The sequence below is a fragment of the Streptomyces sp. NBC_00466 genome (assembly GCF_041433995.1).
Lineage (GTDB): Bacteria > Actinomycetota > Actinomycetes > Streptomycetales > Streptomycetaceae > Streptomyces.
Map to the genome: position 1 here is coordinate 5,699,841 of NZ_CP107896.1, position 55,353 is coordinate 5,755,193.

Genomic DNA, 55,353 nt, shown 5'->3' on the forward strand with positions numbered 1-55,353 from the left:
GCGACCGGACCCGGCTGCTGCGCGGCGTCCTGGTGCGGCTCGGCACCGCGCTGCTCGTCCTGCTGTGCACGGCGACCGTCTCGTTCTTCCTGGTCCGGCTCTCCGGGGACCCCGTCAAACAGCTGCTCCCGCCGGACGCCACCGCACACCAGGAGACCGTGCTGCGGGCGAGCCTCGGACTGGACAGGCCGCTGCTCACCCAGTACCTGGACTTCCTCGGGGGGCTGCCCCGCCTCGACTTCGGGAACTCCCTCTTCTACAACGAACCGGTCAGGACCGTCCTGGCCGACCGGCTGCCGGCCACCCTCGAACTCGCGGGCGCCGCACTGGTGGTGACCCTGATCATCGCGGTGCCCGCCGGGATCTTCGCCGCCATGCGCCGCGGCCGGGCCTCCGACCGCGGAGTGATGACCGGAGTGCTGCTCGGGCAGTCCACCCCGCCCTTCTGGGTCGGCATCCTGCTGATCCTCGTCTTCGCGGTGGGACTGCACGTCCTACCGGCGTCCGGATACGGCACCTTCGCCAACCTCGTACTCCCCGCGGTCACACTCGCCGTCTACTCCATCGCGGTCGTCGCCCGGCTGCTGCGGTCCTCGCTGATCGATGTGCTCTCCTCCGACCACATCCGTACCGCGAGGGCCAAGGGGTTCGGCCCGGTCAAGGTGGTGCTCAGGCACGGGCTGCGCAACGCGTCGCTGCCCGTGATCACGGTGGTCGGCCTCGAAGTGGGCAGCCTGCTCGGCGGCGCGATCCTCACCGAACAGGTCTTCTCCTGGCCCGGCGTCGGACAGCTGACGATCGAGGCCATCTCCAAACGCGACTTCCCGCTGGTCCAGGCAACGGTGCTCTTCTTCGCCGCCACCTTCGTCGTGGTGAACCTGCTGGTGGACCTCTCCTACAGCTTCCTCGACCCGAGGGTGAGGTCAACCAAGTGAGCACGCTGCCCCCGGTGAGTCCCCTGAACACGACGGACACGGCCAACACCACACCTGACACACCTCCGGACCCTCCCGCCCCGGCTCTGGCGCCGGCCCGCGGCCCCGGATCCGCCGCGCTGCGGGCCCTGCTGCGCAACCGGCTCGCGGTCATCGCCCTGGCCGTACTGGCGGTCATGCTGATCGCCGCCGTGTTCGCCCCGCTCATCGCCCCCTTCGACCCCAACGCCCAGAACCTGCTGCTGAGGCTCCGGCCGCCCGCCTGGCAGCACGGCGGCAGCAGCGCCCACCTCCTCGGCACCGACCAGCTCGGCCGGGACATGCTGTCCCGCGTCATCTACGGCACCCGGGTCTCACTGCTGGTGGGCGCGGGCGCCGCGCTGCTCGCCGGGGTCATCGGCACCGCCGTCGGGCTGGCCTCCGGATACTTCGGCGGCTGGACCGACCGGGTGCTGATGCGGCTGGCCGACGTACAACTGGCCTTCCCCGCGATCCTGCTGGCGCTGGCCATCGTCGGATTCCTCGGCTCCGGCCTCTGGTACGTGATCCTCGTGCTCGGCTTCACCGGCTGGGTCTCGTACGCCCGCGTCGTCCGCTCCGAGGTCATGTCGCTGCGCTCCCGCGACTTCATCACCGAGGCACGGGCCATCGGCGTCACGGACGCCACCATCATGCGCCGCCATCTGCTGCCCAACGTGATGGCGCCCCTCGCCACCATCGGCACCCTGCACATCGCCGCCGCCATCGTCGCCGAGGCGTCCCTGAGCTACCTCGGGCTCGGTGTGCCCAAGGAGACCGTCACCTGGGGCTCGATGCTCTCCGACGGACAGCTCTACCTGGGCACCTCCTGGTGGCTCGCCGTCTTCCCCGGAGCCGCCCTGATGATCACCTCGCTCGCTGTCAACATCACCGGCGACGCCCTGCGCGACGTCGCGGACCCGAAGGCGTACCGCCGATGAAACCCACGCCCACCTCCGCAGAACCCCTGCTGCGCATCAACGACCTCAGCGTCGACTTCCGGCTCGAAAGCTCCACCGTGCACGCCGTCCGGGGTGTCTCCCTCGACGTCCGCGCCGGAGAGACGCTCGCCGTCGTCGGCGAGTCCGGCAGCGGGAAGACGGCCACCGCCCTCTCGGTGCTGCGCCTCAACCCGGCGCCGCCCTGCGTCTACAGCGGCGGCGAGATCCTCTTCGACGGCCACGACCTGCTCGCGCTCTCCGAGAAGGAGCTCGGCCGGATCAGGGGCCATGACATCGCCATGGTCTTCCAGGACCCGATGACCAGCCTCGACCCGCTCCAACGGGTGGGCAGCCAGGTCGCCGAAGTGCTCAGGCACCACCAGGGGCTGTCCAGGTCCGAGGCCCGGGAGGCGGCCGTCGCGGCGCTGGACGAGGTCGGCATCCCCGACCCGGAACGCCGCTACCGGCAGTACCCGCACGAGCTCTCCGGCGGGCTGCGCCAGCGCGTGATGATCGCGACCGCGCTGGTCGCCCGGCCGCGGGTGCTCATCGCCGACGAACCGACCACCGCCCTCGACGTCACCGTGCAGCGGCAGATCCTCGATCTCCTGGTCGAACTGCGGCAACGGCACGGCATGGCCGTCGTCCTCATCACCCACGACCTGGGCGTGGTGGCCGAGACCGCCGACCGGGTCGCCGTCATGAACCGCGGCAAGGTCGTGGAGACCGGTGACGTCCTGGACGTCTTCGCCCACCCGGCGGACGACTACACCCGCCGACTCCTGGACGCCACACCCCGATTGGAGCCGGTATGACATCCGGAACCGGCCAGGCGCAGCCCGGCCACGCCGCTGGTGCAGATCCCGGCACGCCGCCGGCGGAGGGGCGGGCGGCCCTGCTCGAACTGGACCGTCTGCGCATGGAGTTCGGCAGCAGGCCGGTGAGCGTCGCGGTGGATGACGTGTCGCTGACGGTGTACGAGGGCGAGACCCTGGCCCTGGTCGGCGAATCGGGGTGCGGCAAGACCACGCTGACCAGGCTGCTGCTGCGGCTCATCGAACCCACCGCGGGCCGTGTGCGGTTCGCCGGGCAGGATCTCGGCGCCCTCACCCCGGCCCAACTGCGGTCCGTACGACGGGAGATGCAGGTCGTCCTGCAGGACCCGTACTCCAGCATGAACCCGCGGATGCGGATCTCCGACATCGTGGCGGAACCCCTGGTCACCCACGATCCGGCGGCACGGGGCCGGCGCGGCAGGGCCCGCACCAGGGAGCGCGTCGGTGAACTCCTGGAGGCGGTCGGTCTGGACGCGGGCATCCAGGACCGCTATCCGCACGAGTTCTCCGGCGGCCAGCGCCAGCGGGTCTCGATCGCCCGCGCGCTCGCCATCGAACCCCGGCTCGTGGTGCTCGACGAACCCACCAGCGCCCTCGACGTCTCCGTACAGGCCAGGATCCTCGACCTGCTCGCGGAGCTCCAGCAGCGCCTCGGTCTGACCTACGTCTTCGTCTCGCACAACCTGGCCGTGGTGCGCCAGGTCGCGGACCGGGTCGCCGTGATGCGCCGGGGCGCGCTGGTGGAGGTCGGCGACGCGGCCGACGTCTTCCGGCACCCCCGGCACGAGTACACCCGCCGGCTCCTCGACGCGGTCCCCGACCCCGACCCGCGCACCGCACGCCGGACAGCGGGCCGTGCGGGCTCCCGCCGGGAGAGCGACGGGGCGGGTCCGCGATGACCGGACCCGCCCCGTCGCAGGCGGCCCGGTTGCCCGGGTTCCCGCCGTCCGCCGTCCCGCAGAAGCCCGCCGCCCGGCCGTCCGCAGCCCTACACCTGCGACAGGACGAGACCGGCCCCGCCGAGCAGCGCCACATCGTCCACGGCCGCCGCGCTGACCTGCACCCTCGGCAGTTCGGCGGCGCCCGACGCCCCGTCGGCGCTGTCGGCGCGCAGCCGCTCCTCGATGAGCGTACGGAACCGCTCGCCGCCCTCACGGGCCTCGCCGTGCAGCACGAAGAGCCCGGGGGCGAAGAGCTGCTGCACGTTCACCAGGCCCAGGGCCACGTTCCGCGCGTACTCCTCGACCACCCGGCAGGCCGGCTCGTCCGTCCGCTCCACCAGCCCGGCCAGCGAAACGCGGTCGCCGAGCCCGGCCGCCCGCGAGCGCTCCCGCAGCCAGCGGGTGGTGGCCACCGTCTTCCAGCAGCCGAGGCGGCCGCAGGTGCACGGGTCGCCACTGGCCGAAACCGTCATATGGGCGCCGCTGCGGCCCCCGGGCGGGGCCAGCACCTCGCCGCCGTAGAGGATGCCCACGCCCAGTACCTCGCCGGTCGAGACCGATGCGAAGGTACGCCGCCCGCGCCCGGCACCGAACCAGCGGTCGCCGAGCACCTGGAGCCTGGCCCGGTGCTCGACCCGCACCCGCAGCCCGGTCAGCGCGCCCAGCCGTGCGGCCACCGGGTATCCGTGCAGCGCGGGGACGTCGTGGACCTCGGTGATCAGACCCGCTTCCGGGTCGACGAGACCGGCGGCGGCCACCCCGACCCCGTCCGGATCATGACCGGTGAACACCCGGGCGGCGCCGGAGAGCGCGGCGTCGATGTCGCGCGTCGTCGCCGCGCGCGCGTCGTACGCGGCCTCCGCCCGCTCCAGCACGGCGCCCGACATCGTCAGGACGGCCGCAGTGATCCGGCCGGGCACCAGCTCGACCGCGCCGAGCGTCCGGCGGGCGCCGGGCACGAGGGGGGCCGGAGCGGGCTCGGGCACCAACCGCAACGGAGAACGTCTCTGAACCATGCGCCGACTCTGCCACGGCAGAGTTTCAAGGAGGTAGCGCTGTGAGCCAACTGCAACCGACCGGACCGGCCCGGCTGACCGAACTGACCTGGAGCGAGGTGCGTGCGGCCGGTGAGCACGGCATCGCCCTGCTGCCCATCGGATCCCAGGAGCAGCACGCCGGACATCTGCCGATGGGCACCGACACCCTGCTCGCCGAGGCGGTGATCGACCGCGCGGGCGCCCTGCTCGCCCGGGAGCCGGACGCACCGGAACTCGTACGGCTGCCCGCCCTGCCCTTCGGACACAGCCCGCACCATCTGTTCGCCGCCGCCGTCTCGCTCTCCGCCGCCACCTTGGGAGCGGTGCTCGACGACATCCTGGACTCGCTCGTGACCAGCGGATACCGCCGGATCATGGTGGTGAACGGGCACGGCGGCAATGACGAGATCATGCGCCTCGCGGTGAAGCGGTTCGCGCTGCGCGCCGATGTGACCGTCGCCGCCTGCTCGTACTGGACCGTCACATCGGGCGCGGACGACGGGGGCAGGCCCGAGGTCACCCCCGGCCACGCCGGGTGGTTCGAGACCTCGCTGATGCTGGCGGCGCACCCGGACCTCGTCCGTACGCCGGTACCGGCCCGCGCGCCCGTCGAGCCACCGCCGCTCTTCGACCACCCGCCGTACCCGGGGCTGACCGTGGAGCGCCACGGCGAGTGGGAGCGGGTGGGCGGTGCGACGGACGACGCGTCCGGCGCCGACGGCGAGCGCGGTGCCCGGCTGCTCGACGACCGGGCCACCGGGCTGGCCCGCGCGATCCGCGCGTTCGACGCGGCGTCCCGCTGAGCCGCTCAGCGCCTGAACTTCTGAACCAGGACACACCCGATGAGAGAAAGAAAGAGCTATGAAGATCACTGATGTCGACGTGTGGGTTGTGAACCTTCCGCTGGTCAATCCGTTCACCAGCTCGTTCGAGACCAAGACGGGGGAGACCCGCACGGTGGTGCGGATCCGTACCGACACGGGGGTCGACGGCTGGGGCGAGACGATGTGGGGCCGGCCGGTCGCGGCGATCGTCAAGGCGCTCGCAGCGGACCTGATCGGCACCAGTCCCTTCGCCCTGGAGAGCTTCCACCGCAAACAGCACATGGTGCCGTTCTTCCACGGCTACCTGGGCTACGCGGCCATCGCCGCCCTGGACGTGGCCTGCTGGGACGCGATGGGCAAGGCCACCGGGCAGTCCGTCACGGACCTGCTGGGCGGACCGGTACGCGACGAGGTCCCCATCACCGCACTGGTGACCCGCGCCGACGCACCCGGAGTGGGCGCGGACGGGCTGCCGCAGGCGCTGGCCGAGCACACCGCACGAGTGGTGGCCGAAGGCGGCTTCGACGCGGTCAAGCTCAAGGGCACCAAGGACGTCGCCGGTGACGTCGCCATCCTGCGGGCCGTCCGCGAGACCCTGCCCGAGGTGAACCTGCGGGTCGACCCGAACGCGGCCTGGTCGGTCCCCGACTCGGTGCGCGCGGGGATCGCCCTGGAGGAGCTGGACCTGGAGTACCTGGAGGACCCCTGCGTCGGCATCGAGGGCATGAGCCAGGTGCACGCCAAGGTCCGGATCCCGCTCTGCACCAACATGTGCGTCGTCCGCTTCGAGGAGTTCGCCCCGGCGATACGGCTGAACGCCGTCGACGTGATCCACGGCGACGTCTACAAATGGGGCGGCATCGCCGCGACCAAGGCGCTCGCGGCCCACTGCGAGACGTTCGGGCTCGGGATGAACCTGCACAGCGGCGGCGAGCTGGGCATCGCGACCGCGGCGCATCTGGCCGTCGTGTCCAGCACGCCGGTCCTCTCACGGGCGATCGACAGCATGTACTACCTGCACGCCGACGACATCATCGAGCCGCTGCACCTAGAAGGCGGCCGGCTGCGGGTGCCCACCGGACCCGGCCTGGGGGTGAGCGTGGACGAGGAGAAGCTGCGCCACTTCGCCGGGGTCAACGAGCGCGAAGGAGACCTGACCGGATGAGCCCGGCACCGGAACAGCACAGGGAACAGCACCCGGACCAGCAGCCGGCACCGGACCAGCGGCCCGGCCGGCGGCGGAGCGGCGGCAAGCGGGCGGTGCGCAGCGCGCACGCGCCCCGCCCCGCCGGGGCCTACAGCCAGGGCGTGCTGGCCGGCGGGTTCCTCTACACGGCGGGGTTCGGCCCGCAGGACCCGGCGACCGGGGAAGTGCCCGGCACGGTCGGACAGCAGACCGCCCAGGTGCTGCGCAATATCCGCTCGGTACTCGCCGAGCGCGGGCTGACCCTGGACGACGTCGTCAAGGTGACCGTCCATCTGGCCCGGCTCCACCGGGACTTCGCCGAGTTCGACGCGGCGTACGGAGAGTTCTTCACGGAGCCGTACCCGGTGCGCACCACGGTGGGCTCCGAGCTGATGGACATCCTGGTCGAGATCGATGTGGTGGCGTACGCCGGCGAGTGAACAGGGCAGCACCGGCATACGCGGGAGGGGGACGGCACCCTGTGCCGTCCCCCTCCCGCGTACCTCAGATCACCTCACCGGAGTGAAGTCCCGCGCCCCGATGAACTCGGGCCGCCGGATCGGAGCCGAGAAGGGCTCCACCGCCGCGTTGTCCACACTGTTGAACACGATGAAGACGTTGCTGCGGGCGTACGGAGTGATGTTGTCACCCGAACCATGCATGCAGTTGCAGTCGAACCAGGTGGCCGAACCGGCCCGGCCGGTGAAGAGCCTGATGCCGTGGGCGTCCGCCATCCGCGTCAGCGCCTTGTCCGACGGGATACCCGCGTCCTGCATCTGGAGCGACCGCTTGTAGTTGTCCTTCGGCGTCTCGCCCGCGCACCCCAGGAAGTGCTGGTGCGAGCCCGGCATGATCATCAAGCCGCCGTTGGTGTCGTAGTTCTCGGTCAGAGCGACCGAGACGGACACGGTCCGCATGTTCGCCAGACCGTCCTCGGCGTGCCACGTCTCGAAGTCCGAGTGCCAGTAGAAGCCACTGGCGCCGAACCCCGGCTTGACGTTGATCCGGGACTGGTGGACGTAGACGTCCGATCCCAGGATCTGCCGGGCCCGGCCCAGCAGCCGCTCGTCCCGCACCAGTTGTGCGAAGACCTCGCTGAGCCTGTGCACCTCGAAGACCGACCGTACGTCCTGAGACTTCGGCTCGATGATGGAGCGCTCGTCGGCGCGGATGTCCGGGTCGGCGATCAGCCGGTCCAGTTCCGCACGGTAGAGGGCAACTTCGTCGTCCGTGAGCAGCTCGCCGACGGTGAGGAAGCCGTCCCGCTCGTAGCCCTGGAGCTCCGGCTGCGGGATCGGGCCCGCCGTGCCGGGCTGCGACCAGACCACCGGGTCCTGGCGGGGGGTGGTCACTTCACTCGCTCCGCGGGTGGGATAGAGATCCGCCCGGATGTTGGACAGTACTTCGGTCATGGCTGTCAGGCCTCCTCGGTCAGCAGCGGGTAAACGCCGTTCTCATCGTGGTCCTCCCGTCCGGTGACCGGAGGGTTGAAGACACAGACGCAGTGGAAATCGGTCTTCGGACGCAGAGTGTGCTTCTCGTGCCCGTTGAGCAGGTACATGGTGCCGGGCTCGATCCAGTGGACCTCGCCGGTGTCGTCGTTGGTGAGCTCGGCCTCGCCCTTGGTGCAGAGCACGGCCTCGATGTGGTTGGCGTACCACATCGATGTCTCGGTTCCCGCGTACAGGATGGTCTCGTGCAGGGAGAAGCCGACCTTCTCCTTGGCGAGCACGATGCGCTTGCTCTCCCAGGTCCCCGACTTGGACTTGATGTGGCGGTCGGTTCCCTCGACGTCCTTGAACGATCGGACAATCACTGTGACGTGAGCCTTTCTGTGTAGCCGGTGCGATGGTGCGTGGTGCGTCAGGCGGTCTCGCGGACGGAGCGGGCCAGGATGCTCAGGCCCTCGTCCAGTTCTTCGGTGGAGACGGTCAGCGGCGGCAGCAGTTTGACGACCTCGCTCTCCGGGCCGGAGGTCTCGAGGAGCAGCCCGAGCTCGAAGGCGCGGCGGCACACTGCCGTGGCACGCGGCTTGTCCTCGAACTCGATGCCCCAGACGAGACCTCGGCCGCGGAAGCTCACGCCGGCACCGTCATTCTCCTCGACGAGGGCCAGCAGCGCACGCTCGACCTGCTCGCCGCGGGCCAGCGTCTGCTTCTCCATCTGGCCGTCGGCCCAGTACGTCTCAAGGGTCGCGGTGGCGGTGACGAACGCCGGGTTGTTGCCGCGGAAGGTGCCGTTGTGCTCGCCCGGCTCCCACACGTCGAGCTCGCCCTTGAAGAGGCAGAGCGACATGGGCAGCCCGTAGCCGCTGATGGACTTCGACAGCGTCACGATGTCGGGGGTGATGCCCGCTTCCTCGAAGGAGAAGAAGCCGCCGGTGCGGCCGCAGCCCATCTGGATGTCGTCGACGATCAGCAGCATGTCCTGGCGGTGGCAGAGGTCCTGGAGCGCCTGGAGCCACTCGGCGCGCGCCACGTTGATGCCGCCCTCGCCCTGGACCGTCTCGACGATCACGGCTGCGGGCTTGTTGAGACCGGAGCCCTGGTCCTCCAGCAGACGCTCGAACCAGAGGAAGTCCGGGATCTGGCCGTCGAAGTAGTTGTCGAACGGCATCGGCGTGCCGTGCACCAGCGGGATACCGGCGCCGGCCCGCTTGAAGGCGTTGCCGGTCACGGCCAGCGAGCCGAGCGACATGCCGTGGAAGGCGTTGGTGAACGAGACGACGGACTCGCGGCCCTTGACCTTGCGGGCCAGCTTCAGCGCCGACTCGACGGCGTTGGTGCCTGTCGGGCCCGGGAACATCACCTTGTACGGGAGGTCGCGCGGGCGCAGGATCACGTTCTGGAAGGACTCCAGGAAGGCGCGTTTCGCCGTGGTGGCCATGTCCAGGCCGTGGGTGATGCCGTCGCGCTCGATGTAGTCGATCAGCGCGCGTTTGATCACCGGGTTGTTGTGGCCGTAGTTGAGCGATCCGGCTCCGGCGAAGAAGTCGAGGTAGGTGTGGCCGTCCTCGTCGTGGAGGTAGCTGCCCTGGGCCCGGTCGAACACGGCCGGCCAGCTGCGGCAGTAACTGCGCACCTCCGACTCAAGGGTCTCGAAGACACTCAGGGCGGGCGGGGTGATGGTCACAGCAATCTCCTGGGGGTGAGGGATGTCAGTCAGGCCGAGACGGGGCTGATGCGGTACAGCACTTCCGGCTGGTGCGTCCCTTCGGGGAACAGTCCGCCGTCGAAGAGCACTTCACGTTCCACTGCCGCCCCGTGACGCTCTGCGAACGAGCGGAACAGGCGGTCGGACGCGGTGTTGTCCGGAGAAATGGTGGTTTCCAGCTCCCGGACCACCCCCCTGGCGGTCACCTTGGCGATCAGGCCGTCCAGCAGGACGCCGGCGAGGCCCAGGCCGCGGTATGCCTGGTCGACGGCTACCTGCCAGACGACGAGGGCTTCGGGGCGGTCGGGGCGGACGTATCCGGTGACGAAGCCGATGGGGGCACCGGCGGTGTCACGCGCCACCACGGAGGTCGCTGCGAAGTCGCGACACCACAGCAGGTAGCTGTACGAGGAGTTGAGGTCCAGCACCTCGGAGTCGCGGGCGATACGCCAGATCGCGGCCCCGTCCTCCACTCGTGGGGTGTCTATCTCGTGGAATTCGCTACGGGCACGTACAAGGTCTTCTTGCGCGGCGGTCATGTAAGGGAAATTTACCCAGCAAATTCAAAAAATGCATTCTGGCGCAGGGTTGGCCAAAAGTGCAGACGATGCTATCGCGCGGGCGCGGGTCGGAGCCCTCCCGGTCGCGAATATTGACGATTTGTCCCGGAATTATCGGGCAAACCGAGCCCGCTGTGGGGTCGGTCACATGTGCGTAACTGTCGTGACGCATGTCCGAAAACCGCTGATAGAGCCTGTTGAAAATCCTGCGTTTAGGGTCCGGGAAAGCGGGCAGAAGAAAACAGATAGCTGTAGGTAAAAGCCGGAATTCTGCATTCTGCAATTCTTTGATTTGTGGCTGTGTACGGCCCGGTACCGGGCCGTACACAGCTTCCGCCGTCAGCCCCCGCCGCGGGGGTCCGGTGGCTCAGCGGCGCTGCCAGGCCGCCGAGACGGCGCCGCGTGCGGCCTCCAGGTCCACGGCAGTCGCCGAACCGCCCGGAACCGGACCATCCGGTACGGCGTCGCCCAGCGCGTCACTCAGCGCGGCACCCAGTGCCGCGAGCGAGGACTGCACCACACCCTGGGTGGCGTCCGGGCCGTAGTGGTTGATCCGCACCATCTCCCCGGCCAGCGCCCCGCCGCCCGCGATCAGCGGCAGCGTCGGGTCGGCCGCCAGGGCCTTCGCGACCAGCTCCGACGCGTCGACCCCGGCCGGGGTACGGAGCGTGGTGGCCACCGGGGCCGCGTCCCGCGCCTCATGCACGAACGGCGCCAGTCCGCCACCCAGGGCGAGCGCCCCGGCCCGGGTGGCCGCAGCGGCCCGCGCGTGCCGGTCCATCACCGCCGCGGAGCCCTCCGACTCGATCCGCTCCAGACACGCCCCCAGCGCCAGCATCTCCAGCTGGGCGGGCGCGTGCGGCAGCGCGGTACGCCCCGCGTCGATCCAGCGCTCCTTCCAGTCCAGGAGCGACAGGTACGAGCGGCGCGGAGCCCGCGGGTTCTCCGCGAACCGCTGCCAGGCGCGCTCGCTCACCGAGACGGCCGACACCCCGGCGGGGCCGCCCATCGCCTTCTGCGCGCCGATCACGCAGAGGTCCACCCCCCAGACGTCCGGCAGCAGTGGCTCGGCGCCCACCGACGCGACCGCGTCCAGCATGAAGAGCGCACCGTGCGCCCGTACGGCCTCGCCGATCTCCGCGACCGGGTTGGTGTTGCCGGTCGCGGCCTCCGCGTGGACCAGGGAGACGAAGTCGATCTCCGGGCGGGCGGCGAGCGCCTCGCGCACCTGGGCCGCGGTGACCGCGGTGTGGAACGGCACGGCCAGGTCGACCACGGTGACCCCGCAGTCGCGCAGCCAGTTGCCGAAGGTCTGGCCGTACGGCCCGGTGATCACATTGAGCGCGGTGGAGCCCGGCCTGGCACCGGAGCGGATGCATCCCTCCAGCGGCAGCAGCGCCTCCCCCTGCATGATCACGATGTCCTGCCGGGTGCCGAGCAGCGAGGCCGTCTGCCGCTCGATCGCGGCGAAGTGCGCCGGGGTGAGCGGGGGGAGGTCAAGGAAGGGGTGCGTCACGGCGGTGCTCTCTTCAACGAGTTCGTTCGGGCTGCCCGATGGTGTTGCCGGTCCGGTGGTGTACCGGTCCGGCACATGGTGCGGTCCGATGGTACTGAGCGGGTTTCCGGGCCCCTGACGCCCGGCGCGGTCCCGTCGTTAGGCTCGCCGCATGAGCGATCACACGGTGCTGCATGTGAAGGGGCGGGTGCTGGTCGGGCCCGATGACGTCAGGGACGAACTGTGGGTGGTCGGCGGGCGGATCACCTACGTACGCCCGGCCGCGGAGGCCGTCACCGTGCGGGGATGGGTGCTGCCCGGTCTGGTCGACGCGCACTGCCACGTAGGGCTCGACGCGCACGGCGCGGTCGACGAGGCGACCAGCGAGAAGCAGGCGCTCGGCGAGCGGGAGGCCGGGGCGCTGCTGCTGCGCGACGCGGGGTCGCCGTCCGACACCCGCTGGATCGACGGCCGCCCCGACCTCCCGAAGATCATCCGGGCGGGCCGCCACATCGCGCGCACCCGCCGCTACATCCGGAACTACGCCCATGAGATCGAACCGGGGGACCTCGTCGAGTACGTCGCCAGGGAGGCCCGCAACGGCGACGGCTGGGTCAAACTCGTCGGCGACTGGATCGACCGGGACACCGGCGACCTGTCCGCCTGCTGGCCGCGCGGGGAGGTGGAGGCGGCGATCGCCGAGGCGCACCGGCTGGGGGCCAGGGTCACCGCGCACTGCTTCGCCGAGGACTCGCTGCGCGACCTCGTGGAGGCGGGGATCGACTGCATCGAGCACGCCACCGGGCTGACCGACGAGACCGTCCCGCTCTTCGCCGAACGCGGGGTCGCGATCGTACCGACGCTGGTGAACATCGCGACCTTCCCGCAGCTCGCCGCGGGCGGCGACGCCAAGTACCCCCGCTGGTCCGCCCATATGAGGCGGCTGCACGAACGCCGTTACGACACCGTCCGCTCCGCGTACGACGCGGGTGTCCCGGTCTACGTCGGCACGGACGCCGGCGGCTCGCTGCCGCACGGCCTGGTCGCCGACGAGGCGGCGGAGCTGGTGAAGGCGGGCATCCCGGTGTCCGACGTGCTGTCGGCCGCGTCCTGGGGCGCCCGGGAGTGGCTGGGCAGGCCGGGGCTCACCGAGGGTGCGCCGGCCGACCTCGTGGTGTACGCGGATGACCCGCGCGAGAACGTACGGGTACTGGGCGCTCCGCACCGGGTGGTGCTCGAAGGCCGGGTGGTGGGGTGAGGGGGCACCCGGGTGCGTTGACCCCCGGTGGGGTGCCGGGTTGACCAGGGCGTGACGTGAGGGCTCGGTACTCGTTGAGGCACTCGTTTTGCGCCTGGCGGGCCACCGGCGCACCACCTCCGGGCGGTGAAGCAAGGGGTCCAGAGGAACGCCCGTGCCTCAGGATTCGAATGCAGACGCGGAAACGCCACTTTGGAGTGAACTCACGTCAGGTTGCTGCCCGTTCACCCACAGTGCGTAAAGATTCCGGTGTCTCGGTCGCCGGCGCATCCACGAAGTCCCCGTGAACCGCGCCCCGGCGACGTCATGTCTCTTGTGGGGGTTCCACCGCCTTGAACAGCAACACCTTCCGTATGCCCGCACGCAGAATGTCCGTACGCCGTACGGCCGCCGTCTGCGTGGCCGCCGCACTGACCGCGGGCCCCGCGGCGCTCCTCGCCGCGGCACCCGCCCAGGCGGCCACCGGCAGTGACGGAAAAGCGAGCGCAGTCGTGCTCCGTACCGGGCTCGATGTCTCGCTGCTCAACAAGACCGTCGATGTGCCGCTCACGGTCGCGCTCAACGAGGTGCATGCCCCGGCCAGTGCGGACAGGACCGCGCTGACCGCGAAGCTGGATGGCGTCGACAAGGGCCGCCCGTTCAGTCTGCTGCGCGCCGATGTCGCCACGGCCCGGGCGACGGCCGACCGGCACAAGGCGGAGGGGTACGCCAACGTCGCCCGCGCGTCGGTTCATGTCCCCGGGCTGCCGCTGCTGTCGCTGATCGAGGTCGAGAAGGTCACGTCGAAGGCGGTCTGCGAGGCCGGTGAGCGCCCGCACGCCGAGTCGAACGTGCTCGGCCATGTGACCGTGCTCGGCAAGAGGATCACGCTCTCCGCAGGTGGCACGACCCAGATCCATGTGCCCGCGGTCGGCGATGTGACGCTCGGCCTCTCGAAGACCAGCACGACGTCCCGTACGGCCGCTGCCACCGCGCTGCAGCTCAAGGTGTCCGTCAACCCGCTGAAGCTGAACGTCGCCGATGTCCGGGGCGAGGTCACCCTCGCGCAGGCGACCTGCGAGTCGCCGAAGGCCGCCCCGTCCCACCACGAGGGCGGCGGCCGGCCGGTGGAGCCCACCCCCACCCCCGCCACCGGGACCAAGGAGCAGACCGTGGCCGACTCGAAGCCCGCGGCGGCGCCGGAGAAGGAGAACCTCGCGGAGACCGGCGGCAGCTCCATGACGCCGTACATCGCGGGCGGCGCGGCGGCCCTGGTCCTGGCCGGCGGCGGCGCGCTCGCCGTGGCCCGCGGACGGAGCCGCAACAAGGCCTGACCGGTACGAGCCTGATCGGCAGGTGAGCCTGATCGGTACGTGAGCCTGATCGGTAGGTGAGCCGGGACCGCACCGGAGGGGGGTGCGGCCCCGGCCCGTCCGGGGCTCAGCCGGAGATTCCGTTCAGCGCCTGGTCGAGCGCCTGCAGGAACCGGTTGGTCGTCGCGCGGTCGCGCACCGCGAGCCGGAGCCACTCGGGCCCGAGCCCCGGAAAGGTGTCACCGCGGCGGGCCGCGAAGCCCAGCCGCCGCAGCCGCTCCCGCACCTCGTCGGCACGCGCCATCCGGACGAGCACGAACGGGCCCTCGGCCGCCTCCACCGCGCGTACCTCGTCGAACTCCGCGAGACCGGCCAGCAGATGGGCGCGGTCCGCGGCGATCGCATGTGCGGCGAGCTCCGCCTCGGCGAGCGCGGGAGCCGCCGAGCACACCTCGGCCGCGGCCAGCGCCGGAGTGGACACCGGCCACAACGGCTGTGCGCGCGCCAGCAGTTCCACGGTCCCCGGATCTGCCAGCACATAGCCGATCCGCAGCCCCGCGAGCCCCCAGGTCTTGGTGAGGCTGCGCAGGACGATCAGGCCGGGCACATCCGTACGGTCCGCGAGCGACTCGCGCTCGGCGGGCACCGCGTCCATGAACGCCTCGTCGACCACCAGCAGCCGGCCCGGCGCCGCCAGCGCGGCGAGCGTCCCGGCCGGATGCAGCACGGACGTCGGGTTGGTCGGATTGCCGACCACCACCAGGTCCGCCGCTTCGGGGACGGCCGCCGGATCCAGCCGGAAACCGTCCTCCGCGCGCAGCAGCACCCGCCGCACCGTGTGCCCGGCGTCGCGCAGCGCCGCCTCCGGCTCGGTGAACTGCGGATGCACGACCACGGGTCTGCGCACCGGAAGGGCGCGGGCGATCAGTACGAACGCCTCGGCGGCGCCGGCCGTCAGCAGGACCCGTTCGACCGGCAGCCCGTGCCGGGCGGCCACCGCGGCCCTGGCGGCCCGGCCGTCGGGATACGCGGCCAGGTCGCCGAGCGACCCCGCTATGTGATCCCTGAGCCAGGGCGGGGGAGTGCCCGCCCTGACGTTGACGGCGAGGTCGGTGAGGCCGCCGGGACCGCAGTCCCGTACCTCGGCGTCGCCGTGGTGCCGCAGATCGTGGACGTCAGTGTGTGTGCGCATGACTGCCATGGTGGTGAAGGTGGTGCCCGTCGTCATCAGGGTGGACGTGGGGCTGTTGTGGAAGTCCCGGATGCGCCGTGCCGCCGGGCGGCGCCGTCCGGTGCGCCGGGTCCGGTGCCGGCGGTTCCCGGCGTACGACGGCGCAGGTCGCCATCGCCGGCCGGCCGTGCGGCGCCGACTTCCGTTTCGGGACGAGCAGTTCGCCTCCGGCGGCGAGCGCGGCGGCCTCCGCGACCGACGGGGTGCCGACCGCGGCCCGCGACGTGTCCGACGGGTGGGGCACCTCGATCCGGGCGAGCGCGGCGGCGCTGTACGGACGCAGCGGCACCCCCAGCCGTGCGGCAGCGGCGACCAGCCCCGGCTCGCCGGCCCGGGCGTCCACGGTCGTCAGCTCGGCGACGTCGAGCGGCGAGAGACCGGCGTCCCGCAGGGCGGCCGTGATCAGCCCGACGACCTCGTCGGCGCGGACCCCACGGGACGCCCCGACGCCCACGACCAGGTCCGGTCCTGGGTCCTGTGCGCGCGGGGCCGGTGTACGCACCGGGCCGGGACCTGCGGCGGCCATGGCGGCGGGATCCTCCCCGGCGGATTCAGGCGTTGACATGCGGGACCGGGGTGTCATGGGCTAGGCAGGGCCCATGGCGGTCTTCGTCGCGCTCGGCGCGTTCCTGATGACGCTGGTCGGTGGCTGGACGGCCCAGCGGGTCACCGACAAGCGCCATCTGGTGCTGGGCCTGGCCGGCGGTCTGATGCTCGGTGTGGTCGGACTCGACCTGCTGCCCGAGGCGCTGCGCGCGGCGGGCGGCGAGATCTTCGGTGTGCCGGCCGCGCTGCTGCTGTTCGTCGCCGGGTTCCTCGTCGCCCACCTGGTGGAGCGGCTGCTCGCGGTGCGCCAGGCGGCGCACGGGGCGGCGGAGGAGCGGGTGCCCCAGGTCGGGCTGACGGCGGCGGCCGCGATGGTCGGCCACAGCCTGATGGACGGCGTCGCGATCGGCGCCGCCTTCCAGGTGGGCAACGGGATGGGAGCCGCCGTGGCCATCGCGGTGGTCACCCACGACTTCGCGGACGGCTTCAACACGTACACCCTGACCAGCCTGTACGGGAACGCGCGCCGCAAGGCGATCTTCATGCTGGTCGCCGACGCGCTGGCTCCCGTGGTGGGTGCGGCGTCGACCCTGCTGTTCACTCTTCCGGAGCAGCCGCTCGGCTGCTATCTCGGCTTCTTCGGCGGTGTCCTGCTCTATCTCGCCGCCGCCGAGATCCTCCCCGAGGCCCACCACGAACACCCGGCCCGCTCCACGCTGCTCTGCACTGTGGCGGGGGTGGCGTTCATCTGGCTGGTGGTGGGCATCGCGGGCTGAGAGCCCGGGAACCGGCCCCGGCTTCCGGACCTTCATCCCGCGCACCGGCCCGTTCATCCCGCGCACCCCTCCACGAACCTGCGGGCGACCGCGGGCTGCGCGGCCCAGTGCGTGTGCAGATAGCTCGCGTGCACGCCCTGCTGGACGAACCCCTCGACCCGGCGCTCCGGCTGGTGCACACCCCACGCGGGGGTGGCGCCCGCACCGGGCTCCAGGACCGTGCGGTGGAACTCATGCGCCCGCAGCCGGGTCCCGGCCCGCGCCAGCGAGCTGTCCGACACGGCCACCGCGTCCCGGTAGCCGAGCGTCAGCCGCTCCGACATCCGGGCCTCGGCGTCCAGCACACCGCACATCGGATGCCCGTCGAGCGAGCGCGACAGATACAGCAGCCCGGCGCACTCGGCGGCGACCGGTGCGCCGGACGCCGCCAGCTCCGCGACGGCCTTGCGCAGCGGCTCGTTGGCGGACAGCTCGGGCCCGTACACCTCGGGGAAGCCGCCGCCTATGACGAGCGCCCCGGTGCCCTCGGGGAGCCGCTCGTCGTGGAGCGGGTCGAAGCCGACGACATCGGCGCCCGCCGCGGTGAGCAGCTCGGTGTGCTCGGTGTACGAGAAGGAGAACGCGGCCCCGCCCGCGACGGCGACGACGGGGCGCGCACGGGCAGTCCCGCTTCCCGAGGCCGCGGCAGGACCGGCCGTCCCGCCGCCGGAAGCCCGCGCCGTGGTGCCGGACCCGCCGGAGCCAGGGGCAAGGGCCTCCTGCGGGTCCCAGGCCCCGGCGTCCAGCGGCGGCGCGCTCCGCGCCAGCGCCAGCACCGCCTCCAGGTCGCACCCGGCCCGCACCTGCTCCGCCATCGCCGCGACCGCGCCCACCGCGTCGGGCCGCCGCTCCGCCACCGGTACAAGCCCCAGATGCCGGGACGGGGTCTGCGCCTGCCCGGTACGCCGGAGCACCCCGAGCACCGGCACCCCCGACTCCTCCAGCGCCTCCCGGAGCAGTGCCTCGTGCCGGTCGGAGCCCACCTTGTTGAGGATCACCCCGCCGATCCGCACCCGCGGGTCCCAGGACGCGAACCCGTGCACCAGCGCGGCCGCCGACCGGGACTGCGACGACGCGTCGACCACCAGCACCACCGGCGCCCGCAGCACCTTCGCGACCTGCGCGGTGGACGCCAGCTCGCCCTGCCCGGCCGCCCCGTCGTACAGACCCATCACGCCCTCGACGACCGCCAGATCCGCCCCGGCCGCGCCGTGCGCGAAGAGCGGCGCGATCAGCTCCGTACCGCAGAGGTACGCGTCGAGATTGCGGCCGGGGCGGCCGGTCGCCAGCGCGTGGTAACCGGGGTCGATGTAGTCGGGTCCCACCTTGTGCGGCGACACGGCCAGACCGCGCCCGGCGAACGCGGCCATCAGCCCGGTGGCGACCGTGGTCTTGCCGCTGCCCGACGACGGGGCGGCGATGACGAGTCTGGCTACCACTCGATGCCCCTCTGCCCCTTCTGCCCCGCGTCCATCGGATGCTTGACCTTGGACATGTCGGTCACCAGGTCGGCGAAGTCGAGCAGCGGCTGCGGCGCGTTCCGTCCGGTGATCACCACGTGCTGGGTGCCGGGCCGGTCCCGCAGCACCGAGACCACCTCGTCGGTGTCCACCCACCCCCAGTGCATGGGGTACGCGAACTCGTCCAGCACGAGCAGCCGGTAGCTCTCCGCCGCCAGGTCGCGCTTGACCTGATCCCAGCCCTCCCGGGCGGCTTCCTCGCTCGACTCGATGTCCCGCTGGACCCAGGACCACCCCTCGCCCATCTTGTGCCAGGCGACCGTCCCGCCCTCGCCGCTGTCCCCGAGCACCTTCAGGGCCCGCTCCTCGCCGACCTTCCACTTGGCGGACTTCACGAACTGGAACACCCCGATGGGCCAGCCCTGATTCCAGCCGCGCAGCGCGAGGCCGAAGGCCGCGGTCGACTTCCCCTTCCCGATGCCCGTATGCACCATGGTCAGCGGCCGGTTGCGGCGCTGGCGGGTGGTGAGCCCGTCCTCGGGCACGGTGGTCGGCTGTCCCTGCGGCATTACGCTGCCCTCCTCGTAGAACTGCTCTGTGCGTCCTGCACGGCGTCTTTCACCAGCACGTCCTTCACCAGCCCCGCGATGCTCTCGGCCCGCAGTTCGTCCAGCGTCACCGCGGTGCCGCCGAGCCGTTGCGCCAGTTCTCCCGCGAGCCCCAGCCTGACCGGCCCCGTCTCGCAGTCCACGACGACCGACGCGACGCCCTCCGCTTCGTGCAGCCGCGCGGCGCGCGCGGCCAGCGCGACCGGATCGGGGCCGCCCGTGGCCCGGCCGTCGGTGACGACCACGAGCAGCGGCCGGCGCGACGGGTCCCGCATCCGCTCGACCCGCAGCACCTCATGGGCCTTCAGCAGCCCGGCGGCCACCGGGGTGCGCCCGCCGGTCGGCAGCGTGTCGAGCCGGGCCGCGGCCGCGTCCACCGACGAGGTCGGCGGCAGCGCGATCTCCGCGTCCTTCCCGCGGAACGTCACCAGACCCACCTTGTCCCGCCGCTGGTACGCGTCGAGCAGCAGCGAGAGCACGGCGCCCTTCACCGCACTCATCCGCTGCCTGGCCGCCATCGACCCGGAGGCGTCCACCACGAAGAGCACCAGATTGCCCTCGCGCCCCTCCCGGGTGGCCTGCCGCAGATCGTCCCTGCGGACCACAAGGCCGCGGCCGGACCGCCCGCGCGCCCGCTGGTGCGGCGCCGCGGCCTGGACCGTCGCCGCCAGATGCAGCTTGGTGAGCGCACCCTGCGGCCGGCGCGAACCGGTGGTGCGGCCGTGCTCGGTCCTGGCCCGGGAGCGGCGCCCCGCCGCGCCGTCGCCGAGCCCCGGCACGCTCAGCATCCGCGTACGGAACGGTTCGGCCGCCTTCGCCGCTGCCTGCTCCCCGCCGCCGCCCGGCGCGGCGGGCGCGCCCCCGCCGGTCTCCTGCTGCGCGGGCGTGTCGGACCCGTCCGCCGCGGGCTCCTGCTGCTGCGGCGTGTCGCCCGGTCCGCCGTCCCCGTCGCGCTGCGGCGGCAGCCCGCCACCACCGCCACCGTCCGGCCCGTCGGGTCCGTCCGGCCCGTCGTCGTCGTTCCCGTCATGCGTGTCGGGTGCGCCGCCGCCGTCGTCCCCGGCGGACTCCCTCAGCGTGTCGTCGAGCTTGTCCTCGTCGAGCCCCGGCGCGTCGAACGGGTTCCGCCTGCGGCGGTGCGGCAGCGCGAGCAGCGCGGCCTGCCGTACGTCGTCGGCCGTGACATCCGAACGCCCCGCCCAGGCGGCCAGCGCGGTCGCGGTGCGCGCCATCACGATGTCCGCGCGCATCCCGTCCACCTCGAAGGCGGCGCACGTCGCGGCGATCTGCCGCAGCGCCGGATCGCCGAGACGCACGGAGGGCAGCAGCGCCCGCGCAGCCACGATGCGCGCCCGCAGCTCGCTCTCCTCGTCCGCCCAGCGGGCGGCGAAACCGGCGGGGTCGTCGTCGTACGCGAGCCTCCTGCGCACCACCTCGACCCGCTGGTCCGGGTCGCGTGAAGCGGCGACCTCGACGGTCAGTCCGAAACGGTCCAGCAACTGCGGCCGCAGCTCGCCCTCTTCGGGGTTCATCGTCCCGACGAGCAGGAACCGCGCGGCGTGCCGTACGGAGACGCCCTCGCGCTCCACGTACGAGGCGCCCATCGCGGCCGCGTCGAGCAGCAGGTCCACCAAGTGGTCGTGAAGCAGATTGACTTCGTCGACGTACAGGATCCCGCGGTGCGCGTCGGCGAGCAGCCCCGGCTCGAACGCCTTCACGCCATCGGCCAGCGCCCGCTCGATGTCCAGCGCGCCGACCAGCCGGTCCTCCGAGGCGCCGACGGGCAGTTCGACCATGCGCGCGTCGCGCGACACGCCGTCGGCCGACTCGTGCGGACCGTCAGGACACGCCGGGTCGGGCGCGCCGGGGTCGCACGAGAAGCGGCACCCGGAGACCACCGGGACCGCGGGCAGCAGCGCGGACAGGGCCCGCACCGCCGTACTCTTCGCGGTCCCCTTCTCGCCGCGCACGAGTACGCCGCCGACAGCCGGGCTGACCGCGTTGAGCAGCAGCCCGAGACGCAGGTCATCCATGCCCACGACAGCGGTGAACGGGTAGGGCGTGCTCACTTCGGGATCACTCCTTCAGATGCTCGGGTGACAGGTGCTCGGGTGACAGGTCCGGTGACGGGCCGGTGGCGTGTTCGCAGCCGCACCCCGGCCGCGCTCATGGCGCTCATGGCGCTCCGGGGGCGACGAAGGGGAGCCCGGCCGGCGCGCCCGACTCGATGAGCGCGAGCAGCCCGTCGGTGTCCGCGTGCTCCTCGATGAGGTCGCCGAGCCGGTCGAGCTGCTCCTCGCGGAGCACGCCGAAGCTGGTGTCGGGCGCCGGTACGAACCGCCGGCCCGCGACGGCGGCGACCTCGCGCAGGAAGGCCCGGCGGAAGCCGTCGCTCTCCAGCGAGCCGTGCCAGTGCGTGCCCCACACGGAACCGGTGCGGCAGCCGTCCAGGAAGGGGGAGCCGCCCAGCACTTCGGCGACCCCGTGGTGGATCTCGTACCCCTCGACCGGCTCCCCGAGGGCCTCTCCGACGGGCCGCGCCAGGGTCTTCTCCACCGCGAACCGCACCCGGACAGGGAGCAGTCCGAGCCCGTCGACGGCCCCGGCGCGCGATTCGACCGTGTCGTCGATGTGCTCGCCGAGCAGCTGGAAACCGCCGCAGATGCCCAGCACCGGACGGCCTTCGGCGGCCCGCCGGGCCAGCGCGTCCGCGAGCCCGCGCTCCCGCAGCCACTCCAGGGCGCGCACCGTGCCGCGCGTCCCCGGCACGATCACCAGGTCCGCGTCCGCCAGCTCCTCCGCACGGTCCACGAACCGCACCACGACGCCCGGTTCGGCGGCCAGCGCGTCCACATCGGTGAAGTTCGACATCAGCGGCACGGCGCACACGGCGACCCGCAGCACGTCCTGCCCGTACGGCGCGGACACGGCGGACTCGCGCACCGTGCCGCGCATCGACACCCGCAGCCCGTCCTCCTCGTCGATGCCCAGGCCGTGTGCGTACGGCAGGACACCGTAGGTCCGCCGCCCGGTCAGCCCGTGCAGCATGTCGAGCCCCGGTTCGAGCAGGGACACATCACCGCGGAACTTGTTGACGAGGTACCCGGCGACGAGCGACTGGTCCTCGGCGCTCAGCAGCGCCGTCGTACCGAAGAACGACGCGAAGACACCGCCCCGGTCGATGTCGCCGACGACGACCACCGGGAACCGCGCGGCGCGCGCGATCCCCATGTTCACGATGTCGGTCCGCCGCAGATTGATCTCGGCCGGACTGCCCGCCCCCTCGCAGATCACCGCGTCATACGTGCCCCGGAGTTGCGTCAGACAGTCCGTCACCGTGCCCAGCAGTGCCTCCTGCCGGCCGCCGTGGTAGCCGCGGGCGCTCATCTCGCCCACCGGCTTCCCCATCAGCACGACCTGGCTCGACCGGTCGCTCCCCGGCTTGAGCAGCACCGGGTTCATCAGCGCCGTGGGCTCCACCCGCGCCGCCTGCGCCTGCATCGCCTGCGCGCGCCCGATCTCCGCGCCCTCGCGGGTGACGAACGAGTTGAGCGACATGTTCTGCGCCTTGAAGGGCGCGACCTTCACACCCCGGCGCACCAGCCACCGGCAGATGCCCGCCGTGACCACGCTCTTCCCGGCGTCCGACGTGGTTCCGGCCACCAGCAGTCCGCCACTCATCCGCGTACCTTCCTCACCACGAGAGCTGTCGCGAGCGCCAGCAGGGACACCCGGCGCGACAGCCGCACCGCGCGCTCGATGTCGCCGACGGCCACCGGCCGGCCGCCGCCGTTGAGTACCGCCCGGTGCTCGACCCGGCCGGCGTACGAGAGGGTGCCGCCGAGCCGTACGCCCAGCGCGCCCGCGAACGACGCCTCCACCGGGCCCGCGTTGGGGCTCGGGTGGCCGGCCGCGTCCGACCGCCAGGCCCGTACGGCGCCGCGCGGGTCCCCGCCCGCGAGCACCGCGAGTACGGCGGTGAGCCGGGCGCCCGGCCGGCCGGCCAGGTCATCGAGCCGGGCGGAGGCCCAGCCGTACCGCAGATACCGGGGCGACCTGTGGCCGACCATCGCGTCCAGGGTGTTCACCGCCCGGAACCCGGCGAGCCCCGGCACCCCGGCGAGGGCGCCCCAGACCAGCGCGCCCACCACCGCGTCGGAGGTGTTCTCGGCCACGGACTCCACGACGGCCCGCGCGATCTGCTGTGCGTCGAGCGCCTGCGGATCGCGTCCGCACAGATGCGGCAGCCGCTCCCTGGCCGCCTCGATGTCACCCGCCGCCAGCGCGTCGCCCACCGCGCGCGCCTCACGCCCCAGCGAGGTGCCGCCGACGACGGCCCAGGTGGTGGCGGCGGTCAGCGCGATGCCCGCGGCGGGACGGCCGCGTACGGCACGCCCGGCCAGCACGGCGGCGCCCACCGCGCCCCCGGCGCAGACCGCGGTGTGCAGCGCGCCCCACCCGCGGTGGTCGCGCCACAGCCGGCGTTCCACGGCGGCGGCGGCCCGTCCGAAAGCGGCGACGGGGTGGCCGCGCCGGGGGTCGGCGAAGACGAGGTCTGCCAGGAGGCCCGTGGTGGCGCCGTACACGAAGACACGCTCGGCACGCATGAGGTCAGCAGGCCAGTACGCCCGGGACCCTCACGGCGGCTGTGCTCGGAGCATCGGGCGGTTCGGGCAGCAGGCGGCCGCGCATGGCGTAGTCCTCACTCAGGGTGTCCGCGCCCTGGTTCGACGTGACCGGCGGTGAGAGTTCCTGGCTCCCGGGGGCAACCCCGGTGACAGTGGCGGGACCGCGCCGGATTCGCACCGGACTTCCTCTCCTGCCGCCGTATTGGCCCCGGAAGTCCACCACGGTCGGCGAACACCCGTCAACTCACCCTTGACCTGCGGCGGGGCAGTGTGCCGAGCCCCACACGGGTCACCCGGACGGCCGAACGCACGGGCCGCGCACACCAGCCGCCCGCCCGGTGGCCGGTGGAGGCCGCCGGGCGGGCGGAGTGACGCTGCGGGGGAGGAGCGAGCTGTTGTCAGGCGACGATCAGATAGATCCCGTACGCGACGGCCGCCGCGCAGAGCGCGAAGCAGGCGTACGCGCCGACCCGCGCCGCCGCGGCCGGTGCCGGGCCCCGGCCCGTACCGGCAGGCGTCGCGGCGGCGGGCGCGGTTGCGGTGCCCGGCTCCGGCGCGGGCTTCCGCGCCAGGCCCACCACGCCGAGCGTGAACAGGCCCACCAGTCCGACGGTCGCCACGAGGCTGACGCCGAAGACGGTGCCGAGAGCTGCCCAGTCGATGTCCATGGTGCGGTGTCCTTCTCCTTCAGACCGTTTCGGACTTTCGGACCGTGTTCAGGCGGACCGTGTTCAGACCGTGGCGGGCCGGTTGGGCTCCGGTGCGGCGCCGCCGGGTGCGGGGATGGTGGTGCGGAGGGGGTCGGTGACCGCTCCGGCCGGCGGCGGCGCGACGGCTGCGATGGCGGTGGTCACCACCCCGGCCGGCTCGTCGTACCCGGCGGGCTCGTCGGGGGTGACGCTGTGCTGGCCGACCGGCTTGCGGCGGGAGAGCGACCAGATGACACCGGAGCCCGCCACCAGCAGGGCGGCGACGGCGCCGATGCCCCACGGGCCGCGGCCGGTCAGAAACTCGGCGCCCGCGCCGACGAGCGCGGCGGCGGGCAGGGTCAGGCACCAGGCGACGGCCATGCGGGTCGCGGTGGACCAGCGGACCACCCCGCCCTTGCGGCCGACGCCCGCGCCCATCACGGCGCCCGAGCAGACCTGGGTGGTGGAGAGCGAGAAGCCGAGGTGCGAGGAGGCCAGGATCACGGTCGCGGCACCGGTCTGGGCGGCGAAGCCCTGCTGCGGCCTGAGCTCGGTGAGCCCCTTGCCCATGGTCTTGATGATGCGCCAGCCGCCCAGGTAGGTACCGAGTGCGATGGCGGTGCCGGCGGAGACGATGACCCACAGGGGCGGGTTCGATCCGGGTGCGATGACGTTGCCGGTGACCAGGGCGAGGGTGATGACACCCATGGTCTTCTGCGCGTCGTTGGTGCCGTGGGCCAGCGAGACCAGGCCCGCGGAGGCGATCTGGCCGGCCCGGTAGCCCTTGGCGGTGGACTTCTCGTCCGTACGGCGCCCGATCCGGTACGTCAGCCTGGTGGCCAGCAGCGCGGCGAGACCGGCGACGACCGGCGCGGCGACCGCGGGGAGCAGGACCTTGGTGATGACGACATCGCCGTTGACACCCGACGAGCCGACCGACATCAGCGTGGCTCCGATGAGCCCGCCGAAGAGTGCGTGGGAGGAACTGGACGGCAGGCCGAGCAGCCAGGTCAGCAGATTCCAGAGGATGGCACCGACGAGTGCCGCGAAGATCACTTCTGTGGTGATGCCCTGTTCATTGATGATCCCGCCGGAGATCGTCTTGGCGACCTCGACGGACAGGAATGCCCCGACAAGGTTGAGCACGGCGGACATGGCCACCGCGGTCTTCGGTTTGAGAGCGCCGGTCGAGATGGTCGTCGCCATCGCGTTGGCAGTGTCGTGGAAACCGTTCGTGAAGTCGAACACGAGAGCGGTAATGATCACGATCCCAAGGAGCAGGGTCAAGTGTTCCATTTACCTGGGCAATCGTTCGAGGTCATTGACGAGATGAACGTAAGCAACCTGGGTGAACGGAAGATGAACTGGGCCGGGCGCTGTGGTGACTCTGCCCGGACGCGCCCATTCCACTCGTGGCCGGCGGCTGCCGCGGTGGCGTACCGGGGCGCCCGGAGGGCTGGCATCATCGCGTGGACGGCCCCAGCGGGCCCGGAACAGCGCAGACGCGGCAGCGGGACAGATGTGATGGGGGAGACAGCAGTGGCGCCTGAGGAGACCGACCCACTCGCGAGGGCCTGGCACGAACTCGTCGCCACCGCCCGCAGGACCGCGTCCGAAGGGCTGGTCGTCGGCACATCGGGCAATGTCTCGGTGCGCTGCGGCGACCTCGTCCTGGTCACCCCCAGCGGAGTGCCGTACGAGAAGCTCGGCCCCGGCGACACCGTCGCCGTCGACCTGGACGGCCACCAGGTGCTCGGCGAGCTGAAACCGACCAGCGAACTGCCCCTGCACCTGGCCGTCCACCGCGCCACGGCCGCAACCGCGGTGGTCCACACCCACGCGGTGCACGCGACGGCGGTCTCCACCCTGGTCCCGGAGCTGCCCGCCGTCCACTACATGGCCGCCGCGCTGGGCGGCCCGGTGCGCGTCGCCCCGTACGCGCTCTACGGCAGCGACGAGCTGGCCGCGAACATGCTCACCGCCCTCACCGGCCGTTCCGGCTGCCTCCTCCAGAACCACGGCACGGTCACCTACGGCAGCTCGCTCGACCAGGCCTACGACCGCACCGCCCAGCTGGAGTGGATGTGCAGGCTCTGGCTCACCGCGTCCGCGCTGCCCGGCCGCACCCCGTCCCTGCTGTCGCCGGGACAGCTGGCCGAGGCCACGGAGAAGCTCCGCGGGTACGGCCAGCCCGGCTAATGCCTGTCGCCGGACACCGCGCGGCCGCCCATCGGGCGACGACGGCACTCCGACGACCGGACCAAGCCGGATCCTCGCAGGTCCGGCCACGTTTGCCCCGGTCGGCTGGCAGCCCGGCCCGCCCCCGCCGACACTGGAGGGGTGCGCCCGGCAACCGCGACGGCAACGGCCGTCACCACTCTGATCGGGGTCGGCGCGGCCGCGGCAGCGGCCGGCCGGCTCGCCGCCGACGCCGCGCTCAGGACGCCGCAGGACCGGGCCCTGCCCGCCGAGCCCCGGCTCTCCGTACATGCCACGGCCCCCGGCCGGGTCACCCTCAGCCGGTGCCTGGCCTCGCTGCGCCCCGGTGTGTACGGCCTTGAGGGCCCGGGGGTCCACGCGGTCGTCGGACCGGTGATCGACGGCGGCTCCGAGACCGCCGACACCGTCGTGCGCCGGCTCGACCGGGTCACCTACGGCACGCTCGCCCCCGGTACCAAGGCCCGGCTCACCCCGCAGGTGTACGTGGGCGACCCGCGCTCCGCGCTCGGCATCGACCACGCCGACGTGGACATCCCCGGTGAACTCGGCGCCTCCCCGGCCTGGTTCGTGCCCGGCCCCCGCCCCACCTGGGTGATCACGGTGCACGGCCTGGGCACCGGCAGGGAGCACCCCATGAACGTCCTGGGCTTCCTGCACCGCCACCAGTTCGCGGTCCTCGACATCTCCTACCGGGGCGACACCGGAGCCCCCGCGAACCCGGACGGCCTGGGACACCTCGGCGCGTCCGAGTGGCGCGACCTGGACGCGGCCATCCGCTACGCCGTCCGCTACGGCGCGGAGCGCGTCGTCCTGCACGGCTGGTCCACCGGCGCCGCCATGGCCCTGCACGCCGCGGTGGGTTCGGGGATGCGCGACCGCATCAGCGGCCTGATCCTCGACTCCCCGGTCCTCGACTGGGAGGCCACCCTCGGCGCGCTGGCCGCCGCCCGGCGCACCCCGGCCTTCCTGCTGCCGCTCGCGGTGCGGGCGGCCCAGGGGCGTACGGGCACCAACGGCGACCGGCTGCGCGCCGCCGCCGACCCGCGGGCGCTGACCGTGCCCACGCTGGTCTTCCACGGCCCCGGCGACCGGGTGGCTCCCTGGCGGCGTTCCGTCGAACTCGCCGACGGCCAGCCGTCGTTGGTGGATCTGAGGACCGTCGCGGGCGCCCCGCACGGCGCGATGTGGAACGCGGATCCCGCGGCCTACGAAGAGTCCATGCGGCGCTTCCTGACCCCGCTGATGTAGCGGTCCCGGCCCGCCGGCCGGCTTCTGTGTGCCCTGCGTCAACCTGTAGCGAGGGGTTCCGTTTGGGCTTTCGGCCCGTCAGAGGCAAGACTGCTCCCCGTGACGTCCCGTAACCCGCGCGACTCCAGACTCCGCCTCGTCCGCCCCCGACCTCTGGTCACGGCCCGTCGTGTCGTGAGCAACCGGCGCATCCGTCCCGCCCCGCGCCCGCCCGCCGGTACGCCGGCCCCGGCGGAGCTGGCCCGTCAGGCCAGGACGGTGCTCGCCGACGCCGTCCGGATCGCCCGCTGGGCCGGGGACGCCCGGCCGGTGCAGGGCGGGGCGCTGACCGCCCCCGCCGCCGAACACGCCGTACGTACCCTCGCGTTGACCCCGGAGGCGGTCCGCGCGGGCTGGGACCGCGCCCGGCTCGCCGGACTCGTCGAACTGCACGGGGACATCGCCCGCCCCGGGTGGCGGCTGCGCGCCTGGGACGGTGACGACAGCGCGGTGCTGCGCGGCTGGGTCGCCCTCTTCGACGCCTGGTCGATCGTCCACCCGGCCGCCGCCGACGTCCCCGCCACCGCGGTGGCCGAGGTCGTCGAGGCCGTACCGCAGGTGCTCTCGCTGCTCCAGCTCTCCGCGGGGCCGGTGGCCGTACCGGCCCTGCTCGACCTGCTCCAGCAGCGCGTCGCCGAACTGCACGAGGAGCGCTGCGAGGTCCCCTACGGCCCGCAGCCGCAGCCCGAGCCCCCGATGGCGGCGGGGGTGCTCGCCGCGCTGCTCGACTGGGCGCTGCGGGGCCTGGCGGCGGTCGGCGCGCTGACACTGGCACCCGGCCAGGCGACGCTGACGCCGCTCGGCAACTGGGCGGTCTGGGTCAAGCTGGAGCAGATCTGCGTCGCGGCGCAGAGCCCGGCGGGCAACATCGAGCAGCACGCCGACGACATGCTGCGCGGCTGTGCGGGGCTGACACCGGGCCCGGCGCGGGCCGAGTACCGCGCCTGGCTGGCCGCCCGCACCGTGCGCAGCGCCGTCGCCGAGCTGCTCGGTGTGGCCCGGGGTGAGGACGCGCTGCTGCGCGGTCTCGCCTTCGAGGCCTTGCGGGTGGTCGGCGCCCCCGCGGAAGCGGCGGTACGGGGCGCGGCCGGTGAGACCTCGCTCCGTCCGTACGCGGTGCTCTGGCTGGCCGAGTACGAGGGCGCCGACCCCGAGGACGCCCATGACGCCCTCACCCGTGAAGAGGCGACCTGGCTCTGGGTGGACACCGCCGCGGCCGTCGCCGACCACGGGGAGAGCACCCTGCTGGTCCGCCATCTGGAATCAGCGGTGCAGGGCACCGTGCCCGCCCTGCTCGAAGAGGTACGGGCGGTGGGGCACCCGCGCACCGTGCAGGTGCTGGTGGCGCTGGCCGCCGCACACCCCGATCCGGCCCTGGCCAAGGCGGTGCGCCGGGCCGCGTTCCAGGTGCACACCGGGGGCGTCTGAGCGATGTGTGCCGGGATGGCTCAGACCGGGCCTCCCGGCACATACGTGCCGAAGCTCCAGACGTTCCCCTCGGCGTCGCGCGCCACGTAGTCGCGGGAGCCGTAGTCCTGGTCGGTGGGCGGCATCAGGATCTCCACCCCGTGCTCCACCGCGCGCCGGTGGTGGGCGTCGGTGTCCTCGATGGCGACATAGACGCCCATCGGGCCGCCCTTCGCCATCGCCCTGGCGTAGACCCCCTCCAGGCGGCCCCGGGTGCTGAGCATCACCATGCCGTCGCCGTAGGCCAGCTCGGCGTGGGCGACCGCGCCGCTCTCGTCCTCGTACACAGCGACCTCGGTGAAGCCGAAGGCGTCCTTGAGCAGCCGGATGGCCGCCTTGGCGTCGTCGTACAGAAGCGTCGGACTGATCGTGGCAACCATGCCGGACACCCTCTCCCACGGAGTTCGGTCTTCCGATTTGTCTCTCTTGTGCGCGGTGCGGTCCCAGTCTGGCACCGGGCACCGGCAGAGTGCTGGCGCGGCACCGTTAGACTGGGCCGCATGGCATTTCTCCTTGTGCATTAGCCGGCGTCGAAGCAACCCTCCGCCTGCCCTTCCGCCGTCCATACCGCCCTGGAGTTTTTCCGTGATCACCGCTTCCGGCATCGAGCTGCGCGCCGGCGCCCGCATCCTCATCGAGTCCGCCTCCTTCCGTGTCGCCAAGGGCGACCGCATCGGCCTCGTCGGCCGCAACGGCGCGGGCAAGACCACGCTCACCAAGTGCCTCGCGGGCGAGGGAGTCCCCGCCGGGGGCACCATCACCCGCTCCGGCGAGGTCGGCTACCTCCCGCAGGACCCGCGCACCGGCGACCTCGACGTCCTCGCCAGCGACCGCATCCTCTCCGCCCGTGACCTCGACTCCGTGCTGCGCAAGATGCGGGAGAACGAGGAGCGCATGGCGCACGGCCAGGGCGCGACCCGCGAGAAGGCGATGAAGAAGTACGAGCGCCTGGAGACGGAGTTCCTCACCAAGGGCGGGTACGCGGCCGAGGCCGAGGCGGCCACCATCGCCGCAGCACTCGGACTGCCCGACCGGGTGCTCGGCCAGCCGCTCCACACGCTCTCCGGCGGGCAGCGCCGCCGGGTCGAGCTGGCCAGGATCCTCTTCTCGGATGCCGACACCCTGCTCCTCGACGAGCCCACCAACCACCTCGACGCCGACTCCATCGTCTGGCTGCGCGACTACCTGAAGAACTACCGCGGTGGCTTCATCGTGATCTCCCACGATGCCGAGCTGGTCGAGACGGTGGTCAACAAGGTCTTCTATCTGGACGCCAACCGCACCCAGATCGATGTCTACAACATGGGGTGGAAGCTCTACCAGCAGCAGCGCGAGGCCGACGAGAAGCGCCGCAAGCGCGAGCGCCAGAACGCCGAGAAGAAGGCCGCGTCCCTCAACTCGCAGGCCGACAAGATGCGCGCCAAGGCGACCAAGACCGTCGCCGCGCAGAACATGGCCAAGCGCGCGGACCGGCTGCTCGCCGGACTCGAAGCCGTACGGGTGTCCGACAAGGTCGCCAAGCTGCGCTTCCCCGAACCCGCGCCGTGCGGCAGGACCCCGCTGATGGCGGAGGGCCTCTCCAAGTCGTACGGCTCGCTGGAGATCTTCACCGATGTCGACCTCGCGGTCGACAAGGGCTCCCGCGTCGTCATCCTCGGCCTCAACGGCGCGGGCAAGACCACGCTGCTGAAGCTGCTGGCCGGCGCCGAGAAGCCCGACACCGGCGAGGTCATCGAGGGCCACGGCCTGAAGATGGGCTACTACGCCCAGGAGCACGAGACGCTGGACCCCGACCGCTCGGTGCTGGAGAACATGCGCTCCGCCGCGCCCGATCTCGATCTGGTCCAGGTCCGCAAGACGCTCGGCTCGTTCCTCTTCTCGGGCGACGACGTCGACAAGCCGGCGGGGGTCCTCTCCGGCGGTGAGAAGACCCGGCTGGCGCTGGCGACCCTCGTCGTCTCGTCGGCCAACGTGCTCCTGCTCGACGAGCCCACCAACAACCTCGACCTGGCCAGCCGCGAGGAGATCCTCGGAGCGCTCCGCACCTACAAGGGCGCGATCATCCTCGTCACCCACGACGAGGGTGCGGTGCACGCGCTGGAACCGGAGCGGATCATCCTGCTGCCCGACGGCGTCGAGGACCTGTGGGGTCCGGACTACGCGGATCTCGTGGCACTGGCCTGATCCGTCGCCCGGTCCGTCGACTGATCCACTTCGGATGGATCATTCGGCTCACAGGTGATCCTTCATCTGAGTGAGCCTCTCTCGTACCCCGGCGCGTCCCGCGCCTGCTGCCCGCCCGGCGGGCAGCACGCGGGCGCGTACCGTGCTCCTCCCATCGGACCGCCGCTGACCAGCGACTTCGCGCTCAGCGGCGGTCCTTTGTATGTCCTGGCCGGGCCGGAATACCGCGATCCGGTCCGCGGAGTGAGCCGGGACACAGAAATCCCCGTCGCACAGACCTTGCCGAATGGGTGGCCAGGAAGGCCGGGAGGGGTGATCATGAGAGTCCAGAGCGCACTTCCTTGAGGAGGCACGGGTGGCCGAGACTCTGAAGAAGGGCAGCCGGGTTACCGGCGCCGCGCGTGACAAGCTCGCGGCAGACCTGAAGAAGAAATATGACTCCGGTGCGAGCATCCGGGCACTGGCCGAAGAGACCGGCCGCTCCTACGGATTCGTCCACCGGATGCTCAGCGAGTCCGGTGTGACGCTGCGAGGACGCGGCGGAGCAACACGAGGCAAGAAGGCCGCAACCGCCTGACAGGGCTGTGGCCCAGGGTTCTGGGGTTCACCGGTTCGTCACGGTGGCCACCCGGTCGGCCGGCAGGCCGGCAGGGTAGTTACTGTGCAGTCACTTAGCTGTCTGCACCGAACCGGAGACCCTCATGACCTCGCTCGACTACGTGCTCGACAAGGACGGCGTACGGCTGACCGTCGAGGACGCGGTTGCCACGGTGACGTTGGCCAACCCCGCGAAGCGCAACGCCCAGTCTCCCGCTCTGTGGCGGGCGTTGACAGAAGCGGGACGGTCACTGCCGGGCAGTGTCCGCGTCGTGGTGCTGCGCGGTGAGGGCAAGTCCTTCTCCGCGGGCCTGGACCGGCAGGCGTTCACGCCTGAGGGTTTCGACGGTGAGCCGTCCTTCCTCGATCTGGCACGCGGTGATGACGCCTCGCTCGACGCGGCCATCGCCGAGTACCAGGAGGCGTTCACCTGGTGGCGCCGCACCGACCTGATCACGATCGCCGCCGTACAGGGCCATGCGATCGGTGCCGGGTTCCAGCTCGCCCTCGCCTGCGACCTGCGGGTCGTCGCCGATGACGTGCAATTCGCCATGCGCGAGACCAGCCTCGGACTCGTCCCCGACCTCACCGGCACGCACCCGCTGGTGGGGCTCGTCGGCTATGCCCGGGCGCTGGAGATCTGCGCCACCGGCCGGTTCGTGCACGCCGACGAAGCCATCCGTACGGGGCTGGCCAATCTGGCCGTCCCCGCCGAGGAGCTCGACGGAACGGTCACCGACCTGGCGGCCGCCCTGCTCGCCGCTCCCCGGGACGCGGTCATCGAGACCAAGGCACTGCTGCTCGGAGTACCGGACCGTACCTACGAGGAGCAGCGCACAGCCGAGCGCGCCGCACAGGCCCGCAGGCTGCGTGACCTGGCGGGCCTGTCCGACTGACGGTCCGGCTGCCTGTCCGGACCGCCTCTCCGTACGGCGCTCCCGGGCCTTTCCCTCCGGACGCCCTGTCCCGCACCCGGCACTCCTCCCTCAGGCCACCCGGCGCGCGCGGTGTTTCACCGCGCGCAGCTGGACCTCGGCGGGGAGCCCGGCCAGTCCGGCCGAATCGCGGGCGTGCGCCAGGGCCCCGGTGGTGAGGTCCGAGAGCGCCGCCACCGGCTCCGCGTGCGCCGCGAGCGCCATACCGATCCGGGCCGCGGGGGAGGTGCGCCGGCCGGTCAGCCGCACCACCGCACTGTCGACGCCGTGCAGCGACTCGGCCTCGGCCGCCAGTACGTTCTCCAGCGCCCGGCCCCTGAGCCGCGCCCCGTCCCCGTCACCGCTGTCGACCAGCACCTCGGAGAGACGCGAGCGGCGCAGCTGGGCGAGCAGCCACCACAGCGCGAGCAGCACGATGACGGCGAACGCCGCGATGACCACCGGCCACCACCAGCTGTCGCCGCGCCACTTGGTGCGGCGCTCCGTGCTGAGCAGGACGTCGTGCGGCCCGCTCCAGGGCCACCACGAGGGAACGGAGAGGTGGAGCCCCGCCGCCAGCACCGCCCCGCCGAGCGCGAGCAGCACCAGTCCGGCGAGAGTGAGCAGCACCCGGTTGACCGTCTTCAGCATCGCGGCGTCACCCCTTCCTGGCCGGACGGCTGACGTGGACGGAGAGCCGCGGCCGCGACGCGAGCCCCAGAACGGTGATCCCCGTCGCCATCACGCTGTCCAAGTCAGCCCGTACGTCGTCGAGTTCGCGGAAATGCGAGCGGGCGCGCACTCTGACCCTGGAGCGCTTCATCCGGATGCGCACGGACTGCACACCGGCCACCTCCATGGCCCGGTCCCGCAGCACCAGCGCCGCGGCGTCCCGTTCGAGCCCTGCCCTCACCTGCTGGCTGTCGCGCCGCATCGGCAGCAGCGAGCGCAGCCCCGGGGTGAGCGCCAGGATGATCAGCCAGAGACCGATGGCCATCACGGCCGCGGCGCAGACCTTGATCCAGATGCTGTCCAGGGGGCGCGTCGCCAGATCGTGGGCGACCACATGGCGCCAGTGCATCGCGGGCCGCCCGGCCCGGACCGCCGACACGTCGTACAGCAGCACACCGGCCGCCCCGAGCAGCACGAGCGCGAGCAGCGCCGCCGGTGTCCTGCGCCGCGACCAGAAACGCCTCGCCCGGCCACCCGAACCGGGCACCGGTGCGTACGCCGTGGCGGAGCCGGGACCGCTCGGCTCGGCCGGGTTCTTCTCCAGAACGGGAAGCCGCCGCGTGCTGTCGTCCGCCTCGCTCATCGGGCCCTCCCCCGGTCGGAGTCGCGGGTCTGCTCGGAGTGCAGCCGCTCGACCTGTACCGCCACCTCGGGCACCTCCATGCCCGCCAGCGACTCGACCCGCTGGGCCACCCGGCGGCGTACCGCACCGCACTGCGCGCCGATGTCGGACGGATAGCCGAGGTCCAGACTGACCCGCACCCGCGCACGGGAGTCCTGCACGGTGACCGTGGCGTGCGGGGCCGTTCCGCCGTCGGGCACCGTGCCGATCGCCTCACGCGCCGCCTGCGCCGCGATCTTCGACACGACCCGGTCGGCGATGCGGGTCGAACCGCGCTCCGCAGGCGCCACCTGAGCGGTCATCGCCGCCCGTCGCCGTGGTCGCGGCCGCGGAAGAAGTCACCGGCTTCGAGGTCGCCGTCGGCGAACTTGCCCGCCACGAAGCCGATCGCACCGAGTGCGGCCACCAGAAGAAAGGCTCCGAAGCCGCCGAAGTAGCCGGCGAAGCCAAGTGCCATACCGACCAACAGGCCGACCACAGCCATACTCATCGTGCGCTCCTAAGCCGAAGGTACGGGGTTACTGAAGTCGGGACTCCGGCTCTTCATCGTCTTCCTCGTCGGGCAGCTTCACATCGCTGACCGCGATATTGACCTCGACGACCTCGAGTCCCGTCATGCGCTCCACGGCAGAGATGACGTTCTCCCGCACATCGCGGGCGACCTCCGAGATCGACACGCCGTACTCGACGACGATCTCCAGATCGAGAGCCGTCTGGACCTCACCGACCTCGGCCTTCACCCCACGGGACACGGACTTGGTGCCGCCGCCGGGCACCCGGTCGCGCACCGCACCGAACGTACGGGAGATACCGCTGCCCATCGCGTGCACGCCGGGCACGTCGCGCGCCGCGAGACCGGCGATCTTCTCGACCACGCCGTCCGCGATGGTGGTACGGCCGCGGGTGCCGGGGGCGCCGCCGCCGCGCTTGGTCACATCGGGCCTGGCTGCGCCCTGGCCCGCCGGGCCCTTGCCAGAGGTGTCGGACTGGTTCTGCTGCGGGGTCTCACTCATCGCGGTACGTCCCTCTCCGAGCGGTAGCCGATTCGATGCCCACGTTAGGTGCGCTTTCCCGGTTCCGCGCCGGGAATGCGGCAGGGTGGGGACATGACGGGTGACGGACGACGGGGGCAGGACGGGTGGGCACAGGCCGTCCGCAGCAGGCTGGGCCTCGGCAGGCTGCTGCCGCTCGGCGGCGCGCGGGACGGGGCCTGGATCGCCGAGGAGGCGGCCGTCGCGGTGCTGCGGCGCGCCGCAGGAGGGGTGCAGGGGACCGCGCTCGGGAAGCTGAGGATCGCTCCGGTCGGGACCGGTGCGGCCGTCGGCATGGCGGTTCCGGCCCCGCCGAGCGCCTTGCCGCCCGGGCCGCTGCGAGTCGAGGCGGAGGCCGAAGCGGTGGCCGGGGGAGAGTCGCTGCCGGCGGCCGTGGAGCGGCTGCGGGACGCGCTGTTCGGAGCCTGCGCCGACGGGCTGGGGCTCGATGTGACCGAGGTGGACGTACGGGTGACGGGGCTGCTGGAGGCCCGGCCGGATCCGTCGGCGGCGGCCGGTCCGGACGCTCGGCCGGATCAGCCGGCAGTGGTTGGGCCGGACAGGGGAGCCGCTGCCGTACGGGGTCCCGAGGCGGAGGCCGCGGCGGCCGTTCCCGGCGTCGCCCATCTGACCGGTGTGCTGGGGGCGGCCGTGCACCGCACCGACTACAACGTCCGGGTGGAGCTCGCGGTGGCCTCCGGGCGGCGGGCCCTGGATGTGACGGGGGCGGTGCGGTCGGCGGTGGCCGCGGTGGCCGGTGCGGACCGGTCGGTCGCCGTGCTGGTCACAGCGGTGGAACTGCCCTGACCCGGCCCCTGCCCCGGCTCCTGCTCCGGCCCGTGCCCCTGACCCGGCAGCTGCCCCGCCCTCCGGCCCGCCCTCTGCCCCGGTCCCTGTCCTGGGCCGGGCCGCCGCCCGGCTCCGTACCGGGCCGGGCCCGGCGGACCGCCCGTCGTGGTGCCGCGGTCAGAATCCGCGCCGGGAGCCGCCGTCGACCGGCAGCATGACCCCGGTGAGGTACGAGGCCCCCGGCGACAGCACGAACGCGGCGGTCCTGCCGAACTCCTCGGGCCGCCCGTAGCGCCGCAGCGGAATCCCCGCCTCGCTCCTCGCGCGCGCCGCCTCCGGGTCACCGCCGAGCGTGTCCAGGTGCCGCACCCGGTCGGTGTCGATGCGGCCGGGCAGCAGGCCGACCACCCGGATCCCGCGCGGACCCACCTCGTCGGCGAGCGACTTGGCGAAACCGGCCAGGCCGGGACGGAGCCCGTTGGAGATCGTCAGGCCGCCGATGGGCTCGTGCACCGAGCCGGAGAGCACCAGTCCGATGACGCCGCCTTCGGACAGCTCGGCAGCGGCTGTACGGGCGAGCCGCACGGCGCCCAGGAAGACGGCCTCGAAGGCCGTCCGCCACTGCTCGTCGGTGTTGTCGGCCGCGGAGCCGGGGGCCGGGCCGCCGACGCTGATGAGGATGCCGTCGAAGCGGCCGAAGTGCTCCCGCGCGGTGGCGATCAGCCGCTCGGCGGCCACGGGGTCGCTGTTGTCGGCCGCCACCCCGAGCACACCGGGACCGAGCTCGGCCGCCGCCGCTCGCGCCGTCTCCGCGTCGCGCCCGGTGATGACCACCTTCGCCCCGTCGGCCGCCAGCTCGCGTGCGGAGGCGAACCCCAGCCCCCTGGTGGCTCCGGTGACGACGTAGACGCGGTCCTTCAGTCCAAGATCCATGGCTCTATCCTGCATCCTCCTCGGGCGCCCCCAGCGCGCGGGCCAGCCCGAGAGCGGTGTTCACCAGCCCGATGTGGCTGAACGCCTGCGGGAAGTTGCCGAGTTGGTGCCCGGCCACCGGGTCGTACTCCTCGGCCAGCAGCCCGACGTCGTTGCGGAGCGACAGCAGCTTTTCGAGGAGCGCCTCGGCCTCCTTGACCCGCCCGGTCAGCCGCAGCGCGTCGGCCAGCCAGAACGAGCAGACCAGGAACGTCCCCTCGCCGCCCGGCAGCCCGTCCGACGACGGCCCCGCCACGCTGTAGCGGCGCACCAGGCCGTCGTGGCACAGCTCCGCACGTACGGCGTCGACCGTTCCGATCACCCGCGGGTCGTCCGGCGGCAGGAAGCCGACCTGGGGGATGAGCAGCGTCGCCGCGTCCAGATCGGTGGAGCCGTACGACTGGGTGAAGGTGTTGCGCTCCTTGTCGAAGCCCTTGTCGCACACCTCCTCGTGCACCGCGTCGCGCATCCGCCGCCACCGTTCCACGTCCCCGCGCAGCTTCGGCGCGGCCTCCAGGATGCGTACGGTGCGGTCGGCGGCCACCCACGCCATCACCTTGGAGTGCACGAAGTGGCGGCGCGGGCCGCGTACTTCCCACAGCCCCTCGTCCGGCTCGCGCCAGCGCGACTCCAGGAAGCCGAGCAGGGCCAGCTGGAGGCTCCAGGCGTGCGGCTCATTGGCGAGACCCGCCGTGCGGGCCAGATGGAGCGAGTCGATGACCTCGCCGTACACGTCGAGCTGCAGCTGGGTCACGGCTCCGTTCCCGGTACGCACCGGCGCGGATCCCTGGTGGCCGCGGAGCCACTCCAGCTCCGTCTCGGGCAGCCGCCGCTCGCCCGCGAGCCCGTACATGATCTGCAGATCAGCGGGGGCGCCCGCGACCGCGCGCAGCAGCCAGTCGCGCCACGCCCCGGCCTCCTCCAGATAGCCGCAGGCCAGCAGCGCGCCGAGGGTGAGCGTGGAGTCGCGCAGCCAGCAGAACCGGTAGTCCCAGTTGCGCACGCCCCCGATCTCCTCCGGGAGGGAGGTGGTCGGAGCCGCGACGATGCCGCCGGTCGGGGCGAAGGTGAGCGCCTTCAGGGTGATCAGCGAGCGGATCACGGCCTCGCGGTACGGGCCCCGGTACCGGCAGCGCGACGACCACTCGTGCCAGTCCTCCAGCGCGTGGACCAGCGCCTCGTGCGGGTCCACCAGCGCGGGGCGCGGTTCCTGCGAAGGGTGCCAGGTGAGTACGAACGCCACCTTCTCGCCCGCGGCGACCGTGAACGACGAGCAGGTGGAGAAGTGCTGGCCCCAGGTCGTCACCTCCGGCTCGCTGCGCAGCCACACCGAGTCCGGGCCCGCCACCGCGACCCGGTGCCCGTCCGAGCGGCGCATCCACGGGATGACCGAGCCGTAGTCGAAGCGCAGGCGCAGCGTTCCCGCCATCTCCACCTCGCCGGTGACACCTTCGACGATCCGCATGATGTCCGGGGCGGTGTCACGCTGCGGCATGAAGTCGATGACCTTGACCGTGCCGGTCGCCGTCTCCCAGACCGACTCCAGGACGAGCGACTCGTCCCGGTAGCTCCGGCTGGTGCAGTTGCCGGCTCCGGCCGGGGCGATGCGCCAGTGGCCGTTCTCGTCGTCGCCGAGCAGCGAGGCGAAGCACGCCGCCGAGTCGAAGCGGGGCAGGCACAGCCAGTCGATGGAGCCGTCCCTGCCGACCAGGGCCGCGGTCTGCAGATCGCCGATGAGGGCGTAGTCCTCGATACGTTGGGTCACGGTGACCCGTCTTCCCGGGAGGGCGGCGCGCTAAGCAGCCGCAGGCACCGGTTCGGGGGTGCTCTCCGACACCGCCGCGGCCCGTTCGCGCTTCTCACGGCGTACGAGGACCACGAATCCGATGGGCACTCCGGCGGTGAAGAGCCACCACTGGACCGCGTACGCCATGTGCGGACCGATGTCCGAGTGCTCGGGCGCCGGGATCAGCTGGGGCGAGTCGCCCCTGGGCTGGGGTGCGGTCTGCTCGATGTAGCCGCCGAGCACCGTCCTGCCCAGCGCCTTCGCCTCCTCGGCGCTGTTGATCAGCATCACCTGGTGGGGCGGCAGCCCCTTCTCGTTCTTGATCCCGCTGGCGCTGGTCGTCTCGTCGGCCATCAGCCGGCCGGCCACCGTCAGCCTGCCCTTGGGGGCGGCCGGGATCTTGGGGAGCGTGAGCTGGCTGCCGTTGTCCGCGACCCAGCCGCGGTTGATGAGTACGGTCTTGCCGCCGTCCAGGACGAAGGGCGTCAGGACGTGGTACCCGACGGTGCCGTCGGCCGAGGTTCTGCGCCGTACGACGACCTCGTCAGCGGTGTCGTAATGGCCGGTCGCCGTCACCTGGCGCCAGTACTGGTCGTACGGCACGGTGTGCCCGGGGGAGGTGAGGTCTCCGACCGGTACGGGTTTCGACTTGAGGTTCTTGCCGATGAGCGTGTTCTGCGCGACCTTGTGTTCATGGCGGTGCAGTTGCCAGAAGCCCAGCTTGATCATCGTCGGCATCAGGACGAGTGAGACAAGGGCGAGAATCACCCACTGCCGTGTCAACAGGAAGCGGTACACGCCTCTGAAGGTACTCGCCCGGCGAAGCCCTCCGGACGGGGGGTCCGGCCGGAGGGACAGAACCGGGCAGAGTCAGACCTTGTCGACGATGCCCTCCTTCCCCTCCGCGCGGGCGCAGTGCCCGCCGCAGTACCACTCGCCGCCGGCCTCCACGCCCTGCCCGATGACCTGGACACGGCAGTGCGCACAGATGGGCGCCATGCGGTGAATGGCGCAGGAGAAGCAGTCGAAGACGTGGACCGCGCCCTGCGCGTGGACCTCGAAGGACATGCCGTAGTCGTTTCCGCATACCTCGCAAACTGCCATGCGCCACAGGGTGGGACGCGCGGGCGGCGGCGGGCGAGCGGGCGGTGGGCGAGTCGCCCGCCAATCACCCGTCTGCCGGGGCCGGAGCGACGTCGCGCAGCAGCTGGGTGAAGGCGGCCTCGTCGATGACGGGGGTGCCGAAGGACTTGGCCTTGACCGTCTTGGACGTGGCGGAGTCCGGGTCGTTGGTGACGAGCAGGCTGGTCAGCCGGGAGAGGCTCGTCGCCACATGCAGCCCGGCTTCGGCGGCCCGGTCCTCCAGCAGCTCGCGGTCGACCGAGGTGTCACCGGAGAACGCCACCCGCATCCCCTGCGCCAGCGGCTTCCCCGGCTCGTACCGCCCCGGATTCGGGTAGGGGCAGGCGGGCCGCTTCCTGGCCTGGCGCCAGCTGCTCTGCCGGTACGAGGCCTGGTAGCCGACGCGCGGCGCGGCCGGTGCGTCCGACCACTCGGTGAGCGGCCGGCACTCGAGCAGCGGCAGCCGCACCCCGTCCCTGGCCGCCGCGTGCAGACTCGGGCGGAACGCCTCGGCCAGCACGCGGGCGTCGTCGAGCGCGTGGTGGGCGTGCTCCTGTACGACGCCGAAGTGCGCGGCGAGCGACTCCAGCTTGTGGTTGGGCAGCGGCAGGGCGAGCTCCTTGGAGAGCGCGATGGTGCACAGCCGCTGGCGGACCGGGGCGGTGCGCTGCGCGCGGGCGTACTCCCTGGCGATCATCTGCCAGTCGAAGATCGCGTTGTGCGCCACCAGGACGCGCCCGTCGAGCCGTTCGGCGAACTCCGCCGCGATCTCCGGGAAGAGCGGGGCGCCCGCCAGGACATCACTGGTCAGACCGTGGATCCAGACGGGCCCTGGGTCCCGCTCCGGATTGACCAGCGTGTACCAGTGGTCCTCGACATCGCCCCGGGCGTCCAGCCGGTAGACGGCAGCGGAGATTATCCGGTCGTCGCGTGCGAGGCCGGTGGTCTCCACGTCGACGACCGCGTACCCCTGCGGGTACGCGGCCGGCCACGCTGTCGCTGCTGTCTGGCGGTCGTCGAGCATGGTCACAGAGAATACGGGCCCCTACCGACAACACCGCAATCCCGGGTGCGGGCCCACTGGGCGGCCACCGGCGGCCGGGAGCCGGGTCCGGGGCGGCAGCGCACGGCTTCCGCTGCGCCGTAACCGATGTGACGGGGTGTCGGCTCCGGTCCCGTACCGCTCTGTCCCCGTCCCGGCCGCCCGGCTGCTCCCGGGACGCCACGGGCGGGACCGGCGCGGTGCGCGGCGGCCCGGATGAGACGCTGGCCCGATGACGGACTCCTCCCACGGCGAACCCCACCACAGCGGCCTCGGAGCGCGCCTCAACTGGCTCCGGGCCGCGGTGCTCGGCGCCAACGACGGTGTGGTGTCGACCGCCGGCATCGTCGTCGGTGTCGCCGGCGCCACCGACTCGCGTACCGCGCTGCTCACCGCCGGTCTCTCCGGACTGCTCGCCGGATCGATGTCGATGGCGGCGGGGGAGTACGTCTCCGTGTCCACCCAGCGCGACTCCGAGAAGGCCGCGCTGGCCCTGGAGAGGCGCGAGCTGCGCGAGACCCCGGAGGCCGAACTCGACGAGCTGGCCGGGCTCCTGGAGGGCAAGGGGCTCTCGGCGGAACTGGCCCGCGAGGCCGCCGAGCAGCTCACCGAGCGCGACGCGCTGCGCGCCCACGCCGAGGTCGAGCTGGGCATCGACCCCGACGACCTCACCAGCCCCTGGCACGCGGCGGTCGCCAGCTTCGCCGCCTTCACGGCCGGTGCCCTGCTGCCGCTGCTGGCGATCGTGCTGCCGCCCGCTTCGGTCCGGCTGTACATCACGGTGCTCTCGGTCCTGGCGGCGCTGGCCCTGGCGGGCTGGTGGAGCGCCCGGTCGGGCGCCGCACCGGTGCGCCCCGCCGTGGTGCGGAACATGGTCGGGGGTGCGCTGGCCATGGCGGTGACGTACGCGGCCGGAGTGCTGCTGGGCGCGGTGGGGGTCTGACCGCCCCGGGGCGCCCGGAAGCCCGCCCGGAGCCCGCCCGAGGCGGCGGGTGCTCCGGGCGGCTCAAGGAACCGAGCTCAAGGAACCGAGCTCAAGGAACCGAGCTCAAGGACCAGTCCAAGGGCCCGTCGGGCGGCGCCGATTGGCGGAACTCACCAAAACACGCTGACAGAATGTCTCGCATACTTGTCAGTAACAACATCTAGCCGGGGCCGATCCGGCGGCCGTACCGTGCTGGCATGCCGAATCTGCCCGATGTCGTGCTGTGGTCCATACCGGCCTTCGTCCTGCTCACCGTCGTGGAGATGGCGAGCTACCGGTTCCATCCCGACGAGGACTCCGCGGGGTACGAGACCAGGGATGCCGTCACCAGCATCGGTATGGGTCTCGGCAGCCTGGTCTTCGACTTCCTGTGGAAGATCCCCATCGTCGCGATCTACACCGCGGTCTACGAACTGACCCCGCTGCGCGTCCCCGTCCTGTGGTGGACCGTCCCGCTGATGCTGCTCGGCCAGGACTTCTTCTACTACTGGTCGCACCGCGGTCACCACGTCGTCCGCGTCCTGTGGGCCTGCCACGTCGTGCACCACTCCAGCCGCAAGTTCAACTTCACGACCGCGCTCCGCCAGCCCTGGACGTCGCTGACCGTCTGGCCGTTCTACGTCCCGCTGATCGCCCTCGGAGTGCATCCGGCCGCGCTCGCCTTCTGCTCGTCGGCCAACCTCGTCTACCAGTTCTGGGTGCACACCGAGCGGGTCGGCAAGCTGCCGCGCCCCTTCGAGTACCTGCTCAACACGCCCTCCCACCACCGCGTGCACCACGCCTCCCAGGGCGGCTACCTGGACCGCAACTTCGGCGGGATCCTCATCGTCTGGGACCGGCTGTTCGGGTCCTTCACACCGGAGACCGTCCAACCCGTCTACGGGCTGACCAAGAACATCGAGACCTACAACCCGCTGCGGGTCGCGACCCACGAGTACGCGGCGATCGCCCGGGACGTACGGGCCGCGGCGAACTGGCGCGAACGGGCGGGACGGGTCTTCGGCGGACCGGGCTGGCAGCCGGTACCGGCGACCGGGGCCGCCGCCATGGGGCCGGTGGAAGCCGCCGCCACGGCTCCAGCCACCGCTCCCGCCGTCCGGGAGACCCCGTCCGAGCGGATCGCGTGACGCGGGAGCGGGCCGCGCGGCTGCTGCTGTCCGCCTACGCGCTCGCCGCCCTGACCGACCTCTGCGCACTCCTCGCTCACGGGCACACCGCCCAGACCCTGCACGCCGTCGCCAAACCGCTGCTGATGCCGCTGCTCGCGGCCCATGTGTACGCGCGGGGCGCCCCCCGGCTGCTGATCGCGGCGCTGCTGTTCGGCTGGGGCGGTGACACCCTGCTGCTGATCGACGCGGACCCGGCCTTCCTCGCCGGGATGGCCATGTTCGCCGCCGGACACGTCTGCTACCTGGTGCTCTTCGGCCGCGGCCGGACGAACCCGTACCTCGGGGCGGGCTACGCGGTCGCGCTGGCCGCCATGGCCGCCGTGCTGCTGCCCGCCCTCCCGGCCGGGCTGCGGATCCCGGTGGCGGGCTACTCGCTGCTGCTCACCGCCATGGCGTACCGGGCGAGCGGTCCGGGCCTGTGGGCCGGGGTCGGCGGGGCGCTCTTCCTGGTCTCCGACACGCTGATCGCCACGGGCATCGCGGACCTGCCGCAGCCGCCCGTACCCGGTTTCTGGGTCATGGCGACCTATCTGGCGGCCCAGTCCCTGCTGGCCGCGGGGGTGCTCCGGTACGCGGGGGTGCCGTCCGCCGCGTACCGTGACAGCCGTACACCTGTCTGATCAGCAAGGATTTGTCCCATGCGCGCCACCGTCATCCATGCCCCTCACGACATCCGGGTGGAGGAGGTGCCGGACCCCGCGGTCCAGCAGCCCACCGACGTCGTCGTCCGCGTCCTGCGGTCCTGCATCTGCGGCAGCGACCTCTGGGCCTACCGGGGTGTGGCCGCGCGCGTCCCCGGGCAGCGCATCGGCCACGAGTTCCTTGGCACCGTCGAGTCGTCCGGCTCCGACGTGCGGGGCTTCGCCGTCGGTGACCTCGTCGTCGCGCCCTTCGTCTGGTCCGACGGCGCTTGCGAGTACTGCGCCGAGGGGCTGACCACGTCCTGCCCGCAGGGCGGGTTCTGGGGCTCGGTCGGCTCCGACGGCGGCCAGGGCGAAGCCGTCAGGGTGCCCTTCGCCGACGCCACACTCGTCAAGCTCCCGGCCGCCGCCGCGTCCGACGACCGGCTGCTCACCGGGCTGCTCGCACTCTCCGACGTCATGGGTACCGGCCACCACGCCGCCCTCGGCGCGGGTGTGCGGCCGGGCAGCACCGTCGCCGTCGTCGGTGACGGAGCGGTCGGGCTCTGCGGCGTACTGGCCGCCAGGCGGCTCGGCGCCGAGCGCATCATCGCGCTCGGCCGCCACCGGGCCCGTACGGACATCGCCCGGACCTTCGGTGCCACGGACATCGTCGCGGTCCGCGGCGACGAGGCCGTCGCCGCGGTGCGCGAGCTGACCGGCGGCCAGGGCGCGCACGCGGTGATCGAGGCCGTCGGCACCGAGCAGTCGATGGCCACCGCCGTCGCCATCACCCGCGACGGCGGGGCCATCGGATACGTCGGTGTCCCGCACGGCAGCGGTACGGGTCTGAGCCTCAGCGACATGTTCAACCGCAACGTCGCCCTGCGCGGCGGTGTCGCGCCGGTCCGCACCTACATCCCCGAGCTGCTCCCCGACGTACTGGACGGCACGATCGACCCGTCACCGGTCTTCGACCGGACCGTCGGTCTGGACGAGGTGCCGGAGGGCTACCGGGCGATGGACGAGCGCACCGCGCTCAAGGTGCTGGTGAAGTAGGCGCGGCGCGGTCACCCGGGGGCCTGAGCCGGACGGTCAGGCCCTACCTGGTGACCGCGTGCAGCGCGTCGGCCAGGCCCGCCCCGTAGAAGCTGTTGTGGTCCCTGCCGCCCCGGCAGACCGCGTCGGGCCTGCCGTCACCGTCGGCGTCGATGGGGTACGGGTCCGGGCAGGCGAGCCGGTCGGCTCCCGCGTACAGCAGCGCCTCGACCTGTGCGGGCGAGGCATGCGGATGACGGGACTTGATCAGCGCCACGACCCCGGCGGCGTGCGGGGACGCCATGGACGTACCCGACATGTAGGCGTAGCCGCCGCCCGGCACCGGGCCGAGGACCGCGCTGCTGGTCGCGGGCGGCTCGGGGGGCTGGAAGGCCACCGAGTCGCCGCCCGGCGCCGCGATGTCGACGACCCCGAGACCGTAGTTGGAGTAGGAGGACTTGAGGGTCTTGGCGCCGGTCGCCGCCACCGTGACCACGCCCGGCAACTGGCCGGGAATCACCGGGCACTTGGCGGGGTCCACCGTACGGGTGACCGCTGTGCCGTCGTCCGGGCTCAGTGCGTCGGTGACCGCGTGCGAGGCGAGGTCGAACCCGTCGTTGGCCGCGCCCGCGACGTTGACCGTGCCCTTGCGCTCCGCGTAGCGGGAGGCCCGGGTGACCGCCTCGACCAGGGCCTTCTGGTCCGGGTCGTCCGTGCAGTTGAAGTACCACGGGTCGGTGAAATAACTGTTGTTGGTCACATCGGCGCCGTGGTCTGCGGCCCACATGAAGGCGCAGACGATGGCCTCCGTGTAGAAGAACGAGGACGCCGTGCCGACCTTGATCCCCGACACCTTCACCCCCGGCGCGACACCGGTGATGCCGATGCCGTTCCGCGCGCCCGCGATCTCGCCCGCCACATGCGTGCCGTGCGGATTCCCCCCGGCGTCCGGCCGCCAGGCGCCGTCCGTGGTGTCGGGCCTGCCCGTCGCACAGTTCGCCGAGCCCGCGCGGTCGAAGTTGGGGGCGATGTCCGGATGGGTGTCGTCGACGCCCGTGTCGATCACCGCGACCGTGACGGCACGGCTGCCGAGCGTCTTCTCATGGGCCTTGTCCGCCTTGATGGCCCTCATGTCCCACTGGAGCGGCTCCATCGGATCGGCGCCCGGCGCGGCCTGCGCCGCCAGCACCTTCCGCTGCCGCGCCGTGAGCTTCAGCGGCGTGGCGGTGTCCGTCGCGGCCTCGGCGGGCAGCGGCGCGGTGCGGGTGGCGCCGGCGGAGTCGACCCCTCTTGTCCCGCGGAGGGTCTTCGCGAAGTCCGGGTCCGACGCGTGCGCGACGATCACGCCGACCTTGTCGTACGCCATGACCACCGACCCGCCCGCCCGTAAGACGGCCCGCTCCACCGAGGCCATCGTGCCGTGACCGGTCCCGGTGTTCACGACGTACGACAGTCCGGGACCCGCCCCCGGAGCCGATGAGTGCGCGGGGGCGCCGCCGCCCTGCTCCGCTGTCGCTGTGGCGGGCAGGAGGCCGAGCGAGGCGACGAGTGCCAGTCCCGCGGGCAGCGCGAGTGCGCGCCACCGCCCGTATCCCGGACGGGCGTATCTCAGATGAGCCATGGGTTCTCCACATCATCCGTGTCAACCGCCCTACTGCAGGCCGCAGTTGGGCGCTTTCAGACCAGTGAAGCCGACATCGGCCGTCCGTGCCCGTCAATCGGTCCAGCGGGAAGGGCCGGGCATTGAACCACTCCGCCCCGCGCGCCGTGCCCTTGTCGGAGGCCCGTTACCGCGGACCCTCCGGCAGCCCACCCACCGCAAGCACGTCGCGAGGAGAATCCGTGGCCACCGATGCACCGCAGTCCCCGGACGGAACGGACACCGGCCCCCGCCCCGGCCGGTCCACGACAGAGATGTTCACCGAGGTGCAGCAGAGCGCGGAGTTCGGCGAACTGCGCCGCGCCCACCGCTCCTTCGCCTTTCCGCTGACCGTCGGCTTCGTCGCCTGGTACCTGCTGTACGTCCTGCTGTCGAGCTACGCGGGCGGCTTCATGGGCACCAGGCTCTTCGGCAACATCAACGTGGCCCTGGTCCTCGGCCTCGGCCAGTTCCTCACCACGTTCCTCATCGCGTGGTTCTACTCGCGGCACGCCGCGACCCGGCTCGACCCGAAGGGCGCCGCGATCAAGTCCCGTATGGAGGAGCGCGCATGAGCCCCGCAGCCCAGCTCGCCGCGTCGGCGACCACCCAGCACCGGCCCCTGATCATCACGCTGTTCGCGGTCTTCGTCGTCGCCACGCTCGTCATCACCGTCTGGGCCGGACGCCGGACCAGGGGCGCCGCCGACTTCTACGCGGGCGGCCGGCAGTTCACCGCGCTGCAGAACGGACTCGCGGTCTCCGGCGACTACATGTCGGCCGCTTCGTTCCTCGGCATCGCGGGCGCCATCGCCCTCTTCGGCTACGACGGCTTCCTCTACTCGATCGGCTTCCTGGTCGCCTGGCTGGTCGCCCTGCTGCTCGTCGCCGAGCCGCTGCGCAACTCCGGCCGCTACACGATGGGCGACGTCCTCGCCTACCGGATGCGCCAGCGCCCCGTCCGCACCGCGGCGGGAGCGTCCACCATCGTCGTCTCGGTCTTCTACCTGCTGGCGCAGATGGCGGGCGCCGGCGTCCTGGTCTCGCTGCTGCTCGGCATCACCAGCGACGCCGGGAAGATCGCCATCGTCGCGCTGGTCGGCGTCCTGATGATCGTGTACGTCACGATCGGCGGGATGAAGGGCACCACCTGGGTCCAGATGGTCAAGGCGGTCCTGCTGATCGCCGGAACCATCCTGATCACGTTCCTGATCCTGCTGAAATTCCACTTCAACGTCTCCGACCTGCTCGGCACGGCCGCGTCGAACAGCGGCAAGGGGAAGGCGTTCCTGGAACCCGGCCTCAAGTACGGCGCTACGGGGACCTCCAAGCTGGACTTCATCTCGCTCGGCATCGCCCTGGTGCTCGGCACCGCCGGCCTGCCGCACATCCTGATCCGCTTCTACACCGTGCCGACGGCCAAGGCCGCCCGCAAGTCGGTGAACTGGGCGATCGGCATCATCGGCGCCTTCTATCTGATGACGATCGTGCTCGGGTTCGGCGCCGCCGCTCTGCTCAAGCCCGCCGACATCATCGCGTCCAATCCGGCGGGCAATACGGCGGCCCCGCTCGCGGCCCTGGAGATCGGCGGCGGCGCCGGCTCCACCGGCGGGTCGGTCCTGCTCGCGGTGATCTCCGCCGTCGCCTTCGCCACCATCCTCGCGGTGGTCGCCGGGCTGACCCTGGCCTCCTCGTCGTCGTTCGCGCACGACATCTACGCCAACGTCATCCGCAAGGGGCAGGCCACCGAGAAGGAGGAGATGCGCGCGGCCCGCTGGGCGACCGTCGCGATCGGTGCCGTCGCCATCGTGCTGGGTGCCTTCGCCCGCGATCTGAACGTCGCGGGTCTGGTCGCCCTCGCCTTCGCGGTCGCAGCGTCCGCCAACCTGCCGACCCTGCTCTACAGCCTCTTCTGGAAGAGGTTCACCACCTCGGGCGCCCTGTGGTCCATCTACGGCGGCCTCGTCTCCTCCGTGGTGCTGGTCCTCTTCTCGCCGGTCGTCTCAGGGAAGCCCACGTCGATGTTCAAGGGCGTCGACTTCGCCTGGTTCCCGCTGGAGAACCCCGGCCTCATCTCCATCCCGCTGGGATTCCTGCTCGGCTGGCTGGGCTCGCTGCTCTCGCCCGAGAAGCCGGACCAGGACAAGTACGCCGAGCTGGAGGTCAGGTCCCTCACCGGATTCGGCGCCCACTGACGGCCGTCCGCACGGGCAGGAACACGGGCAGGAAGGGGTACCGGCACCAGGGCCCGGTCGTGGACGCAGTCGTAGATCCATACGACCGGGCCCCCGCTCACCCTGTGGTATTCGGCCGATGTCACCGTCACCGGTGTCGCGTAGGCTCGGTCGCGTACGCATTTCCGCTATGGGGGAGGGGGCCCACCGTGCTTATCGACACCTTTGGCCGAGTGGCCACTGACCTGCGAGTGTCACTCACCGACCGCTGCAATCTGCGCTGCACCTACTGCATGCCGGAAGAGGGCCTGCAGTGGCTTGCCAAGCCCGATCTGCTCACGGACGACGAAATCGTCCGGCTGATCGGCATCGCAGTGACCAGCCTCGGCATCACCGAGGTCCGCTTCACCGGCGGTGAGCCGCTGCTGCGCCCCGGCCTCGTCGGCATCGTCGAGCGCGTCGCGGCCCTGGAGCCGCGCCCCCGGATGTCCCTCACCACCAACGGCATCGGCCTCAAGCGCACCGCCCAGGCCCTGGCGGCCGCGGGCCTCGACCGGGTCAACGTCTCGCTCGACACCCTGCGCCCGGACGTCTTCAAGACCCTCACCCGCAGGGACCGGCACCGCGACGTGCTGGACGGTATGGCGGCCGCCAGCGCCGCCGGGCTCACCCCGGTCAAGGTCAACACCGTGCTGATGCCGGGGCTCAACGACGACGAGGCACCCGACCTGCTCGCCTGGGCCGTGGAGCACGGGTACGAGCTGCGCTTCATCGAGCAGATGCCGCTCGACGCCCAGCACGGCTGGAAGCGCGACGGCATGATCACGGCGGGTGACATCCTCCAGTCGCTGCGCACCCGTTTCACGCTGACCGATGAGGGCAGCGACGAACGCGGTTCGGCGCCCGCCGAGCGCTGGGTGGTCGACGGCGGACCGCACCGGGTCGGCGTCATCGCCTCGGTCACCCGCCCGTTCTGCGGCGCCTGCGACCGTACCCGGCTCACCGCGGACGGACAGGTGCGTACCTGCCTGTTCGCCCAGGAGGAGTCCGACCTGCGGGCCGCGCTCCGCGCCGGGGAGCCGGACGAGGAGATCGCCCGGCGCTGGAAGCTGGCGATGTGGGGAAAGAAGGCCGGATCCGGTCTGGACGACCCGTCGTTCCTCCAGCCCGCCCGGCCCATGTCGGCGATCGGCGGCTGACGGGCTGCGCCTGTCGGGACGGTGACTACTCGGCCGCCGTCCCGCCGGTCCGGCCCTCGCCGGTCTGCGTCCCGTCGGTCCGGCCCTCGCCGGTCTGCGTCCCGTCGGTCCGGCCCTCGCCGGTCTGCGGCTCGCCGGTCTGAGTCTCGTCGGTCTGCGTCCCGCCGGTCCGGGCTTCCTGCTCCCACTCGGCCAGGGTCACCACGTCCTTGAGGAAGCCGCGCACCCCCAGGAACTGCGACAGATGCTCCCGGTGTTCCGCACAGGCCAGCCACGTCTTCCGGCGCTCCGGGGTGTGCAGTTTCGGGTTGTTCCACGCCAGCACCCACACGGCGTCGGCCCGGCACCCCTTGGCCGAGCAGACCGGGGCGGGCGTGACTTCGGCGGGCGGGACCGGGGCGGAACCAGTCGGATCAGGGGAGTTCACACCTCAACCCTAGGCCAAAGCATCGCCGTTGCGGACGGGCGAGGTACCGGAGAGGGGTGCCGGAAAAAGGCGACGCCGAGCAGCCACGGGGGGAGCTGCCCGGCGTCGGTCCGTCGCTCCGACGGGGGATGCGGAGCGCCTCCAAAGTATGTCACGGGCCCATAGGAGTGCGGCACTGGAACTTCATGATTGATCTGAGCTTTTCTTGAGCTTTGACACCGGTAGGGATTCGGCCTCGCCTCAGCCCTGGTCCGCCGCCCGTTGCTCACGCTCCGTGGTGGGCGCCTCGTCCGCCGGTTCCGTCCCCGGGATCACGGACGACGGTTCCAGCGGCGGGCGGAACGGCGCGGGGACGAACGTCGTGGGGAGCCCCGGAGCGTTCTCGCGGCCCGCGTTCGCGATCACCACGGCGACGTACGGAAGGAGGGCGCCCAGCACCAGCGTCCCGATCGCCACCGGCCGCGTCACGTTCCAGAGGGCCGCGGTCAGGATGACCGCGACGGTGCGCACCGTCATCGAGATGATGTACCGGCGCTGCCGGCCGCGTACGTCTTCCTCAAGACCCGTACGGGCGCCGGTGATCCGGAAGACCTCACCGCTGCTCTGCTTCCGCATCACGCTCCACCACCCGATTCCTGCGCCGGACTCTCCCCGGACCGGACGGCACCACGTTACGCCGACGCCCGGCGGCCGATAAGAGCGGGGCGCGCTCGTACCGCCCGTACCGGGGTCGCCGGGGCGCGTATGGAGGTGTCCGACATGCGCTGTATGGAGGATGGGCCGAAACTGGGGCCCGTGCGTATCCGGCAGCCGCATCAGGAGGCGACATGAATTGGTTGTGGGCCATCATCGTGGGGCTGGTGCTCGGCCTGGTCGCCAAGGCGATCATCCCGGGCAAGCAGCAGATCCCGCTGTGGCTGACCGTGATCTTCGGCATCCTGGGCAGCGTGCTGGGCAACTGGGTGGCCACCGGGCTGGGGGTCAACGACACCCGGGGCATCGACTGGATCAGACATCTCCTCCAGCTGATCGGCGCCGTGGTCGTCGTCGGCGTGGGGGACAAGCTCTGGACCTCGGTCCGTGGCAGCAGACGCACCTGACGCCACGCACACGTGAGGGGCGGCCGGTACGGAACCGGCCGCCCCTCACGTATCCGCTAAACGCCCGTGACCTCGACCGCCGCCAGGTTCTTCTTGCCGCGGCGCAGCACCAGCCACCGCCCGTGCAGCAGATCCCCGGCCGCCGGCACCGCGTCCTCGCCGGTGACCTTCACGTTGTTCACGTACGCCCCGCCCTCCTTGACGGCGCGGCGGGCCGCCGACCTGCTCGGTACCAGGCCCGTGTCGGCGAGCAGCTCCACGACCGGTACGAGACCGTCGACCTTGGTGTGCGGCAGCTCGGAGAGCGCGGCGCTCAGCGTCGCCTCGTCCAGCTCCGTGAGTTCGCCCTGTCCGAACAGCGCCCTGGACGCCCCGACGACCGCCGCGCACTGGTCCGCGCCGTGCACCAGCGTCGTCAGCTCCTCGGCCAGCGAGCGCTGGGCGGCCCGCGCCTGCGGCCGCTCCTCGGTCAGCTGCTCCAGCTCCTCCAGCTCCGCGCGGCTCTTGAAGCTGAGGATGCGGTTGTACGTGGAGACATCGCGGTCGTCCACATTCAGCCAGAACTGGTAGAACGCGTACGGCGTGGTCATCTCCGCGTCCAGCCAGACGGCCCCGCTCTCGGACTTGCCGAACTTGGTGCCGTCCGCCTTGACCATCAGCGGGGTGCCCAGCGCGTGCACGGACGCGTCCGGCTCCAGGCGGTGGATCAGGTCGATCCCCGCCGTGAGGTTGCCCCACTGGTCGCTGCCGCCCTGCTGGAGCGTGCAGCCGTACCGCCGGTACAGCTCCAGGAAGTCCATCCCCTGGAGCAGCTGGTAGCTGAACTCCGTGTAGCTGATGCCCTGTTCGGACTCCAGGCGGCGGGCGACCGACTCCTTGGTGAGCATCTTGTTCACCCGGAAGTGCTTGCCGATGTCCCGCAGGAACTCGATCGCGGACAGGCCCGCGGTCCAGTCCAGGTTGTTGACCATCACCGCCGCGTTCTCGCCCTCGAAGGAGAGGAAGGGCTCGATCTGGGAGCGCAGCCTGCCCACCCAGGCGGCGACGGTCTCCGGGTCGTTCAGCGTGCGCTCGGCGGTCGGCCGCGGGTCACCGATCTGGCCGGTGGCCCCGCCCACCAGCGCCAGCGGCCGGTGCCCGGCCTGCTGGAGCCTGCGGACGGTGAGGACCTGCACGAGGTGGCCCACATGCAGGCTCGCCGCCGTCGGGTCGAAGCCGCAATAGAACGTGACGGGACCGTCCGCGAGCGTCTTGCGCAATGCGTCCTCGTCAGTGGAGAGGGCGAAGAGCCCCCGCCACTTCAGCTCGTCGACGATGTCCGTCACGGGTCTCGCGTCTCCTTCGGTGTGGCTGGAAGTACGTCCCAGAGGTTATACGCCCTGGCTGACGGAACTCATATTGAAATCCGGGATGCGCAGGGCGGGCATCGCGGCGCGGGTGAACCAGTCGCCCCACTCGCGCGGCAGCGTCCGCTCCGTACGCCCGGCCTCGGTGGCCCGGGAGAGCAGATCGACCGGCGACTCGTTGAAGCGGAAGTTGTTCACCTCGCCGGTGACCTCGCCGTTCTCCACGAGGTAGACGCCGTCCCTGGTCAGCCCGGTCAGCAGCAGGGTGGCCGGGTCGACCTCCCTGATGTACCAGAGGCAGGTCAGCAGCAGGGCGGGCCCGTCGTGCCCCGACGCGGCCACCATCTCGTCGAGCGAGCGCTCCCCGCCGCCCTCCAGGATCAGATTGCTGATGGGGGGCGCCACCGGGAGGCCGGTCAGCTCCGCGCTGTGCCGGGTGGTGACCAGGTTCTCAAGCCGGCCGTCACGCACCCAGTCCGTACGGGAAAGCGGCAGGCCGTTGTCGAAGACCGACGAGTCGTCGCCCGATGAGTGCGCGAGGACGAAGGGCGCCGACTCCAGACCGGGCTCGGCCGGATCGCTGCGCAGGGTCAGCGGAAGCGCGGAGAGCCGGTCGCCGAGCCGGGTCCCGCCGCCGGGCCGGGAGAAGACCGTACGGCCCTCCGCCGCGTCCCGGGCGGCCGACGACCAGAACTGGTAGATCAGCAGATCGGCCACCGCGGTCGGCGGCAGCAGCGTCTCGTACCGCCCGGCGGGCAGCGCCACCCTGCGCTCGGCCCAGCGCAGCCGCTGCGCCAGCTCGGCGTCCAGCGCGGCCGGGTCGACGTCGCTGAAGTCCCGCGTGGCCCGGCCCGCCCAGGCGGAGCGGGACCGGTCGGGGGACTTGGCGTTCAGCTCCAGCGTGCCGTTCGGCTGGTCGTGGCGCAGCCGCAGACCGGTGGACGTACCGAGGTAGCTGGAGGTCATCTCATGGCTGGCGAAGCCGTACAGTTCGCGCCCGCCGGAGCGCGCGCGGGCGAAGGACTCGCCCAGCGCCGGCGCGAAGGCGTCGAAGACCGCCGAGGTGGTCTCGGCGGGCGCATCCCTGAAGCCGGCGGACTCGGGCACTCCGGTGACCAGCGGCCGGGCGTCCTCGGCGGGGGAGCCGTCGCGAGCGGCCGCCTCGGCGGCCCGGACCAGCGGTTCGAGATCCGCCGCGGTCACCGCCGACCGGGAGACGACACCGGACGCGGTGCCCTCCTTGCCGTCCACGGTCGCGATGACGGTCAGGGTCCGGCCGCGGGTCACACCGTTGGTCGTCAGCGCGTTCCCCGCCCAGCGCAGATTGGCGCTCGACTGCTCGTCGGCGATGACGGCGCAGCCGTCCGCGGTGGACAGGGCGAGGGCCCGCTCGGCGATCTCGTGCGGCCTGCTGGTGCGGTTCGACGGGGTCATCGCCCGGCCTCCTGCGTCGTGTGAGGACTGTGCGTGCCCGGGGCGGTGCCTGCGTGTACGGGACTCAACGCCCGGCCTCCTGCGTCGTATTGAGGATGTTCACACCCCGGAAGAGGGCGGACGGGCAGCCGTGCGAGACCGCCGCGACCTGGCCCGGCTGGGCCTTGCCGCAGTTGAAGGCGCCGCCCAGTACGTATGTCTGCGGGCCGCCGACCTTCTCCATCGAGCCCCAGAAGTCCGTGGTCGTCGCCTGGTAGGCGACGTCCCGCAGCTGCCCGGCGAGTTGCCCATTCTTGATGCGATATGCCCGCTGTTGGGTGAATTGGAAGTTGTACCGCTGCATGTCGATGGACCACGACCGGTCGCCCACCACATAGATCCCCCGCTCGACGCCACCGATCAGGTCCTCCGTGGAGAGCCCGCCCGGATCCGGCTTGAGCGACACATTGGCCATCCGCTGCACCGGTACATGCCCCGGCGAATCCGCGTACGCGCACCCGTTGGACCGGCCGAGCCCCGTCAGCTTCGCGATCCTGCGGTCCAGCTGGTACCCGACCAGGGTGCCGTCCTTGATCAGATCCCAGGACTGCGCCTCCACCCCCTCGTCGTCGAACCCGACCGTGGCCAGGCCGTGTTCGGCGGTCCTGTCGCCCGTCACGTTCATCACGGGGGAGCCGTACGCCAACGTGCCGAGCTGGTCGAATGTGGCGAAGGAGGTCCCGGCGTACGCTGCCTCGTACCCCAGCGCCCGGTCCAGCTCGGTGGCGTGCCCGACCGACTCGTGGATGGTCAGCCAGAGATTGGACGGGTCCACCACCAGGTCGTACGCCCCGGCCTCGACACTCGGCGCCCGCATCTTCTCGGCGAGCAGCTCCGGGATCCGCTCCAGCTCGGCGTCCCAGTCCCAGCCCGTGCCGGTCAGGTACTCCCAGCCGCGCCCGGCCGGCGGCGCGAGGGTGCGCATCGAGTCGAACTCACCGGTGTCCGAGTCCACCGCCACCGCGG

The 55,353-nt window shown here is 72.0% G+C and carries 55 protein-coding genes, 2 pseudogenes and 1 riboswitch (2 of these 58 running past the window's edge); of the genes and pseudogenes, 25 read left to right on the top strand and 32 right to left on the bottom strand.

From position 1 onward, the window contains the following. The 4 genes from OG210_RS25595 to OG210_RS25610 form a co-directional block, all read left to right on the top strand. A protein-coding gene (locus OG210_RS25595) for an ABC transporter permease (RefSeq protein ID WP_328325366.1) crosses the window boundary here: on the top strand, positions 1 to 935 show its 3' portion. 64 nt of this gene lie to the left of the window's left edge; 935 of the gene's 999 nt are visible here — the last part of the coding sequence; its start codon lies off the left edge, out of view; the stop codon is at positions 933 to 935. 86 nt (positions 936 to 1,021) lie between these two features. Continuing rightward, positions 1,022 to 1,894, top strand: coding sequence for an ABC transporter permease (locus tag OG210_RS25600; RefSeq protein WP_328335367.1), 873 nt, complete (start codon positions 1,022 to 1,024; stop codon positions 1,892 to 1,894). Further along, positions 1,891 to 2,709, top strand: coding sequence for an ABC transporter ATP-binding protein (locus OG210_RS25605; RefSeq protein ID WP_328325364.1), 819 nt, complete (start codon positions 1,891 to 1,893; stop codon positions 2,707 to 2,709). The genes OG210_RS25600 and OG210_RS25605 overlap by 4 nt, the downstream gene beginning before the upstream one ends. 104 nt (positions 2,710 to 2,813) lie before the next feature. Next, positions 2,814 to 3,629: an ATP-binding cassette domain-containing protein gene (locus tag OG210_RS25610; protein ID WP_328335366.1), complete on the top strand. Its 816-nt coding sequence runs from the start codon at positions 2,814 to 2,816 to the stop codon at positions 3,627 to 3,629. Positions 3,630 to 3,718: 89 nt separating this feature from the next. Here OG210_RS25610 and OG210_RS25615 read toward each other — a convergent pair whose 3' ends face one another. Next, entirely contained in the window at positions 3,719 to 4,666 is a 948-nt protein-coding gene (locus tag OG210_RS25615) for an ROK family protein (protein WP_328335365.1), read from the bottom strand. A gap of 62 nt (positions 4,667 to 4,728) precedes the next feature. Between OG210_RS25615 and OG210_RS25620 the strand changes: the two genes are divergently transcribed. The 3 genes from OG210_RS25620 to OG210_RS25630 are packed head-to-tail and all read left to right on the top strand — an operon-like array spanning position 4,729 to position 7,158. After that, a complete protein-coding gene (locus OG210_RS25620; protein WP_328325362.1) occupies positions 4,729 to 5,511 on the top strand; it encodes a creatininase family protein in 783 nt (260 codons plus the stop codon). A gap of 58 nt (positions 5,512 to 5,569) precedes the next feature. Then, positions 5,570 to 6,697, top strand: coding sequence for an enolase C-terminal domain-like protein (locus tag OG210_RS25625; protein ID WP_328325360.1), 1,128 nt, complete (start codon positions 5,570 to 5,572; stop codon positions 6,695 to 6,697). Continuing rightward, on the top strand, positions 6,694 to 7,158 hold the full coding sequence (locus tag OG210_RS25630; RefSeq protein ID WP_328325358.1) for a Rid family hydrolase: 465 nt from the start codon (positions 6,694 to 6,696) through the stop codon (positions 7,156 to 7,158). Before OG210_RS25625 ends, OG210_RS25630 begins: the two co-directional genes overlap by 4 nt. Positions 7,159 to 7,227: 69 nt before the next feature. Here OG210_RS25630 and thpD read toward each other — a convergent pair whose 3' ends face one another. The 5 genes from thpD to OG210_RS25655 form a co-directional block, all read right to left on the bottom strand. Continuing rightward, entirely contained in the window at positions 7,228 to 8,130 is a 903-nt protein-coding gene (gene thpD / locus OG210_RS25635) for an ectoine hydroxylase (RefSeq protein WP_328325356.1), read from the bottom strand. A gap of 5 nt (positions 8,131 to 8,135) precedes the next feature. Continuing rightward, positions 8,136 to 8,534, bottom strand: a complete 399-nt coding sequence (locus OG210_RS25640; RefSeq protein WP_266858261.1) for an ectoine synthase — start codon at positions 8,532 to 8,534, stop codon at positions 8,136 to 8,138. Between the two features lie 47 nt (positions 8,535 to 8,581). After that, positions 8,582 to 9,850, bottom strand: a complete 1,269-nt coding sequence (ectB, locus tag OG210_RS25645) for a diaminobutyrate--2-oxoglutarate transaminase (RefSeq protein ID WP_328325354.1) — start codon at positions 9,848 to 9,850, stop codon at positions 8,582 to 8,584. A 29-nt stretch (positions 9,851 to 9,879) separates the two neighbouring features. Continuing rightward, positions 9,880 to 10,410: a diaminobutyrate acetyltransferase gene (gene ectA / locus OG210_RS25650; protein WP_328325351.1), complete on the bottom strand. Its 531-nt coding sequence runs from the start codon at positions 10,408 to 10,410 to the stop codon at positions 9,880 to 9,882. Between the two features lie 388 nt (positions 10,411 to 10,798). Beyond that, positions 10,799 to 11,947 (bottom strand): aminotransferase class V-fold PLP-dependent enzyme, encoded by a 1,149-nt coding sequence (locus tag OG210_RS25655; RefSeq protein WP_328325349.1) that lies wholly within the window; start codon positions 11,945 to 11,947, stop codon positions 10,799 to 10,801. Positions 11,948 to 12,098: 151 nt separating this feature from the next. On the opposite strand from OG210_RS25655, the gene OG210_RS25660 reads away from it, so the two are divergent. Together OG210_RS25660 and OG210_RS25665 are read left to right on the top strand one after the other, a co-directional pair. Next, on the top strand, positions 12,099 to 13,184 hold the full coding sequence (locus OG210_RS25660) for an amidohydrolase family protein (RefSeq protein ID WP_371538841.1): 1,086 nt from the start codon (positions 12,099 to 12,101) through the stop codon (positions 13,182 to 13,184). Between the two features lie 332 nt (positions 13,185 to 13,516). Next, complete coding sequence (locus OG210_RS25665; protein WP_371538844.1) at positions 13,517 to 14,497, top strand: SCO1860 family LAETG-anchored protein; 981 nt, start codon at positions 13,517 to 13,519, stop codon at positions 14,495 to 14,497. Positions 14,498 to 14,603: 106 nt separating this feature from the next. Here OG210_RS25665 and cobC read toward each other — a convergent pair whose 3' ends face one another. Next, the gene (gene cobC / locus OG210_RS25670; RefSeq protein ID WP_371538846.1) at positions 14,604 to 15,704 is read right to left on the bottom strand and encodes an Rv2231c family pyridoxal phosphate-dependent protein CobC; all 1,101 of its coding nucleotides are present in this window, start codon (positions 15,702 to 15,704) and stop codon (positions 14,604 to 14,606) included. Positions 15,705 to 15,795: 91 nt separating this feature from the next. Next, a pseudogene (locus tag OG210_RS25675) lies at positions 15,796 to 16,233 on the bottom strand (cobalamin biosynthesis protein); the annotation flags it as partial. Positions 16,234 to 16,306: 73 nt separating this feature from the next. On the opposite strand from OG210_RS25675, the gene OG210_RS25680 reads away from it, so the two are divergent. Beyond that, the gene (locus OG210_RS25680) at positions 16,307 to 17,029 is read left to right on the top strand and encodes a ZIP family metal transporter (RefSeq protein ID WP_328325342.1); all 723 of its coding nucleotides are present in this window, start codon (positions 16,307 to 16,309) and stop codon (positions 17,027 to 17,029) included. A 53-nt stretch (positions 17,030 to 17,082) separates the two neighbouring features. Here the strand turns inward: OG210_RS25680 and OG210_RS25685 are convergent, their stop codons facing one another. From OG210_RS25685 to OG210_RS25715, 7 genes are all read right to left on the bottom strand, one after another. After that, on the bottom strand, positions 17,083 to 18,507 hold the full coding sequence (locus tag OG210_RS25685; RefSeq protein WP_371538848.1) for a cobyrinate a,c-diamide synthase: 1,425 nt from the start codon (positions 18,505 to 18,507) through the stop codon (positions 17,083 to 17,085). Beyond that, a complete protein-coding gene (cobO, locus tag OG210_RS25690) occupies positions 18,501 to 19,097 on the bottom strand; it encodes a cob(I)yrinic acid a,c-diamide adenosyltransferase (RefSeq protein WP_328325339.1) in 597 nt (198 codons plus the stop codon). Before cobO ends, OG210_RS25685 begins: the two co-directional genes overlap by 7 nt. Continuing rightward, positions 19,097 to 21,205, bottom strand: a complete 2,109-nt coding sequence (locus OG210_RS25695; protein WP_371538851.1) for a putative cobaltochelatase — start codon at positions 21,203 to 21,205, stop codon at positions 19,097 to 19,099. The genes cobO and OG210_RS25695 overlap by 1 nt, the downstream gene beginning before the upstream one ends. Before the next feature lie 106 nt (positions 21,206 to 21,311). Next, the gene (locus OG210_RS25700) at positions 21,312 to 22,817 is read right to left on the bottom strand and encodes a cobyric acid synthase (protein WP_371538854.1); all 1,506 of its coding nucleotides are present in this window, start codon (positions 22,815 to 22,817) and stop codon (positions 21,312 to 21,314) included. Continuing rightward, positions 22,814 to 23,743, bottom strand: a complete 930-nt coding sequence (locus tag OG210_RS25705) for a cobalamin biosynthesis protein (RefSeq protein WP_328325335.1) — start codon at positions 23,741 to 23,743, stop codon at positions 22,814 to 22,816. Before OG210_RS25705 ends, OG210_RS25700 begins: the two co-directional genes overlap by 4 nt. A 118-nt stretch (positions 23,744 to 23,861) precedes the next feature. Continuing rightward, positions 23,862 to 24,001: riboswitch (cobalamin riboswitch) on the bottom strand. Positions 24,002 to 24,162: 161 nt separating this feature from the next. Next, positions 24,163 to 24,432: a hypothetical protein gene (locus OG210_RS25710; RefSeq protein ID WP_371538857.1), complete on the bottom strand. Its 270-nt coding sequence runs from the start codon at positions 24,430 to 24,432 to the stop codon at positions 24,163 to 24,165. A 63-nt stretch (positions 24,433 to 24,495) separates the two neighbouring features. Continuing rightward, positions 24,496 to 25,749: an anion permease gene (locus OG210_RS25715; protein ID WP_328325331.1), complete on the bottom strand. Its 1,254-nt coding sequence runs from the start codon at positions 25,747 to 25,749 to the stop codon at positions 24,496 to 24,498. A gap of 228 nt (positions 25,750 to 25,977) precedes the next feature. On the opposite strand from OG210_RS25715, the gene OG210_RS25720 reads away from it, so the two are divergent. From OG210_RS25720 to OG210_RS25730, 3 genes are all read left to right on the top strand, one after another. Beyond that, positions 25,978 to 26,652 carry a class II aldolase/adducin family protein gene (locus OG210_RS25720; protein ID WP_371538859.1) on the top strand — a complete coding sequence of 225 codons (675 nt, stop codon included), beginning with the start codon at positions 25,978 to 25,980 and terminating at the stop codon, positions 26,650 to 26,652. Between the two features lie 141 nt (positions 26,653 to 26,793). Further along, entirely contained in the window at positions 26,794 to 27,921 is a 1,128-nt protein-coding gene (locus tag OG210_RS25725; RefSeq protein ID WP_371538862.1) for an alpha/beta hydrolase family protein, read from the top strand. Positions 27,922 to 28,020: 99 nt separating this feature from the next. Beyond that, complete coding sequence (locus OG210_RS25730) at positions 28,021 to 29,388, top strand: hypothetical protein (RefSeq protein ID WP_371538865.1); 1,368 nt, start codon at positions 28,021 to 28,023, stop codon at positions 29,386 to 29,388. Between the two features lie 20 nt (positions 29,389 to 29,408). On the opposite strand, the gene OG210_RS25735 is transcribed toward OG210_RS25730, so the two are convergent. Then, positions 29,409 to 29,807: a VOC family protein gene (locus OG210_RS25735; protein ID WP_328325322.1), complete on the bottom strand. Its 399-nt coding sequence runs from the start codon at positions 29,805 to 29,807 to the stop codon at positions 29,409 to 29,411. A 205-nt stretch (positions 29,808 to 30,012) separates the two neighbouring features. Here OG210_RS25735 and OG210_RS25740 point away from each other — a divergent pair, with 205 nt between their 5' ends. From OG210_RS25740 to OG210_RS25750, 3 genes are all read left to right on the top strand, one after another. Then, positions 30,013 to 31,611 carry an ABC-F family ATP-binding cassette domain-containing protein gene (locus OG210_RS25740; RefSeq protein WP_328325320.1) on the top strand — a complete coding sequence of 533 codons (1,599 nt, stop codon included), beginning with the start codon at positions 30,013 to 30,015 and terminating at the stop codon, positions 31,609 to 31,611. A 355-nt stretch (positions 31,612 to 31,966) separates the two neighbouring features. Next, on the top strand, positions 31,967 to 32,188 hold the full coding sequence (locus OG210_RS25745; RefSeq protein ID WP_018518904.1) for a helix-turn-helix domain-containing protein: 222 nt from the start codon (positions 31,967 to 31,969) through the stop codon (positions 32,186 to 32,188). A gap of 124 nt (positions 32,189 to 32,312) precedes the next feature. Then, on the top strand, positions 32,313 to 33,104 hold the full coding sequence (locus OG210_RS25750; RefSeq protein ID WP_328325317.1) for an enoyl-CoA hydratase/isomerase family protein: 792 nt from the start codon (positions 32,313 to 32,315) through the stop codon (positions 33,102 to 33,104). 90 nt (positions 33,105 to 33,194) lie between these two features. Here OG210_RS25750 and amaP read toward each other — a convergent pair whose 3' ends face one another. Genes amaP through OG210_RS25775 form a run of 5 tightly spaced genes read right to left on the bottom strand, consistent with a single transcriptional unit; the run spans position 33,195 to position 35,489 of the window. Beyond that, positions 33,195 to 33,773 carry an alkaline shock response membrane anchor protein AmaP gene (gene amaP / locus OG210_RS25755; RefSeq protein WP_328325315.1) on the bottom strand — a complete coding sequence of 193 codons (579 nt, stop codon included), beginning with the start codon at positions 33,771 to 33,773 and terminating at the stop codon, positions 33,195 to 33,197. Between the two features lie 7 nt (positions 33,774 to 33,780). Further along, positions 33,781 to 34,437, bottom strand: a complete 657-nt coding sequence (locus tag OG210_RS25760; protein ID WP_328325313.1) for a DUF6286 domain-containing protein — start codon at positions 34,435 to 34,437, stop codon at positions 33,781 to 33,783. Beyond that, on the bottom strand, positions 34,434 to 34,778 hold the full coding sequence (locus OG210_RS25765; RefSeq protein ID WP_328325311.1) for an Asp23/Gls24 family envelope stress response protein: 345 nt from the start codon (positions 34,776 to 34,778) through the stop codon (positions 34,434 to 34,436). Before OG210_RS25765 ends, OG210_RS25760 begins: the two co-directional genes overlap by 4 nt. Next, the gene (locus OG210_RS25770; protein ID WP_266858302.1) at positions 34,775 to 34,966 is read right to left on the bottom strand and encodes a hypothetical protein; all 192 of its coding nucleotides are present in this window, start codon (positions 34,964 to 34,966) and stop codon (positions 34,775 to 34,777) included. Before OG210_RS25770 ends, OG210_RS25765 begins: the two co-directional genes overlap by 4 nt. A gap of 28 nt (positions 34,967 to 34,994) precedes the next feature. Beyond that, positions 34,995 to 35,489 carry an Asp23/Gls24 family envelope stress response protein gene (locus OG210_RS25775; RefSeq protein WP_328325309.1) on the bottom strand — a complete coding sequence of 165 codons (495 nt, stop codon included), beginning with the start codon at positions 35,487 to 35,489 and terminating at the stop codon, positions 34,995 to 34,997. A gap of 93 nt (positions 35,490 to 35,582) precedes the next feature. Here OG210_RS25775 and OG210_RS25780 point away from each other — a divergent pair, with 93 nt between their 5' ends. After that, positions 35,583 to 36,314, top strand: coding sequence for a hypothetical protein (locus OG210_RS25780; RefSeq protein WP_328325307.1), 732 nt, complete (start codon positions 35,583 to 35,585; stop codon positions 36,312 to 36,314). Between the two features lie 159 nt (positions 36,315 to 36,473). Here the strand turns inward: OG210_RS25780 and OG210_RS25785 are convergent, their stop codons facing one another. The 5 genes from OG210_RS25785 to OG210_RS25805 all read right to left on the bottom strand — a co-directional run bounded on the left by OG210_RS25785 (position 36,474) and on the right by OG210_RS25805 (position 41,206). After that, a complete protein-coding gene (locus OG210_RS25785) occupies positions 36,474 to 37,229 on the bottom strand; it encodes an SDR family oxidoreductase (protein ID WP_328325305.1) in 756 nt (251 codons plus the stop codon). A 4-nt stretch (positions 37,230 to 37,233) separates the two neighbouring features. Further along, entirely contained in the window at positions 37,234 to 39,033 is a 1,800-nt protein-coding gene (locus OG210_RS25790) for a glycoside hydrolase family 15 protein (RefSeq protein ID WP_328325303.1), read from the bottom strand. Positions 39,034 to 39,063: 30 nt separating this feature from the next. Then, positions 39,064 to 39,852 carry an SURF1 family protein gene (locus OG210_RS25795; protein WP_328325301.1) on the bottom strand — a complete coding sequence of 263 codons (789 nt, stop codon included), beginning with the start codon at positions 39,850 to 39,852 and terminating at the stop codon, positions 39,064 to 39,066. A gap of 72 nt (positions 39,853 to 39,924) precedes the next feature. Next, complete coding sequence (locus tag OG210_RS25800) at positions 39,925 to 40,158, bottom strand: hypothetical protein (protein ID WP_328325298.1); 234 nt, start codon at positions 40,156 to 40,158, stop codon at positions 39,925 to 39,927. 64 nt (positions 40,159 to 40,222) lie between these two features. Beyond that, positions 40,223 to 41,206, bottom strand: coding sequence for a DEDDh family exonuclease (locus OG210_RS25805; protein ID WP_328325296.1), 984 nt, complete (start codon positions 41,204 to 41,206; stop codon positions 40,223 to 40,225). A 244-nt stretch (positions 41,207 to 41,450) separates the two neighbouring features. Here OG210_RS25805 and OG210_RS25810 point away from each other — a divergent pair, with 244 nt between their 5' ends. From OG210_RS25810 to OG210_RS25825, 4 genes are all read left to right on the top strand, one after another. Further along, on the top strand, positions 41,451 to 42,161 hold the full coding sequence (locus OG210_RS25810) for a VIT family protein (protein WP_328325294.1): 711 nt from the start codon (positions 41,451 to 41,453) through the stop codon (positions 42,159 to 42,161). Positions 42,162 to 42,400: 239 nt separating this feature from the next. Then, a complete protein-coding gene (locus OG210_RS25815; protein ID WP_328325292.1) occupies positions 42,401 to 43,330 on the top strand; it encodes a sterol desaturase family protein in 930 nt (309 codons plus the stop codon). After that, positions 43,327 to 43,992, top strand: a complete 666-nt coding sequence (locus OG210_RS25820; RefSeq protein ID WP_328325290.1) for a lysoplasmalogenase — start codon at positions 43,327 to 43,329, stop codon at positions 43,990 to 43,992. Before OG210_RS25815 ends, OG210_RS25820 begins: the two co-directional genes overlap by 4 nt. A gap of 18 nt (positions 43,993 to 44,010) precedes the next feature. After that, positions 44,011 to 45,051: a zinc-dependent alcohol dehydrogenase family protein gene (locus OG210_RS25825; RefSeq protein ID WP_328325288.1), complete on the top strand. Its 1,041-nt coding sequence runs from the start codon at positions 44,011 to 44,013 to the stop codon at positions 45,049 to 45,051. A gap of 43 nt (positions 45,052 to 45,094) precedes the next feature. Here the strand turns inward: OG210_RS25825 and OG210_RS25830 are convergent, their stop codons facing one another. Continuing rightward, positions 45,095 to 46,651: a S8 family serine peptidase gene (locus OG210_RS25830; RefSeq protein ID WP_328325286.1), complete on the bottom strand. Its 1,557-nt coding sequence runs from the start codon at positions 46,649 to 46,651 to the stop codon at positions 45,095 to 45,097. Positions 46,652 to 46,872: 221 nt separating this feature from the next. On the opposite strand from OG210_RS25830, the gene OG210_RS25835 reads away from it, so the two are divergent. From OG210_RS25835 to moaA, 3 genes are all read left to right on the top strand, one after another. Next, positions 46,873 to 47,244, top strand: a complete 372-nt coding sequence (locus OG210_RS25835; protein WP_328325283.1) for a DUF485 domain-containing protein — start codon at positions 46,873 to 46,875, stop codon at positions 47,242 to 47,244. After that, complete coding sequence (locus OG210_RS25840; RefSeq protein WP_328325281.1) at positions 47,241 to 48,863, top strand: cation acetate symporter; 1,623 nt, start codon at positions 47,241 to 47,243, stop codon at positions 48,861 to 48,863. Before OG210_RS25835 ends, OG210_RS25840 begins: the two co-directional genes overlap by 4 nt. 188 nt (positions 48,864 to 49,051) lie before the next feature. After that, the gene (gene moaA, locus OG210_RS25845; protein WP_328325279.1) at positions 49,052 to 50,041 is read left to right on the top strand and encodes a GTP 3',8-cyclase MoaA; all 990 of its coding nucleotides are present in this window, start codon (positions 49,052 to 49,054) and stop codon (positions 50,039 to 50,041) included. A gap of 172 nt (positions 50,042 to 50,213) precedes the next feature. On the opposite strand, the pseudogene OG210_RS25850 reads toward moaA, so the two are convergent. Both OG210_RS25850 and OG210_RS25855 read right to left on the bottom strand, forming a co-directional pair. Continuing rightward, a pseudogene (locus OG210_RS25850) lies at positions 50,214 to 50,468 on the bottom strand (hypothetical protein); the annotation flags it as partial. 240 nt (positions 50,469 to 50,708) lie between these two features. Next, a complete protein-coding gene (locus OG210_RS25855) occupies positions 50,709 to 51,083 on the bottom strand; it encodes a DUF3099 domain-containing protein (protein ID WP_328325277.1) in 375 nt (124 codons plus the stop codon). A gap of 212 nt (positions 51,084 to 51,295) precedes the next feature. On the opposite strand from OG210_RS25855, the gene OG210_RS25860 reads away from it, so the two are divergent. Further along, positions 51,296 to 51,568 carry a GlsB/YeaQ/YmgE family stress response membrane protein gene (locus OG210_RS25860; protein WP_328325275.1) on the top strand — a complete coding sequence of 91 codons (273 nt, stop codon included), beginning with the start codon at positions 51,296 to 51,298 and terminating at the stop codon, positions 51,566 to 51,568. 56 nt (positions 51,569 to 51,624) lie between these two features. On the opposite strand, the gene tyrS is transcribed toward OG210_RS25860, so the two are convergent. From tyrS to OG210_RS25875, 3 genes are all read right to left on the bottom strand, one after another. Further along, entirely contained in the window at positions 51,625 to 52,893 is a 1,269-nt protein-coding gene (tyrS, locus tag OG210_RS25865; protein WP_328325273.1) for a tyrosine--tRNA ligase, read from the bottom strand. Positions 52,894 to 52,938: 45 nt separating this feature from the next. Continuing rightward, complete coding sequence (locus OG210_RS25870) at positions 52,939 to 54,348, bottom strand: metallopeptidase TldD-related protein (protein ID WP_371538883.1); 1,410 nt, start codon at positions 54,346 to 54,348, stop codon at positions 52,939 to 52,941. 64 nt (positions 54,349 to 54,412) lie between these two features. Beyond that, a protein-coding gene (locus tag OG210_RS25875; protein ID WP_328325269.1) for a TldD/PmbA family protein crosses the window boundary here: on the bottom strand, positions 54,413 to 55,353 show its 3' portion. 616 nt of this gene lie beyond the right edge of the window; 941 of the gene's 1,557 nt are visible here — the last part of the coding sequence; its start codon lies beyond the right edge, outside the window — the gene reads right to left on this strand; the stop codon is at positions 54,413 to 54,415.

Bases quoted from the DNA above. Each gene is read 5' to 3' on its own strand.
- OG210_RS25605 (WP_328325364.1), top strand. From the start codon at position 1,891: ATGAAACCCACGCCCACCTCCGCAGAACCCCTGCTGCGCATCAACGAC.
- OG210_RS25610 (WP_328335366.1), top strand. From the start codon at position 2,814: ATGGAGTTCGGCAGCAGGCCGGTGAGCGTCGCGGTGGATGACGTGTCG.
- OG210_RS25625 (WP_328325360.1), top strand. From the start codon at position 5,570: ATGAAGATCACTGATGTCGACGTGTGGGTTGTGAACCTTCCGCTGGTC.
- OG210_RS25630 (WP_328325358.1), top strand. From the start codon at position 6,694: ATGAGCCCGGCACCGGAACAGCACAGGGAACAGCACCCGGACCAGCAG.
- thpD (WP_328325356.1), bottom strand. From the start codon at position 8,130: ATGACCGAAGTACTGTCCAACATCCGGGCGGATCTCTATCCCACCCGC.
- ectA (WP_328325351.1), bottom strand. From the start codon at position 10,410: ATGACCGCCGCGCAAGAAGACCTTGTACGTGCCCGTAGCGAATTCCAC.
- OG210_RS25660 (WP_371538841.1), top strand. From the start codon at position 12,099: ATGAGCGATCACACGGTGCTGCATGTGAAGGGGCGGGTGCTGGTCGGG.
- cobC (WP_371538846.1), bottom strand. From the start codon at position 15,704: ATGACGACGGGCACCACCTTCACCACCATGGCAGTCATGCGCACACAC.
- OG210_RS25680 (WP_328325342.1), top strand. From the start codon at position 16,307: ATGGCGGTCTTCGTCGCGCTCGGCGCGTTCCTGATGACGCTGGTCGGT.
- cobO (WP_328325339.1), bottom strand. From the start codon at position 19,097: ATGCCGCAGGGACAGCCGACCACCGTGCCCGAGGACGGGCTCACCACC.
- OG210_RS25700 (WP_371538854.1), bottom strand. From the start codon at position 22,817: ATGAGTGGCGGACTGCTGGTGGCCGGAACCACGTCGGACGCCGGGAAG.
- OG210_RS25705 (WP_328325335.1), bottom strand. From the start codon at position 23,743: ATGCGTGCCGAGCGTGTCTTCGTGTACGGCGCCACCACGGGCCTCCTG.
- OG210_RS25710 (WP_371538857.1), bottom strand. From the start codon at position 24,432: ATGGACATCGACTGGGCAGCTCTCGGCACCGTCTTCGGCGTCAGCCTC.
- OG210_RS25715 (WP_328325331.1), bottom strand. From the start codon at position 25,749: ATGGAACACTTGACCCTGCTCCTTGGGATCGTGATCATTACCGCTCTC.
- OG210_RS25720 (WP_371538859.1), top strand. From the start codon at position 25,978: ATGGGGGAGACAGCAGTGGCGCCTGAGGAGACCGACCCACTCGCGAGG.
- OG210_RS25735 (WP_328325322.1), bottom strand. From the start codon at position 29,807: ATGGTTGCCACGATCAGTCCGACGCTTCTGTACGACGACGCCAAGGCG.
- OG210_RS25750 (WP_328325317.1), top strand. From the start codon at position 32,313: ATGACCTCGCTCGACTACGTGCTCGACAAGGACGGCGTACGGCTGACC.
- amaP (WP_328325315.1), bottom strand. From the start codon at position 33,773: ATGCTGAAGACGGTCAACCGGGTGCTGCTCACTCTCGCCGGACTGGTG.
- OG210_RS25760 (WP_328325313.1), bottom strand. From the start codon at position 34,437: ATGAGCGAGGCGGACGACAGCACGCGGCGGCTTCCCGTTCTGGAGAAG.
- OG210_RS25765 (WP_328325311.1), bottom strand. From the start codon at position 34,778: ATGACCGCTCAGGTGGCGCCTGCGGAGCGCGGTTCGACCCGCATCGCC.
- OG210_RS25770 (WP_266858302.1), bottom strand. From the start codon at position 34,966: ATGAGTATGGCTGTGGTCGGCCTGTTGGTCGGTATGGCACTTGGCTTC.
- OG210_RS25775 (WP_328325309.1), bottom strand. From the start codon at position 35,489: ATGAGTGAGACCCCGCAGCAGAACCAGTCCGACACCTCTGGCAAGGGC.
- OG210_RS25780 (WP_328325307.1), top strand. From the start codon at position 35,583: ATGACGGGTGACGGACGACGGGGGCAGGACGGGTGGGCACAGGCCGTC.
- OG210_RS25785 (WP_328325305.1), bottom strand. From the start codon at position 37,229: ATGGATCTTGGACTGAAGGACCGCGTCTACGTCGTCACCGGAGCCACC.
- OG210_RS25800 (WP_328325298.1), bottom strand. From the start codon at position 40,158: ATGGCAGTTTGCGAGGTATGCGGAAACGACTACGGCATGTCCTTCGAG.
- OG210_RS25810 (WP_328325294.1), top strand. From the start codon at position 41,451: ATGACGGACTCCTCCCACGGCGAACCCCACCACAGCGGCCTCGGAGCG.
- OG210_RS25815 (WP_328325292.1), top strand. From the start codon at position 42,401: ATGCCGAATCTGCCCGATGTCGTGCTGTGGTCCATACCGGCCTTCGTC.
- OG210_RS25825 (WP_328325288.1), top strand. From the start codon at position 44,011: ATGCGCGCCACCGTCATCCATGCCCCTCACGACATCCGGGTGGAGGAG.
- OG210_RS25830 (WP_328325286.1), bottom strand. From the start codon at position 46,651: ATGGCTCATCTGAGATACGCCCGTCCGGGATACGGGCGGTGGCGCGCA.
- OG210_RS25840 (WP_328325281.1), top strand. From the start codon at position 47,241: ATGAGCCCCGCAGCCCAGCTCGCCGCGTCGGCGACCACCCAGCACCGG.
- OG210_RS25855 (WP_328325277.1), bottom strand. From the start codon at position 51,083: ATGCGGAAGCAGAGCAGCGGTGAGGTCTTCCGGATCACCGGCGCCCGT.
- OG210_RS25860 (WP_328325275.1), top strand. From the start codon at position 51,296: ATGAATTGGTTGTGGGCCATCATCGTGGGGCTGGTGCTCGGCCTGGTC.
- OG210_RS25870 (WP_371538883.1), bottom strand. From the start codon at position 54,348: ATGACCCCGTCGAACCGCACCAGCAGGCCGCACGAGATCGCCGAGCGG.